The organism is Microbacterium sp. NPDC058021 (assembly GCF_042885955.1).
Taxonomy (GTDB): Bacteria; Actinomycetota; Actinomycetes; order Actinomycetales; family Microbacteriaceae; genus Microbacterium.
Map to the genome: position 1 here is coordinate 230,017 of NZ_JBHVRF010000006.1, position 55,892 is coordinate 285,908.

Genomic DNA, 55,892 nt, shown 5'->3' on the forward strand with positions numbered 1-55,892 from the left:
CCGTCGCCGGTGCCGATCTCACCGTGACGATGGCGGTGGAGGGCGGTCAGCTGCAGCTCAACGCGTTCGAGCCGATCATCGCCCACTCGCTGTTCCAGTCGATCACGTGGATGCGTCGCGCCATGCGGACGCTCCGGGTGAACTGCGTCGACGGCATCACCGCGAACCGGGAGCGCCTCGGTGCCATGGTGGGCGCATCGGTGGGCGTCGTCACGGCCCTCACGCCCTTCATCGGGTACGCGGCATCGGCGGCCCTCGCCAAAGCCGCTCTGCTGACCGGGCACAACGTGGGCGACCTCGTCGTGGAGGCGGGGCTCATGAGCCGCGAAGACGTCGACAAACAGCTCTCGCCGGCGCGCCTGTCGGGGCTCGAGGCCATCACCGCCGCCATCCCGATCGTGCAGCCCGCCGACAGCATCGTCGAAGGCTGAGCCGCCCAGGTTGTCGCTGCGGCGACGACACCGATAGCGTCTGACGAGACCGGGAACGTCCGGAACACGAGGAGTACACATGTCCGACCCGCAGAACCCCGCACAGCCGCCGGTCCCGCCCGCCGGTCAGCAGCCCCCGGCCCAGCCCGACGCCGCCGAGCAGCCGTCGTACCAGCCTCCGGCAGCGTACGAACCGCCCCCGGCGTACCCGTCGGCCCCGCAGGCGACCTACCCGCAGGGCGGATACCCGCCGGCCGCCCCGCCCTACGGCAACGCGCCCTCCTACGAGCAGAGCGCCCCGCAGGGGCCCGTCCCCGGCAAGACGCTCGGCATCGTCGCCTTCGTAGTGAGCTTCTTCGCGTCGGTGATCGGTCTGATCCTCGGCATCGTCGCGTACGTGCAGAGCAAGAAGGCCGGGGTCAAGAACGGCTGGGCACTGGCTGCCATCATCGTGGGCGCCGTGCTGACGGTCGCCGGGATCATCGTGACCATCGCGGTGCTCGCCCTGGTCCTGCCGATGCTGAGCGCGTGCCTGGAGCTCGGCCCCGGCGTCTGGGAGCTCACCAACGGGCAGGTCATCACCTGCGAGTGACGCACCGTCGCGGCTGACGCCGCACCGACCGACCCCCGTTCGCTCCGGCGCGCGGGGGTCAGTCGTTGATGCGGCAGTGCGTCGTGAGCGAGCCGATGCCGTCGATCCCGACCGTGACCGTCGAGCGGTCGCGCAGGAAGATCTGCGGGTCGCGGGAGTAGCCGGCGCCGCCGGGACTGCCGGTGGAGATGAGGGTGCCCGGCAGCAGCGTCGCCGATGAGGACAGGTGCGAGACGAGGGTCGCGACGGAGCGGATCATCTGGCCCGTCGAGCCGTCCTGCACGGTCTGACCGTCCACGACCGCCCAGATGTGCAGATCCTGGGGATCGGCGACCTCATCGGCGGTGACGACGAACGGGCCCGTCGGGGTGAAGCCGTCGAACGACTTGCAGCGCGACCACTGGGCCTCCGAGAACTGGATGTCGCGCGCGGTGATGTCGTTGACCACGGTGTAGCCCCACACGTGGTCGAGTGCGTCGTCGACCGAGACGTCCTTCGCGGGGCGGCCGATGATGACCCCCAACTCCGCCTCGTAGTCGACGGACTCGCTCAGCGAACGCGGCCAGGTCGTGGTGGCCTCGTGGCCGGTGAGGGAGTTGGGCCACAGCACGAACACCGTCGGTGCGGTGTCGGCCTTGAGCCCCAGTTCGCTCGAGTGCGCGGCGTAGTTCAGCCCGATGGCGAGCACCACCGGGGGTGCAAGGACGGCGGAGGCGAACGAGAGTCCCGCCAGGGGATGCCACCCGTCCGCGGCGCCTGCCGCCTCCCGCACCCGGGCGAGCAGGTCGTCGCCCCCGGCGATGAGGTCGGCGAGCAGCCGCGGAGCACCCGCGAACAGGTCCTCGGTGATGAGGGCTTCGTCGTCGCGGACGACGGCCAGCCGGGGCGGGCCGCCCGCAGAAGTGGTCACGTGGGCGAAGCGCATCGTTTCAGGCTAGCGGGCGGCGACCGCCCGAACGCCCGCCGCGTGCACTCTAGGCTGAGCGACGTGTCGTACACGTCTGCGTTGGCCCAGCCGCACCCGGGGCACCCGGCCGACATCGCGCCCGCCCCGGCATCCCCGCCGGTCCTGCCCGTTCCCAGCCGCAAGGGGCGCTCCGCCCCGATCTGGATCGCGGGTCTGCTGATCGTGCTGCTGGTGGCTCTCGTGGCCTACCTGCTCACGTTCCTCGGCACGGTGGCGTCGCTCCTCGGCATGCTGCTGGCCCTCGTGCCGTTGGTCGGGGTGCTGCTGGCCGTGCGCATCGCCGACCGGTGGGAGCCGGAGCCACGGTCGCTGGTCATCCTCGCCGTGGCGTGGGGTGCGATCGCCGCCGTCGCGATATCCCTGGCGGTCGACCTCGGCATCACCCTCGTGATCGGCGGCGACGGCTCGGCCGCGAGGGACGTCTTCTCGTCGGTCGTGCAGGCCCCCATCGTCGAGGAGGCGGCCAAGGGCCTCGGTGTCTTCCTCATCTTCGCCTTGGCCCGCCGAGCGTTCGACGGGCCCGTGGACGGCATCGTCTACGGTGCACTCGTCGGCGCCGGGTTCGCCTTCACCGAGAACATCCTCTACTTCGCCACGAGCCTCATCGAGGGCGGGGTGGCCGAGACGACGGTGACCTTCTTCGTCCGCGGCATCCTGTCGCCGTTCGCCCACGTCATGTTCACCGCGGTCACCGGCTACGCGCTGGGGCGCGCCGCCCGGAGGGGCGCCTCGGCGTCGGCCGCGATGCCGGCATGGCTGGCGGGTATGGCGGGCGCCGCCGTCCTGCACGCCGTGTGGAACGGTTCTGCCGTGTTCGCCGACTTCTTCGCGCTGTATGTGACGCTGCAGGTGCCGCTGTTCGTGCTGTTCATCATCGGCGTCGTGCTGCTGCGCCGTGAAGAGGCGCGGCTGACCCGCACCCGGCTGGGGGAGTACGCCGCGGCGGGCTGGTTCAGCGCGGGCGAAGTCGACATGCTCGCCACGTCGGCCGGCCGGCGCCGCGCGCTGGCCTGGGCGCGCACACTGCCCGGCGATCGCACCGCAACGATGAAGGCGTTCATCACGGATGCCACGGCGCTCGCCGCGGCCCGCGAGCGCGCCCTGTCCGGCCGCGATCCGCACGCGAGCGAGGACGAACGCGTCTTCCTCACACGGGCGGTGGCGGCGCGGGCGGCGCTGTTCGGGCGGTGACGCACGAAGGGCCCCACGCCGTGTCTTCACGCGGCGGATGAGGCCCTGTGCGCCAACTCAACGCCCGGTGCCGCGGCGATGCCTGCGTGACTCCCGGGCGCTGAGTTGATCTGCTCTCATCATCCTCTCGAGCGCCTCGGGGTGTCAAGGATCGCCCTCGCGTTGACCGGGCCGGGCGCGGCGGGTTTGAATGGGACCATGACTGACAACCGCACCAAGCCTGAGTTCGACGCGCCGACCGGACCCGCGCCGTCCGAACTCGTCATCCGCGACATCATCGTGGGCGATGGAGCCGAGGCCAAGCCCGGCGACACCGTCACGGTCCACTACGCCGGTGTGGAGTACGACAGCGGCGAGGAGTTCGACTCGTCGTGGGGTCGTGGCGAGAGCATCCAGTTCCCGCTGCGCGGCCTCATCCAGGGCTGGCAGGACGGCATCCCGGGCATGAAGGTCGGCGGCCGTCGTGAGCTCATCATCCCGCCGCACCTGGCCTACGGCCCGGCCGGTGGGCACTTCCTCGGTGGCAAGACGCTCGTCTTCATCATCGACCTGCTCGCCGTCGGCTGAACCCGACACTCCCTTGCACCCGAGAGGGGCGGATGCCGCGGCATCCGCCCCTCTCGGCGTCCTGGGGACCCTCTTGTGGCCGGCGAGACACCGCCCTACGTTGAGGGCCCTGCACTGGGACGAGGGCCGCACCGGGAGGACGCGTCGCATGAACTACGGAATGAGCATCCTGTTCCGCGCCATTCCGCTGCTCATGGGCGCGGTGTGTCTGGGGTTCGGGTGGTACGTGCTGTCCGGTGGCACGGACGCCGGTCACTTCGTCGCCGGTCACGTGCTCATCTCCCTCACGGCCATCTGCATCGCCCTGTTCACCACGGCCGCGATGATCATCCGTCAGCTCACGAACACGTTCGCGCCGGCGTGGAAGTTCGTCCTGCCGATCCTCGGATACACCGTGGCGGCCGTCACCATGGGCTGGGGGCTGTGGCTGCGCGGATCCAGCGCCGCCGCCGACGCGTTCGTCGCGGGCCACGTCGTGTTCGGCGTCGGGCTCATCGCGGCGTGCGTGTCGACCGTCGGCACCGCGTCGAGCGCTTTCACGCGCATTTCGCGCAACTCCGCGGGTCGTCACGAGGACGGCCCTCCCGCCGAGGTCTACGGTGCCGCTGCCGGGTGGGCGTTGATCGCCGTGCCGGCGGCGGCTACGCTCATCGCCGCGATCTGGGCGATCGTGCTGCTCACCGGCGCGTCCCAGCCCGACCACTACATCGCCGGGCACGTGATGCTGGGGCTGGCCGCGATCTGCTCGAGCCTGATCGCCCTCGTGGCGACCGTCGTGCGGCAGGTGCGCAACGACTTCGACGAGCCGGAGCGGTGGTACTGGGCACTGTGGGTGCTGTTCATGGGCACGCTCACGTTCGTCTGGGGCTTGTTCGTGCTGCTGGGGTCCGACCGGCCGGAGCGCATCGCGCCCGGCTGCATCCTGCTCGGGCTCGGCATGATCTGCTTCAGCATCATCTCCAAGGTGTTCCTGCTCGCCTCGGTGTGGCGGCGCGAGTTCGCCCTGGCGAACCGGGTGCCGCTCATCCCCGTGTTCACCTGCCTCGCGTGCCTGTTCTTCGCCGCGTTCCTGGCGGAGGCTGCGACGACCGATCCGAACTTCTTCATCCCCGCGCGCGTGCTCACCGGACTCGGGGCGGTGTGCTTCACGCTGTTCTCCATCGTGTCGATCCTCGAGGCGGGCACCTCCAAGAAATCCTGAGGCAATCTGCATTCATCGGAATAGAGTTTTGCTTCCGGTCGTTGACCCCTTGCAGACCGCCGGACGTTCCGGCCCCCCGATGGAGGAAGACATGACCGAAGCGACGATCGCCACGACCGAGATCCCCGGCTACAAGCCCGGCACCTGGGTGCTCGACCCCTCGCACAGCGAGGTGTCGTTCAGCGTGCGCCACATGATGATCTCGAAGGTGCGCGGCACGTTCGACGTCAAGGGCGGCACCATCTTCGCCCCGGAGAACCCGCTCGAGGCCCGCGTCGAGGCGACCGCCGACGTCGCATCGGTCAACACCAAGGACGAGGGCCGCGACGCCCACCTGCGTTCGGCGGAGTTCTTCGACGCCGAGAACCACCCCACCCTGACCTTCGTCTCGACCGGTGTGCGCCTCGAGGACGGCGACTTCCTCGTCGACGGCGACCTGACGATCCGCGGCATCACCCGCCCCGTCACGTTCACGGTCGAGTTCGGCGGCTTCGGCTCGGACCCGTGGGGCAATTACAAGGCCGGCGCGACGGCCAAGACCGTCATCAACCGCGAGGACTTCGGTCTGGTCTGGAACGCCGCGCTCGAGACCGGCGGCGTGCTGGTCGGCAAGGACGTCACCATCACGCTGGACCTTCAGGGCTCGCTGCAGGCCTGAACCCCGGGCGGATGCCGCCGGCCGCATCGGCCGCCGCGGCATCCGCCTCGGCGCGTCGGCGCGGGCGCAGGCGATCCTGCGCGAGGAGGATGCCGACGAACACCAGCAGCGCACCGGCGGGCTCGTTCCAGCTGAGATGCTCGCCCAGCAGCACGATGCCGAGGGCGACCCCCACCACCGGCGTGATGTACGTGACCGTCGAGGCGCGGGTCGGACCCCAGGCGCGCAGCACGTTCTGGTTCCAGATGTACGCGATGCCGGTGCCGAAGCAGCCGAGGGCGATGAGGCTCAGCGCGATCCACGCATCCAGCCGCACCGGCGACAGCGCCACGAACGGCGTGAGTGCCACCATGATGACCGCGGCGATGCCGATGTTGAGGAACGAGAACACCAGCGCGCTCATGCCGGTGTCGGAGACGAACCGGCGCATGTACGCGAGGCTGAACCCGTAGCAGGCCGTCGCTCCGAGGATCGCCAGCTGCGCGACGAGGCTCTGCGACAGATCGAGCCCCTGCCACGGCGCGATGATCACCATGACCCCCGCAACACCCACGAGGATGCCGGCGATCTGCGCGGGCTTGAGGCGTTCGACGCGGAACACCGCCCACGCCATGACGGCCGTCATGATCGGCGTGGTGGCGTTGTAGATGCTCGCAAGGCCGGAGGTGACGTGCTGCTGCGCCCAGGAGAACAGCAGGAACGGCACGACGCAGAACGACACCGCAAGCACCGTCATGTGCACCCAGACCCGGATCCTGCGGGGGAGGCGGTCCCGTCGGAGGGCCACGAAGATGCCGAGCGTGAGTGCGCCGAGCACGAGCCGTGACCACACCACCTGGGCGGGGGAGATGCCCTCGAGGGCGACCTTCATGAACAGGAAGCTCGACCCCCAGATGATGCCGGTGAGCACGAACTGCACGGTGAGCACCGCCGTGGCCGGCTGGCGCAGCGCGGCTCCGGGGGACGCGGCCGCCGGGGCGGCGGCGGGCGGAATGGGGGCGGTGGTCACGTCGTGACTCTAGACCCGGCCATCGACGGCGCAGCCGGGTGGCGGATGCGACGACCGGAATCCGCCGACGAACGACCGGATGCCTGCGGTCGCCCGCCCGGCGATGGCACTGGTAGACTTTCGAGGTTGCCGTTAGATCGGCCGCGGATAAAGAGAGCCCTCGCATCAGGCGTCGGGCGCCGCGCAACGAGAAGAGAGGGGATCACCTATGGCACTGGAAGCAGACGTCAAGAAGGCGATCATCGAAGAGTACGCGACGCACCCCGGTGACACCGGATCCCCCGAGGTGCAGGTCGCGATGCTGACGCAGCGCATCAAGGACCTCACCGAGCACCTCAAGGAGCACAAGCACGACCACCACTCGCGTCGTGGGCTGTTCCTGCTCGTCGGTCAGCGCCGCCGTCTGCTCGGCTACCTCCAGGACATCGACATCGCGCGCTACCGCTCGCTGATCGAGCGTCTCGGACTCCGCCGCTAAGGCATCGCTGCCAGCGTTCAATCGCGCAGAACTTCTTGAGGGCCGCCCCGGGTGTGGGGCGGCCCTCGTGGTTTCTGCGGGCGCTGCCCGCAGCGCGTCCGGTCCTAGACGCCCGGACGGTTCATGTCGGGGATGGTGATGGGCGTCGTCGTGCCCGACGCGCCCTTGTTGAGGAACGCCATCGCCAGCGCCTTGACGAACTTGTCGAACATGCGGAACGTCACCGGCATCACCGGGATCAGCCCCTCGCGGAACGCGATGTAGGTGGGCCAGGCGGTGCGGATGGTCGCGGCCGACACGTAATCGCGCTTCAGGCCCAGCCAGTCGCCCACCTCGTTGCCCAGCTGGTACCTCACGAACTCGTTGAGGAAGCCGCGGGTCACACCCAGGTCGATCTGCGCCGTCAACCCCAGCAGCACCTCGGCCAGCTCCTGACCCTCCGGCGTCCACGAGAGGATCGGCGTGAGGATCTGGGCGGACTGGGCGTGGGCGTCGGCCCACGTGGCCGGGATGTACTCGTCGCGCACACCCAGCAGATGCAGCGCCACCTGCCACGAGTGCAGGAACGCCGCCTCGTCGGCGGCGGTCATGCGGATGCCCCACTCCTTCATCTTCTTGTGGGCGAAGGTGCCGGTGCTGTGGAACGTGACCAGGATGTCGGCATTGCTGATGGGGATGGTCTCGTCGGCGACGGCCTTCCAATACGGCGACTGCGGGAGGTAGTGACGCACCGCGGCGTGCACCAGGCGGGTCTTGTTGCCGGTGACGATCATCTGCCCCGACGGCTCGAAGGCGTTGAGATCGCTGAGGTCGTACCCGAACGTGAACGTCTTCGCGGCGCGGTCCTGCATGTCGGCGCCGCCTTTGGACCAGTACACCGACTTCGCCTCGCGGGGGATGACGGTGCTCATGATGCCGCCGCCGATGCCGTAGATGACGAAGAGGTAGAGGTCCTTGCGGCGGTTGAAGTCCGCCGCGAGCCGGAGCTTGGCCCTGTCGGCCCACGACGGGAGCTGTGCCGACTGCTGCAGGAAGCCCGCAAGCTCCGGCGGCAGGCCCGCGGGCACCGGGTGGTTGTTGTTCACCCAGGGCAGGAGCGCGCTGTTGACGGCGGGCACCTGGCCGCTCGTGATGACCGAGGCCATGATGCGGTCGATGTCGTCGTCCCACACCCACTGCGGGTCGGTGCCGCTGCCGGTGCCGAGCACGGATCTCGCCGCCGGCCACGACCAGGCCGCGCTCGCGGCGCCGGCGGCGTTCGGGGCGGCGACGCCGGCGAGGCCGAGGGCCGCCCCCAGTGTCAAGACGGAGCGTCGGTTCATTTCGGGCACGAGGGCACCTGCTTCCCGGAGGGGGATGGACCTCGCCGCGACAACATCGTCGAAGCCGCTCACGCACGTTCAGTCCATCCAGGACGAATGTGATTGGTCGTTAACATAGGGGGGTGTGCGCAGCGTGCGCAAGCCCTGATCGGGCCTGATTCCGGTGCGCGCCGAAGGGCGCCCGACCCGGTGGCGGCGGCGCGGGTCAGTGTGTCGCGACGCGCCGCGGGGTCTCGGACGTGCGGCGCGACCCTGTGGGGTCGCTGCCGTGGCCCTCGCGCTGGGCGAGGGTCGGATCGGCGAACAGCCACCGCGGCCGCGGCTCGATGAGGCGGCGGAACACCGTGCGCACCGGCTTGGTCGCCAAGCCCAGAGCGATCAGCACGGAGACGATCGCCACGGTGGGCAGCCAGAACCAGGTGGGGTCGAGCTGACGCATGACGCCGGACTCGCGGAACGGGTACAGCACGAACGAATGCAGCAGGTAGACGTACATCGTGTACTGGCCGAAGTGCGTCCACCAACGGTCGCGCCGCGGGATGAGGGCGAAGAACGCGGCGGACAGGAGAAGAGCCGTGGCCATGAGCACGAGTCGCACGCCACCGGCCCACCACGCCGTCGCGCCGAGCGCGGCGTAGCCGGAGTCGTAGAACAGCCACGTGCGCAGGTTCATCGACTCCCAGAGGTCGAGGTAGAACCATGCCGCCCATCCCGCCAGGGCGATCACGCCGCCGGCGCCGGCCACGAGCCACCACGACCGAGGCCGCAGCAGGTCGAATCGCGCGACGACGTCGCGGTCGCGCAGCCACCAGCCGAGAGTGAAGAAGAAGAGCAGACCGAGGGTGCGCGACAGCGAGAAGGTCGAGTCGATGTTGGGGAGGTACCCCGCCCCGAGCGAGATGGCGAGGGTCCACGCGAGCGGCCACTTCAGCAGCGCGAGGTAGGGCAGGACGAGCCGGAAGATGCCGAGGGCGAGCAGGAACCACAGCGTCCACGACGGCTCGGTCGGGTTGGGGTTGGCTCGTCCCTCGACGAGCCACTTCGTCAGCGTCCACAGTCCCTCGAAGATGAGGTACGGCACGATGATGTCGGTGATCACGCGGGCCATCTGGCGCTGGTTGGGGGTGCCCGACTTCGAGAAGTAGCCGGAGATGATCGCGAACGCCGGCATGTGGAAGGCGTAGACGACGAGGTACAGCGACGCGGCGATGTCGGAGTCGTAGGTGAGGCGCTGCACGGCGTGGCCCAGCACCACCAGCACGATGCACGCAAAGCGGGCGTTGTCCCAAAACGGCACGCGCTGCTTCGGGCGGGCGTGGGGCCCGGTGCGCGGCGGTCGGGTCGGGTGGGGATTGGCCGGTGCCGCCTCGTTCATCGCAGTCACATTACCCGCGCAACACCCTCGCTTCCCGAGGTTGCGGGAATACCCTGAGTATGTCTGCGTTTCACCAGATACATTCATTTGCATGAAAACGGATGCGGTGGCATCCGGGAGTGGAGAAGGACCGTGGACCAGACGCCCACCTGGCCGGGGATGCAGTTCGGCATCTTCACCGTCAGCGACATCACGCAGGACCCGACGACGGGGCAGACCCCCAGTGAGGCGGAGCGCATCCGCGCGACGATCACGATCGCCGAGCACGCCGAGCAGGTCGGGCTCGATGTCTTCGCCCTGGGCGAGCACCACAACCCGCCGTTCTGGTCGTCCTCGCCCACGACGACCCTGGCCTACATCGCCGCACGCACCGAGCGACTCATCCTGTCGACCGCGACGACGCTCATCACCACGAACGACCCGGTGAAGATCGCCGAGGACTACGCGATGCTGCAGCACGTCTCGGGCGGACGCATGGACCTCATGCTCGGCCGCGGCAACACCGGACCCGTCTACCCGTGGTTCGGCAAGGACATCCGTCAGGGCCTGCCGCTCGCGATCGAGAACTACGCGCTGCTGCACAAGCTGTGGCGCGAGGACGTCGTGGACTGGGAGGGCCAATTCCGCACCCCGCTGCAGGGCTTCACCTCCACGCCGCGGCCGCTCGACGGCGTGGCCCCGTTCGTCTGGCACGGCTCGATCCGCACGCCCGAGATCGCCGAGCAGGCGGCCTACTACGGCGACGGGTTCTTCGCCAACAACATCTTCTGGCCCGCCGAGCACTACCAGCGCCTGATCGCGCTGTACCGACAGCGCTACGCCCACTACGGCCACGGCAGCCCCGAGCAGGCGATCGTGGGCCTGGGCGGTCAGGCGTTCATGGCGAAGAAGTCGCAGGATGCCGTCGCGCAGTTCCGTCCGTACTTCGACAACGCGCCGGTGTACGGCCACGGCCCGTCGCTGGAGGACTTCAGCGAGATGACCCCGCTGACCGTCGGCTCGCCGCAGCAGGTCATCGACCGCTACGCCGGCATGCGCGAGATGTTCGGCGACTACCAGCGGCAGCTGTTCCTCATGGACCACGCCGGGCTCCCGCTGAAGACCGTGCTCGAGCAGCTCGATCTGCTGGGCGGCGAGGTGGTGCCGGTGCTGCGCCGCGAGTTCGCGAAGGACCGCCCCGCCGAGGTGCCCGACGCGCCCACCCACGCCGCGCTCGTCGCGGCGACCTACGGCGACGGGACACCGCGTGCGGCCACGCCGCGGGCCAATCGCGGCGACAACCTCAGTGGTCCGTCGCCGTACCAGGACGCGCCGGCACCGGCCGGCTCCGCCTTCGGCCTGGGCGGAGGCTCCCGGTGAGCGCCCGTCGCATCGCCGTCGTCTCGGCGGGGCTGTCCAACCCCTCCTCGACGCGCATGCTCGCCGACCGGCTCGCCGCGGCGACCGAGCGCGAGCTCGCCCCCCGGGGCGAGGACGTGCGCATCGACGTCGTCGAGCTGCGCGACCTCGCTCACGACATCACCAACAACCTGCTCACCGGCTTCGCGCCGCCGGCGCTGGAGACGGCGGTGAACACGGTGGTCTCCGCCGACGGCCTCATCGCCGTGACGCCCATCTTCTCCACGAGCTACTCGGGACTGTTCAAGTCATTCATCGACATCCTCGACCCCGACGCGCTCACCGGGATGCCGGTGCTGATCGGCGCGAACGCGGGCACGCCGCGGCACTCGCTCGCCCTCGATTACGCCATCCGGCCGCTGTTCACCTACCTGCACGCCGAGCCGGTGTCCACGGGCGTGTTCGCCGCCTCGAGCGACTGGGGTGCCCACGCCGACGAGGTTGCACCGCTCGCGGCCCGCGTGGAACGAGCAGCGCGCGAGTTCGCCGAAGCCATCGCACGGCGGCAGCCCGCGGCATCCGCCGACCCGTTCGATCCCGCCCACTACCTGGGCGAGGGACGCTCCTTCGGGCACCTGCTGGGAGGGCTGGCGGGGGAGTAGGGCCGGCCGGGCGGCGCTACGACCCTGATAGCGTCGGGACCACGGGGTCCAACGGGCCGCGAAATGGGACGAGGCCGACCATGACCGCGCAGCATCCGCTCACCCTCGGCGTCGTCGCGACGTCGCTCAAGCCGCACGAGCGGCGCGTGCCGCTGCATCCGGGGCACCTGGAACGCCTCCCCGACGAGTTGCGGCCGCACGTGCTGCTGGAGACCGGCTACGGTGAGCGCTTCGGCGTTGCGGACCAGCAGCTGCGGCCCCTCGTGGGCGGGCTGCTCGATCGGGCGGAGCTCTTCGCCGCCGCCGACGTGGTGCTGCTGCCCAAGCCGCAGCACGACGACCTGCGACAGATGCGCGACGGACAGGTCCTGTGGGGCTGGCCGCACCTCGTGCAGGACGAGACGATGACCCAGCTCGCCCTCGACAGATCCCTCACGACCATCGCGTTCGAGGCGATGAACCACTGGGGCGGTGACGGCACGTTCGGTCTGCACGTGTTCCACAAGAACAACGAGATCGCCGGGTACAGCTCGGTGCTGCACGCACTGCAACTGTGCGGCTCCACCGGCGACTACGGGCGGCGGCTCACCGCCGTGGTGATCGGCTTCGGCGCGACGGCACGCGGTGCGGTCACGGCGCTGCGGGCGCACGGCGTGCACGACGTGCGGGTGCTCACCAACCGCGCAGCCGCCTCGGTGGCCGCCCCCATCCACGCGACGAAGATCAGCCAGTTCGACCACGACGGCCCCTACGTCAGCGAAGTCATCACCGACGAGGGCAGAGTGCCGCTGGCGCCGTTCCTGGCCGAGAGTGACATCGTCGTCAACTGCACGCTGCAGGACCCGAATCGGCCGCTGCTGTATCTGCGGACCGACGACCTCGCCGCCTTCCGCGCCGGCAGCCTGATCGTGGACGTCTCCTGCGACGAGGGGATGGGCTTCGAGTGGGCCCGGCCGACGGGTTTCGCCGACCCGATGTTCACCGTCGGCGGCAACATCAACTACTACGCGGTGGACCACAGCCCGTCGTACCTGTGGAACTCCGCCAGCTGGGAGATCAGCGAGGCGCTGCTGGGATTCCTGCCCACCGTCATGGCCGGTCCCGCTGCGTGGTCGCAGGACGAGACCATCTCGCGGGCCATCGAGATCAGCGGCGGTGAGGTGCGCAACCCCGCGATCCTGCAGTTCCAGCACCGGCTGGCCGAGAAGCCGTACGCGGTCCAGCCCCGCTAGAAAACGGGTGCCGCCGAGCATCGCCCGGCGGCACCCGTTTCGCGGATGGCAGGCGGGCTCAGCCGCTCTTGCGGCGGAACTCGCGCTTGTGGGCGGCCGGTGCGTGGGCGCCGTGCACGGCGGAGTCGGCGTCGAGGTGCGCCTCTCCCTTGCGGTGCTGTGCGTTCTTCTTCTCCAGCGCGTCCTTGAACTTGCGCTTCATCTCCTCGGATGCCGCGTCGGCGGGCTTGTCAGGGGTGCTCATGGATCCCACCATAAGCGCCGGATCCCGGGCCGGACCAGGCGTGTCTCGCGCACAGGGCGGGCTGATAGGCTCCAGCTGGGTGCCCTGTGGCATCCGCTCAATCGAATACTGAGCTCAGGGAGCAGGCCGGCAGGAAGCTGGTCCCCTGTGGTGGGTCCCCGTCCGAGCGGACGGTGGCTTTCCACTGGTGGCCAGCGCAGGCGGTTTCGCGGTCGATCCGCACGCCTATATCTGCCTGTTCCTGCTCCTTCGCACGATCTCGTGCGCGAAACGCGCGTGCGAGTCTAAACAAAGAAGGAGAGACCTCTTGGAAGGTCCTGAAATCACTGCCGCCGAAGCCGTTCTCGACAATGGACGCTTCGGCACCCGCACCGTTCGCTTCGAAACCGGCCGCCTCGCCCAGCAGGCGCAGGGCGCCGTCGCCGCCTACCTCGACGAGGAGACGATGCTCCTGTCGGCCACCAGCGCCGGCAAGCACCCTCGTGAGGGCTTCGACTTCTTCCCGCTGACCGTCGACGTCGAAGAGCGCTCGTACGCCGCGGGCAAGATCCCCGGCTCGTTCTTCCGCCGCGAGGGCCGCCCCTCCACCGAGGCGATCCTCGTCTGCCGTCTCATCGACCGCCCGCTGCGCCCCTCGTTCGTCGAGGGCCTGCGCAACGAGGTGCAGATCGTCGTGACGATCCTCTCGATCGCCCCGGGCGAGTTCTACGACGCGCTCGCGATCAACGCGGCATCGCTGTCGACCCAGATCTCCGGCCTGCCGTTCTCCGGCCCGATCGCCGGTGTCCGCCTCGCGCTCATGCCCGGTCACGGCGAGCACCCCGACCAGTGGATCGCGTTCCCCAAGGCCGAGCAGCTCGAGGAGGCCGTGTTCGACCTCATCGTGGCCGGCCGTGTGCTGCCCGACGGCGACGTCGCGATCATGATGGTCGAGGCCGAGGCCACCGAGAACAGCTGGAACCTCATCAAGGCCGGCGCCACCAAGCCCAGCGAAGACGTCGTCGCGCAGGGTCTGGAAGCGGCCAAGCCCTTCATCAAGGAGCTCGTCGGCGCGCAGAACGTGGTGGCCAACACCGCCGCGAAGGAGATCAAGCAGTTCCCGGTCTTCCTGCCCTACAGCCAGGAGACCTACGACTTCGTCGCCGGTCGCGCGTACGACTCGCTCGTCCCGATCTACCAGATCGCCGACAAGCAGGAGCGTCAGAACGCCGACGACGAGCTCAAGGACCGCGTCAAGGCCGAGCTGATCGCCGCGACCGAGGCCGGCGAGCTGCCCGCAGCGGCTCCGCTGGAGTTCGCGGCGGCGTACAAGTCCGTCACGAAGAAGATCGTCCGCGGCCGCATCCTCGCCGAGGGTGTGCGCATGGACGGTCGTGGCCTGGCGGACATCCGTCCGCTGGACGCCGAGGTGCAGGTCATCCCGCGCGTGCACGGTTCGGCGATCTTCCAGCGCGGCGAGACCCAGATCCTGGGTGTCACCACGCTGAACATGCTGAAGATGGAGCAGCAGATCGACTCGCTGTCGCCCACGACCAGCAAGCGGTACATGCACCACTACAACTTCCCGCCCTACTCGACCGGTGAGACCGGCCGTGTCGGCAGCCCGAAGCGTCGCGAGATCGGGCACGGCTTCCTCGCCGAGCGCGCCCTCGCGCCGGTGCTGCCCAGCCGCGAGGAGTTCCCGTACGCCATCCGCCAGGTCTCCGAGGCGCTGAGCTCCAACGGCTCGACGTCGATGGGCTCGGTGTGCGCGTCGACCCTGTCGCTGCTGAACGCGGGTGTGCCGCTGCGCGCCCCCGTCGCCGGCATCGCGATGGGTCTGGTCACCGATGAGGTCGACGGTCAGACCCGCTACGCGGCGCTGACCGACATCCTGGGTGCCGAAGATGCGCTGGGCGACATGGACTTCAAGGTCGCCGGCACGAGCGAGTTCGTCACGGCGATCCAGCTCGACACGAAGCTCGACGGCATCCCGTCGTCGGTGCTCTCGGCCGCGCTGCAGCAGGCCAAGGACGCTCGTATGACGATCCTGAACGTGCTCAACGCCGCGATCGACGGCCCCGACGAGATGGCGCCGACCGCTCCGCGCGTGATCAGCGTGCAGATCCCGGTCGACAAGATCGGCGAGCTGATCGGCCCCAAGGGCAAGACGATCAACGCCATCCAGGATGAGACCGGCGCGCAGATCTCCATCGAGGAGGACGGCACCGTCTACATCGGCGCGACCGACGGCCCCGCCGCCGAGGCCGCCCGTGCCCAGGTGAACGCGATCGCCAACCCCACCAACCCGGAGGTCGGCGAGCAGTTCCTCGGCACCGTCGTGAAGCTCGCCGCGTTCGGCGCCTTCGTGTCGCTGCTGCCCGGCAAGGACGGTCTGCTGCACATCAGCGAGGTGCGCAAGCTCGCCGGTGGCAAGCGTGTCGAGAACGTCGAAGACGTCCTCAACGTCGGTCAGAAGATCCTCGTCAAGATCACGAAGATCGACGACCGCGGCAAGCTGTCGCTCGAGCCCGTCGTGGAGGAGACCGCTGAGGTCGCCGCCGAGGGCGCAGAGGTCACCGTCGAGAGCTGATCTCGACCTGCTCGCCTGAGCGCTGTCCGGATGCCCGTTCCTCACTCGAGGGGCGGGCATCCGCCGTTTGTCCCCCGAACGGTGGACACCACGCGGGGTGCGTGACCAGAACGTTATGGAATATTCACCCGACGTGCACGGTGATGTCCGGTGGTGTCGGGGGCCTGCCTTACCCTCGGAGTAAGCGCCGGGGGCGTGGCAGACGGCTCGCATCCGCACAGCGGAATACCGAGGGGGGTGGCAGCATGGGGTTGTTCGGTGTCGGTTCGACGAACTCCTCGTCGCGCCCCGTGATCGAAGCCCGCGGCACGCATCCGTCTGCTCCCATTCCGGTGCAGGGCCCGCCCATCGGGCAGGGCGTGCGGGCGACCCTGGGCGATTCCGGCCTGCAGGTGTTCCCGTTCATCGTCGGCGGCGCCGAGTTCGGGTGGCGGGTCGACCTCGAATCCAGCCACGCCATCCTCGACACCTACCTCGAGGCCGGTGGCAACGCCGTGCACACCTCCGACTCGTTCGCCGGGGGCCGCAGCGAGCACATCATCGGGCAGTGGGTGCACTCGCGGGGTCTGCGCGACGACCTGGTGCTCGCGGTGCGCATCGGCGCCAACCCCGACCACCCGGGCCTCGGCCCCGTGAACCTCATCCGCGCCGTCGAGGCGTCGCTCACGCGGCTGCGCACCGACCGCATCGACCTGCTGTACCTCGACGGCACCGTCGACCGCGGGACCGCACTCGAAGATGCGCTGGCCACCGTGGAATGGCTGATCGATTCGGGAAAGGTGGGTTCGCTCGGTGCCTTCGCGCTCACGGCGCCGCAGCTGGTCGAGGCGCGCATCCTCTCCTCGGCGGGGCTGCCGCGGGTCACGGCGCTGGATGTGCCGTACAACCTGCTGCGTCGCACCGAGTTCGAGGGCGACCTGCGCCTCGTCGCCGGTGCACAGGGCATCGTGGTGACCCCCTCGCACGCGCTCGAGCACGGCTTCCTCGCCGGTCGGCACCGCTCGCGCGCCGGAGCGGGCACCTCGGTGCGCGGCTCCCAGCTCGCAGCGAGCATGAATCGGCGCGGCACGCGCACCCTGCGCGCCCTCGACGCGCTGGCGGCCGAACTCGCCGTCACCGATGCCGCAGTGGCGTTGGCCTGGCTGCTCGCGCAGAAGACCGTCGTCGCGCCGATCGTCAACGTCTTCTCGCCCGCGCACGTCGAGGAGCTGGTGCAGGGCGTCGGGGTGAAGCTCGGCCGCAGCCAGCTGGCCGAACTCGCCCGCGCGACCGTGTGACGAAACCCTGACGTAGGGTGGAATGGTGCGCCACGGCGCGCGTTCCCCCCGATGAAGCGAGCGAATGTGACGCAGTATCTGTTTCTCGTGCGGCACGGAGAGCATCTCGACGCCGAGCACGGCATCGATGACGGGCCTCTCTCGCCGCGCGGTCAGCGGCAGGCCGCCCTGCTGGCCGACCGATTGTCGGGGGTGCCGCTGACGGCGGTGTGGCATTCGCCTCTCGAGCGCGCGGCGCAGACCGCGCGTGCGGTCGCCGATCGGCTGCCGTCGGTGTCGCCGCAGCCCAACGCGCTGCTGTTCGACTGCGTGCCCACGGGCATGTCCGAGGCGACCCCCGCCGTGTACGAGCCGTTCTTCGGGTCGTACACCGAGGCCGAGATCGAGGCCGGCGGGGCGCAGATGTCGGATGCCGTCGGCGAGTTCCTGCGACGCAAGCCCGACGCGCACGAGCTGCTCATCACGCACAACTTCGTCATCGCCTGGTTCGTGCGGGAGGTGCTGCAGATGCCCGAGTGGCGGTGGCTGACGCTCACGCAGGCGCACTGCGGGCTCACCGTGGTCGCCCAGCGCCCCGGCCGCCCCTGGACCCTCGTCTCGCACAACGACCTCGGCCACCTGCCGGTGGAGCTTCGCACCGGCATGCCCGAGCTGCCGCCGGTCTGAGGCGCGCGCCGCTTCCGGCATCCCTCACCGCTTAGCCTGATCCGAACGCGACACCCCGTTCGCGAGGACCGGAGATCCGATGCAGCGCCCCACCGCCGCCGTTGCCCTTCTCGGCACGGCGGTCCTCCTCGCCCTCACCGGCTGCGCGGGCGCAGACGCCGACGCGGATCCGCGCTCGACGCTGGACTACTACCTCGATGCCGCCTGGGGCGGGGACCTCGGCACCCCCGAGCAGCGCGCGCAGCTGCAGCGGGAGAGCGAGCGGCGCGACCAGCTGGTGGCGCAGTGCATGTCGGCGGCCGGCTTCGACTACGTCGCCCCCGGCGCGGCCGGCGACGCGGGCGCGTCCGAGGCGGTCGCGGCGTACGAACCCGACTCCCGCGACTGGGTGCAGCAGTACGGCTACGGCATCGTGACCTCTCCCGGTCAGGCCGACGCGGTCGCGCCGACCGGGCAGCTGGTCGACCCGAACCAGGACTACGTGGCCGCACTCGACGACGAGCGCCGGGCGGAGTATTACGTCGCGCTGTACGGCGGCGGGGAGGGCGAGAGCGCCGCAGGTGGATGCCACGACTGGGCGCAGCAGGAGCTCGAGGGCGACAACCCACTGACCTCCGGCGAGCACACCGAGCTGATCGATGCGGTCAACCGCTTCTACGCGCAGCTGCAGACCGTGCCGGAACTGGTCGAGCTGAACGCGACGTGGGCCGCGTGCATGACGGACGCGGGGCACACCGGCTTCACCGTGCAGCGCGACGCCGAGACATCCATCGCCGAGGCCGTGGCCGAGTACTACGGCCGGCAGACGGCCTGGGTGCCCGACGACCCCCAGCTCGCCGCCCTCGGCGACCAGGAGATCGCGCTCGCCCTCGCGGACCTCGACTGTCGCGAGGAGACGGACTTCCGCGCGCGCGAAGCCGCCGTCACGGCGGCGCAGGAGAAGACGTTCGTCGCCGAGCACCGGGCAGAGCTCGAGGCGTTCAAGGCCGACGCCGAGGCGGCCGGCTGAGCCCTGCCGCGGATCATCCTTCAGAGGGATGCGCGCACTCACAGCAATCCCATAGCCTGACCTCAATGGAGCGGCATGACGCCGCTGGGGGACTCTGGGAGGAACATGTACCGCCACACCGCGGGCGCCGTCGTCGGCGCCGTCGCACTGATCGTCGCGTTGACCGGATGCACGCCCGCCGCGGGTGGGGGCGCCGAGGAGGAAGAGCTCTCGCCGCTGAGCCGCTACCTGTCGGCCGCGTGGGGCGGTGACCTCAGCGAAGAGGAGCAGATCGAGCGGATGGAGAAGGACAACGCCGAGCGGGAGGAACTCGTCGCTCAGTGCATGACCGAGGAGGGGTTCGAGTACATCCCGGCCCCGAACACCGGGTCCATCTCGTTCGCCTCCGACAACGTCTACGAGCCCGACTCGCAGGAATGGGTCGCCCAGTACGGCTACGGCATGATCAACTACCCGGGCGGCGACGAGGCGATGGAGCCTTCCGAGGAGTACGTCGACCCCAACGCGGACTACGTCTCCAGCCTCTCCGCGGCCGAGCAGACCGCCTTCTACGAGGTGCTCTACGGCCCGCCGACCCCCGAAGAGGAGATGAGCGAGGACGGCTCCTACGAGTACGACTGGACGACGGCCGGATGCCACGGCTGGGCGCAGCATGAGATGGAGGGGGACGACCCGACCACCTCCGACGAGCACAAGCCGATCATGGATGCCATCAACGACTTCTACATGGGCCTGGCCACCGCCCCCGAGCTCGCCGATCTGAACGCCGCGTGGGCGACGTGCATGGACGAAGGCGGCTACCCCGGCTTCGCCGCGCAGGGCGATGCCCAGATGTCGATCAGCGACGAGCTGAACGCGTACTACGAGAACCAGACCGAGTGGATCGAAGACGACCCCGAGCTCGCCGAGCTGGGGGAGCGCGAGATCGAACTGGCGCTGGTGGACCTGGAATGCCGTGAGAAGACGGACTACCGCGACAAGAACACCGAGGTCATGACGGTGCTCGAGGAGCAGTTCATCGCCGACCACCAGGCCGAGCTCGACGCATTCCTCGCCGCCGCAGAGCAGGCTGCTCGGTGAGCACCCGCACCGCACCGGCCTTCGACGAGCTGCTCCCGGACGACGAGGCGGGTCGAGTCGACGCGTCGGCGACGCCACCGCGTGAGGACGACGCACGCGTCGACGGCTGGCGGCGGGTGTTCCGCTCCAACCGGGCGCTGTGGATCATGGCCGCCGCGGCGGTGGTGAGCCTCGTCGCCGGCTTGCTCGTGGGTCGGTTCCTGCTGTCGCCCGCCGATGCGGCGTCGCTGACCGACCCGCCGGCGCCGGGGCTGATCACGGTGGCCGTCGAGCGCGGCATCCTGAGCAACGATCTCGCGATCCGCGGCGACGTGGGCTACGCCGACTCCGTCGAGGTCACGATCGACACGGCCGCCCTCGGCGGGCCGGCCGTGGTCACCGGCAGCGTCCCTGAGCCGGGCGTCACGCTGGACCCGCTGTCGGTCGCACTGGAGGTCGCGGGGCGGCCCGTGATCGTGCTGCCGGGGGAGCTGCCGGCCTACCGCACCCTCGTGTTCGGCCTCACCGGCCCCGACGTCGTGCAGTTCAAGCAGGCGATGCAGCAGGTGGGCATCGATGCGGGCGACCCGGCATCCGATGTCTTCGACGAAGCCGCCGCCGCCGCCGTCACCGCGCTGTACGCGCGCGTCGGGTATCCGGCGCCCGCCGCCGAGGCGGGGGCGGGAGACGCCGTGCTGGCCGCGCAGGAGGGCGTGCGCGGCGCCGAGCAGGCACTGGCATCGGCGCGGGCCGACCTCGGGCGGGCCGGCGGCGGCGCATCGCCGGTCGACGTGCGCGCCGCGGACAACGCCGTCAACAGCGCCCAGCGCGCGTTCGACGTACACCGCTCGCAGCCGCCGGCCGACCCCGCAGCGATCCCCGGGTGGGAGGCGGAGGGCGCCGACCTCCGCGACGCCCTGGAGCTGCGCCAGCTCGAACGCCGGCAGCTGGATGCCGCTGTCGACACGTCGGCAGAGCGCGCCGCCGTGGACGCGGCGGAGCGCCAGGTGGCCGACGCCCGTTCGACCCTCACCCGGGCACGGGAGCAGGCGCTGCCGTCACTGTCGGCGGGGGAGGTGCTCTACCTCGGCGATCTGCCGCGCCGCGTGGATGCCGTCAACGTCACGCGCGGTCAGGTGCTGCAGGGGGCGGCGATGGTCGTCTCCGGTGCGACGGTCACCGTCAGCGGCAGTGCCGCTCCCACCGACGCCGCACTGCTGGAGATCGGCGGCGAGGCATCGTTCGAACTGGCCGACGGAACCCCGCACCGGGCCGTGATCGCCGCCCTCACCCCGGGGGCCACGCAGGGCGACCGATGGACGATCGAGCTGCAGCCCGACGAGCTCACCGCCGACCAGGCCATGCAGCTGCAGGGCCGCAACGTTCGGGTGTCCCTGCCGGTCGGTGCGACCGCCGGCGAGGTGCTGTCGGTGCCCGTCGCCGCCCTCACCGCCGGACCCGGCGGCGAGGCGCGCGTCGAGGTCGTCGACGGCGATCCGCGCGACGGCAAGGACGCGAAGACCCGGCTCGTCGTCGTCACGACCGGGCTCGCCGCCGGCGGCTCCGTCGAGGTCACCCCCGCCGAGGGGGAGCTGGGCGAGGGCGACCTCGTGGTGGTCGGGCGGTGAGCGGGCCGCTCCTCGAGCTGCGCGACGTCACCCGTTCGTTCCCCGGTCCTCCCGAGGTGCAGGCGCTGAAAGGCGTGAACCTGGAGGTGGGGCGCGGCGACTACGTGTCGATCGTGGGGCCGAGCGGCTCGGGCAAATCCACCATGCTGAACCTGCTGGGCCTGCTCGATCGCCCGAGCGTGGGGGAGTACCGCATCGACGGAACCGTCACCGGAACGCTCTCGGAAGACGAGCGTGCCGCGGTGCGCGCTCGCCGCATCGGGTTCGTGTTCCAGTCGTTCCACCTCATGCCGCGGCGCACGGTGCTCGACAACGTGCTCATGCCCATGCTCTACAGCGGTGTGCCGCGGCGGGAGCGCGAGAGCCGCGCCCGGCGCACGCTCGATCGTGTCGGGCTCAGTCATCGCACCGACTTCCTGCCCACGCGGCTCTCCGGCGGCGAACGCCAGCGGGTCGCGGTGGCGCGGGCGGTCGTGAGCACCCCCAGCGTGCTGCTGGCCGATGAGCCGACCGGCAACCTGGATGCCGCCACCTCGGAAGAGGTGATGGAGCTGTTCGACGACCTGCGCGCCGATGGCCTGACCCTCGTGGTCATCACCCACGACACCGCCGTGGCCTCCCGCGCCGACCGCCGGGTGCGCATCGCCGACGGCCGACTCACCGAGGAGGGCTGATGGCCCGGTTCACTCTGCGGTGGCCGCGGGTGCGGCGACGGCGTCGCGCCGGCGAGGCCGCAGCGGCATCCGAGCCGGCCACGGCCCCCGGCCTCGTGCCGCACGTCCCGCACGCCGACCGCTTCACCTTCCAGGACCTCGTCGTCGAGGCCACCGCCGACATCGGCTCCCGTCCCGGGCGCCTGGCGATGACCCTCGTCGGCACCGTGCTCGGCATCGGCGCGCTCGTGGCGACCGTCGGGTTCGCCCAGACCGCCGCGCACCAGATCGCCCGGCAGTTCGACGCCGTCAAGGCGACGCAGGTGGTGGTGGCGCCGGGCGAGGCGCCCACCGCGTCCGGCGGCAGCGCGGCGACGACCCGGCTGCCGTGGGACGGCGTGGACCGGGTCTCCCGGCTGGTGGGGGTGGAGGCGGCGACGCTCATCGCCGAGGTCTCGCTCGGCGTCGACACGATCGCCGCGGTCCCCGTCAACGATCCGTCCGCGGCCGTGGCGGCCTCGCCCGCCCTGTTCGCGGCCACGGCCGGCCTGCTGGACGTCGTGGGCGGTGACCTGCTCACCGGCCGCATGTTCGATGCGGGGCACGACGCGCGGGCCGACCGCGTCGTCGTGCTCGGCGCGCGTGCGGCGGAGCGGCTGGGCATCAACCGCGTCGATCGGCAGCCGTCGGTGTTCATCGGCGGGGTGCCGTATGCCGTCATGGGCGTCTTCGGCGATGTGCAGGCGCGCGGTGATCTGCTCGACGCGGTCGTCATGCCGCTGCACACCGCGCGCGCCGAGCGGGCCCTGGGCGCCCCCGGCGAGATGCAGATGCGCATCGCGATGGGGACCGGACCGCAGGTGGGCGAGCAGTCCGCCATCGCCCTGTCGCCCGACGCCCCGGAGAACCTTGAGGTCTCGGCGCCGTCGGCGCGCTCGAACCTGGGCGACAGCGTGAGCGCCGACGTCAACGTCGTCTTCCTCATCCTGGGCGGCATCGTGCTGCTGGCCGGTGCCCTGGGCATCGCCAACGTCACGATGCTCAACGTCATCGAGCGCGTCCCCGAGATCGGCCTGCGCCGGGCGCTGGGGGCGACGGGGCGTCAGATCGCGTCGCAGTTCGTCGTGGAGTCGATCATCATCGGGCTGCTGGGCGGACTCATGGGCGCCGCGCTCGCGGTCGTGTCGGTGGTGACGTTCTCGGCCGTGCAGCAGTGGACACCCGTCATCGACCCGTGGATCGCGGTGGGAGGAGCGGTGCTCGGCGCCGTCGTCGGCCTGGTCGCCGGCTGGTTCCCCGCCCGCCGGGCGTCGCGCATCGAGCCGGTGACCGCGCTGCGCGGCGGCAGCTGACCGCCGCCGAGTGAGCATTCGCGCCGCCGAGTGAGCATTCGTACCGCCGAGTGAGCACTCGCACCGCCGAGTGAGCACTCGCGCCCCAGGTTCGGTCGTCGCGAAAGCCCCAGCTGCGTCGCACAGGCGGGCCGGATGCGACGACCGAACGCGGTCGCGCGGTCAGGCGAGCACCTTGCCGTACCAGCGCGTCGCGTTGGCGTTGTCGTTGTAGGGCTCGATGGCGGTGAAGCCGGATGCCGCGTAGAGGCTCCCCGCAGCCTCGAGCGTGTGGTGGGTGTCGAGCACGAGCTCGGCGGCATCCCCCCGCCGGGCGGCATCCTCCAGGCCCGCCAGCAGCACGCGGCCCCAGCCGCGCCCGCGTGTCTCGGGGCGCAGGAACAGGTGCTTCACCTCGTAGCGCGCGCCGTGCGGTCCGTCGGCGATGCGTCGGATGCCGCCGCAGCCCACCGCGCGCCCCTCGTCGTCGACCACGACGAGGAAGACGCCCGCGGGCGGGGTGAAGCTCGCCGGGTCGGGGAACACGGTGCGGTAGGCCTGGCCCGGAAAGCTCTCGGCCCGCATCCCGAAATAGTCCGTCAGCAGCTCGTGCGCGGTGGGGTCGTCGACGGGCGTGGGACGCAGGCTCACCATGGGTTCGAGCGTAGCCCCGTAGGCTGGAGGCATGACGACACGCGTGGCCATCGTGGGCGGAACCGGCAAGCTCGGCGGGATCGTGCGCACCGTCGTGGACGACACCGACGGGTTCGAGCTGGTCGCCTCGCTCTCCTCCGCCAGCGACCTCTCCGAGATGGATGCCGCGGACCTCGTCATCGACACCTCGACCCCCGCCGTCTCGATCGACGTCGTGCGTCACGCCATCGAACGCGGCCAGCAGCTGCTGATCGGCACCTCCGGATGGTCGGCGGAGCGCATCGCGCTCGTGCGCCCGCTCGTGGCCGAAGCCGGCACCGGCGCGGTGTTCGTCCCGAACTTCTCGCTGGGCTCCGTGCTGGGCTCCGCGCTCGCCGCGGCATCCGCACGCTTCTTCCCCTCGATCGAGATCGTCGAGGCGCACCGTGAGACGAAGATCGACTCGCCCAGCGGCACCGCGGTGCGCACGGCCGAGCTGATCGCCGCCGGTCGCGCCGCCGTCGGTCCCGTCGAGTCGCCGTACGTCGACCAGCGTGCCCGCGGGCAACAGGTCGCGAGCGTGCCGATCCATTCGCTGCGCCGTCCCGGCGTCGTCGCCCGCCAGGAGACGATCCTCTCGGGACCGGGGGAGTCGCTGTCGATCGTGCACGACACGATCGATCCCGCCCGGGCGTACGCCCCCGGCATCCGCCTCGCCCTCGACGCCGCCCGCGATGCCCGCGGCGTGATCGTCGGGCTCGACAGCTTCCTCGACATCGGCCTGCGCACCCCGGGCACGCCCGATGGCGCGCCCGTCGACGAGGGCGGCGTGCCCGGCCAGGTCGCCCGGACCACCGGCGCATGAGCACACGCATCGGCGTCGCCGTCATGGCGGTGATGCTCGCGCTGTACATCGGGCTGGTCGCCCATCGTGGGTGGCTGCTGCTGCAGAGCGGCGAGCCAGTCGGCATCGCGATGGGGGTGGCGCTGTTCGCGCTCCCGGTGATCGCCGCCTGGGCGCTGGGCCGGGAACTGTGGTTCGGCGTGCGCGCGCAGCAGGTGGGCCGGCGTCTCGAGGCCGAGGGGGCCCTGCCCACCGAGGACATCGCCCTGCGTCCGAGCGGCCGCCCGCAGCGCGAGGATGCCGACGCTCTCTTCCCGGCGTACCGCTCCGCCGTCGAGGCCGCGCCCGACGACTGGCGCGCCTGGTACCGGCTGGGCTTGGCCTACGACGGCGCCGGCGACCGACGCCGCGCGCGTGGCGCCATCCGCCGCGCGATCGCGCTGGAGCGCACCGACCGGGCGGCGCGCGCCGGTCGCGACTAAGCCGACGCCAGCGCCGCCGCGACGGCGTCGTCCACCGTGCGGTGGTGGAAGGCGAAGCCCGTCGACGCCAGCACCTCGGGCACGACGTCGGCGTCGGTGGTCAGCAACGCCTCGGTGGCATCGCGCCCGAGCGCCAGTCGCAGCGCCCACACCGGCGCGCGCACGACGAACGGCCGGTTCATCCGCACCGCCAATGCGAAGCCGAGGTCGTTGGCGGTCGCCCGCGTGGGTCCGGTCAGGTTCACCGGACCGGTGAGGCCGGCGTCGATGACGTGGCGGATGGCGCGCACCTCGTCGTCGAGCGAGATCCACGGCCACACCTGGGTGCCGCGGCCGATGGGGCCGGAGAGCCCTGCCCGGGTGAGGAGCATGAGCGGCCCCAGCACCCCGTCGCGATCGATGACGGGGGCGGTGCGCAGCACGGCGACCTTCGCCCGGTCGCCGGCGGCGAAGGCGGCCGCCTCCCACTCGCCGCAGAGGTCCGCGAGGAACGACTCGCCCCGGCCAGCGCCTTCGGTCAGGCGCCGCCCGGGGACCGAGCCGTAGTAGCCCACGGCGGATGCCGACACGAAGGCGGGCGCGTCGTCGCCGAGCGAGCGCACCGCCGACGCGAGCGCCTGCGTGGGCGTGATGCGCGACCACAGCAGCGTGTGCCGGTAGGAGGACGTCCACGGGAACCGGCCGATGCTGGCGCCGTTGAGGCCCACCACGGCATCGGCGCCGGCGAGGACGTCCGGGTCGAGGGGGCGTTCGTCGATGAGCCACGCCACCTCGTCGGGGGAGGTCGGCGGATGCCGCACGAGTGTCGTCACCGCCACGCCGTCGGCCCGCAGCGACCGCGCCAGTGCGCGACCGATGAGACCGGAGGCGCCGGCGATCACGACGCGCTGCGGCATCCGCTGATCCGTCATGTCAGGCGAGGGTCGCCTCGAGGGTGATCTCGATGCCCGCGAGCGCCGCCGAGACGGGGCAGCCGGTCTTGGCCTCGTCGGCGATGCGCGCGAAGTCCTCCGCCGACAGGCCGGGCACGCTGGCGTTGACGTTGAGGTGGCTGCCGCTGATGCCGGTGCCGGGGACGAAGGTCACCGACGCGGTGGTCTCGATGCGCTCGGGCGGCGTGCCGTTCTGGGCGAGGGCGTTGGACAGCGCCATCGAGAAGCACGACGAGTGCGCCGCGGCGATGAGTTCCTCGGGGGTCGTCACCGAGCCCGAGCCCTCGCTGCGCGCCTTCCAGTTGACGGCGAACGGCCCCTGGTGGGAGCTGGCCAGATCGACCTCGCCCGACCCCTCGAAAAGGGTGCCCTGCCACGTGGTGCTGGCTTCGCTGGTGACGCTCATGCGGTCCTCCCGGTTCCCGGGAGCGCCGGGCGCGCCCCCGGAGCGAGCCTAACGGGGCGGATGCCGCGACGGAATGCGGCTGCGGGGTTCAGACCGCGTTCGGGCGGGCGCGGCCGACGAGTCCGACGCGCTGCAGCAGCAGGTAGAGCATGCAGCCCAGGCACAGCCCGAACACGGCGTTGAGGAAGGCCGCCATGAACGCCGCGGCGGCGGCGATCGGCAGTGCCCAGGGCACGCCGGCCAGGTGCAGTGCGAGGCCGACGGCGCTCACGAACAGCCCCACGCCCTGCGCGAACCGCGGGGGACGAGGGTCTTCGAGGTCGGTCGGGGGAGCGAGCCGCGGCTGCACGAACCGGCGGTATACGACACCCCAGGGCGCGGTGCGCGGGGAGACCACGCCCCACAGGAACAGCAGTGCGACCACGAGCAGCGCGAGGAAGCCGGGGTCGAGGGCTCTCTCGGCGAGCGAGGCGTAGGCGATCGTCCACGTCGCTGCGGGTGAGTACACGTCGTCGGCCAGCGGCGCGTACGCGAACCAGCCGATGGGCGCGCGGGCCGTGGAGAGGCCGACCAGGCTCAGCAGGATCGTCACCAGCAGCAGCACCGAGGTGATCGCCGCGCCGAACCGCGGGCCGCGGGGGTCGATGCCGCGCGAGGCAGTATCCGTCGACTCAGGCATGCGCCGATCCTCCCGTCAGCCGCGCGAGCTCGAGTTCGACGACGTGATTGTTGGGGACGCCGCCGAAGCGGGTCTGGATGGTGCCGTCGCCGTCGAGGATGAGTGTCGTCGGAGTCTGCAGGATCTGGAAGTGCTTGGCGATGTCGGGGCGGTGGGTGAGGTCGACGTCCAGGTGCAGCACGCCCTCGCGGTCCTCCGCCAGCGATGCCAGCGACCGGTGCACGCCCGGGCAGCGCGCGCACAGCTCAGTGCTGAACTGCAGCAGCGTCGCGGTGTCGCCCAGCCGCTCGGCGCCCAGCCGCTGCGGATCGACCACTTCGTTGGGGATCTGACGTTGCGGGCGCCCCTGTCGCCACTGCACGAATCCGCCGACGCCGAGGGTCACCGCGAGCAACGCGGTGAGAACGATCAGGGCATCGACGACATTCACCATCGCCCAGGCTAGTGGTCTGCGCACGCCCCCGGCGTCGCGGCCGTCATCATGACACGGCGTCCGCTGCGGCATCCGTCCGCCCGTCCCGCCCGCAGCGTCGGTCCCCGCGGGTATCGTGGCAGCCGTGACCACGGCGATCCCCACCCCCTACGAGGACCTCCTGCGCGACGTGCTGGAGCACGGCACCCACAAGGACGACCGCACCGGCACCGGCACGACGAGCGTGTTCGGCCGGCAGATCCGGTTCGACCTCGCCGAGGGGTTCCCCCTCATCACCACCAAGCGGGTGCACTTCAAATCCATCGCGTACGAGCTGCTGTGGTTCCTGCGCGGCGAGTCGAACGTGTCGTGGCTGCGTGAGCACGGTGTGACCATCTGGGACGAGTGGGCGGATGCCGACGGCGAGCTCGGCCCCGTCTACGGCGTGCAGTGGCGCTCGTGGCCGACGCCCGACGGCGGCTCGATCGACCAGATCGCCAAGGTCGTCCAGCAGATCCGCACCAACCCCGACTCCCGCCGGCACATCGTCACCGCGTGGAACCCCGCCGAAGTGGACTCGATGGCGCTGCCGCCGTGCCACGCGCTGTTCCAGTTCTACGTCGCCGACGGCAAGCTCTCCTGCCAGCTCTACCAGCGCTCCGCCGACCTGTTCCTCGGCGTCCCGTTCAACATCGCCTCCTACGCGCTGCTGACCATGATGGTCGCCCAGCAGGCCGGCCTCGAACCGGGCGACTTCGTCTGGACCGGCGGCGACTGCCACATCTACGACAACCACCTCGAGCAGGTGCGCGAGCAGCTGAGCCGCGATCCGTACCCGTACCCGACGCTGCGCTTCGCCCGCACGCCGGAGTCGATCTTCGACTACCGCTACGAGGACTTCGTCGTCGAGGACTACCAGCACCACCCCGCCATCCGCGGGGCGGTCGCGGTATGACCGCGCCCATCGGGCTGGTGTGGGCCGAGGCCCACGGGGGAGTCGTCGGCGCCGACGGCGGCATGCCGTGGCACGTGCCCGAGGATCTCGCCCACTTCAAGGCCGTCACCGCCGGTGCGCCCGTGATCATGGGCCGCAGGACCTGGGAGTCGTTCCCGCCGCGGTTCCGGCCGCTGCCGGGGCGGCGCAACATCGTCGTCACGCGCGACGCGGAGTGGGCGGCCGACGGCGCCGAACGGGCCGGCTCGCTGGATGCGGCCCTGCGGCTCGCCGACACCGACGCCCCCGACCGGGTCTGGGTGATCGGCGGGGCGGGACTCTTCCGCGAGGCGATCGACCGCGCCGACCTGCTGGAGGTCACCGAGCTCGACCTCGAGGTCGACGGCGACACCTTCGCCCCCGACCGCACCTCCTGGCGCACCGTCTCGGCAGACCCGGCCGACGGGTGGCACCTCTCGCGCACCGGCATCCGCTACCGCTTCCTCGCGCTGGCGCCGGGGTCGTAGGCTCCCGGCATGGCGAAGACGGCACTGATCACCGGCGCGAGCTCTGGGCTGGGTGCCGAGTTCGCCCGTCAGCTCGCATCCCGCGGCATGGACCTCGTGCTCGTCGCGCGCGACGGCGACGCGCTCGCCGCCCTCGCCCAGACGCTCACCGCCGCCCACGGCGTCGCGTGCGAGGTGCTGGCCGCCGATCTCCTCGACCCCGACGCGCTGGCCGCGGTCGCGGCGCGCGTGGGCGATGACGCGCACCCCGTCGACATGCTCGTCAACAACGCCGGCTTCGGACTGCCGCTCGCGTTCGAGACCAACGACCTCGCGGACGAGCAGCGCCACCTCGCGCTGCACGTGAGCGTGCCGATGACGCTCATGCACGCCGCGCTGCCGGGCATGCTCGCCCGCCATCGGGGACGCATCCTCAACGTGGCATCCGTCGCCGCCTTCACCCCGCGCTCCACCTACGGCGCGGTCAAGCGCTGGGTGGTCGACTTCAGCCGCTGGGCGAACGTCGCCTACCGCCCGCGAGGCGTGACGGTGACGGCGGTGTGCCCCGGCTTCACCCACACCAACTTCCACGAGCGCATGGGCGTCGCACCCGGCCGTGAGGGGGTGCCCGCGTGGATGTGGCTCGACGCGCGCGACGTGGTCGCTGCGGCATTGCGCGACACCGCACGCGGCACGGCGGTGTCCATCCCGTCGCTGCGGTACAAGGCGCTCGTCGCGCTCAGCCGGGTGCTGCCCGACCGTGTCGTCGTCGCGACCGCGTCGCGCGGCCGCTGATCACCGGCCGCTGATCAGGCGAAGCGGCCGAGCCGGATGCCGGCGTAGGCCAGGGCGGCGACGGTCTCGCCGTCGGTGATGCGACCATCGGCGACCATCGCCACCGCCTCGCCGAACGGCACCCACCGCACGGCGCGGATGCCCTCCTCGGCCTGCGAGTGCGCGGCATCCGGCAGCGTCTGGATGCCGCGGGCGAGGAACACGTGCTCGGGCGCCTCAGCGATGCCGTTGAGCGCCGTCATCCCGCCGATCTGCTGCCAGTCGGCGGCGCCGACCCCCGCCTCCTCGGCGAGCTCGCGCTCGGCCGCGACGCGCGGGTCCTCACCGTCGGATCCGCCGGCGGGGACTTCGAGCGAGACGCCGACGGTGTAGCGGTCGATCTCGACGAGGCACACGCGGTCCTCGGCGTCGACGGCGACGACGAAGACCGCCGGATGCCGCATCTCGACGACCCCGTAGATGCCGTCGCCGGCGGGGCCGGTGACCTCGTCCTCCCGCACGCGGATCCATCGGTTGCTGTACACCTCACGGCTCGCGCGGGTCTGCCAGGTCATGCCGCGACCCTATCGGGGCAGGGTGTGCGAACCGATACCCTGGGAACATGACGCATCAGGGCAACCCGTTCGGACAGGTTCTCGTCGCGCTGGTCACTCCCATGACCGCCGACGGTGAAGTCGATTGGCCCGCCGTCGAGAAGCACATGGACGATGTCATCACCGCGGGTGCCGACGGCATCGTGGTGACCGGCACGACGGGGGAGACGAGCACGCTCACCGACCCCGAGAAGATCCGCCTGGTCGAGGTGGGCAAGGACGTCGCCGCCGGCCGCGCCAAGATCATCACCGGCGGCGGATCGAACGAGACCGCGCACGCCATCGAGCTGTACAAGGCCAGCGAGAAGGTCGGCGCCGACGGCATCATGATCGTCACGCCGTACTACAACAAGCCGACCCAGGCCGGCATACTCACCCACTTCCGGCTGGTGGCCGATGCCACCGATCTGCCGGTCATCCTGTACGACATCCCGGGTCGCACCGGGGTGCCGATCAAGTACGAGACGATCCTCCGTCTCGCCAAGCACCCGAACATCCTCGCGATCAAAGACGCCAAGGGCGACTTCAGCGAGGTCAGCCGGGTGCTGAACCAAACCGACCTGATGTACTTCTCGGGCGATGACGCGAACGCCCTGCCGCACCTGTCCATCGGTGCGACGGGACTCATCGGGGTGACCGCGAACGTCGCGGCCGCGCCCTACCGCGTCATGATCGACGCCGTCAACCGAGGCGATCTCGCCGCGGCCACGACGGCTCACAAGCAGCTGGAACCCCTCGTGCGTGCGGTCATGACCCACGTTCCGGGCACCGTCAGCGCGAAGTACATCCTGCACGGCCTCGGTCGCATCTCCAGCCCTCGCGTCCGCCTGCCCCTCGTGGGGCCGGAGGAATGGGAGGCCGCGATGATCGAGGACGAGCTTGCCCTGGTGACCGACGTCGTCGGCGCTGATTTCTCCAATTTCCGTCCCGACCGCAATGCGGCAGCTGGCGGCGCACTCCCGAAGGTCCACGGCACTACACGATGAGCCCCAACGCGATCACCCCGCCCCCCGCCCTCGCCCCCGGAACCCTCCGTGTCATGCCTCTGGGCGGACTCGGCGAGATCGGGCGCAACATGACCGTCTTCGAGTACGAGGGCAAGCTCCTCGTCGTCGACTGCGGCGTGCTGTTCCCCGAGGAGCACCAGCCCGGGGTCGACCTGATCCTCCCCGACTTCGAGCCGATCAAGCACCGCCTCGACGACATCGTCGGGGTGGTCCTGACCCACGGCCACGAAGACCACATCGGCGCGGTGCCGTACCTGCTGCGCCTCAAGCGCGACATCCCCCTCATCGGGTCGGGGCTCACCCTCGCCCTCATCGAGGCCAAGCTCAAGGAACACCGCATCAAGCCGTACACGCTGACGGTGAAGGAAGACCAGAAGGAGCAGGTCGGCCCGTTCGACCTGGAGTTCATCGCGGTCAACCACTCCATCCCCGACGCGCTCGCCGTCGCCATCAAGACCCCGGCCGGCACGGCGCTGGCCACCGGCGACTTCAAGATGGACCAGCTGCCGCTGGACGGCCGCATCACCGACCTCCGCGCCTTCGCGCGACTGGGTGAAGAGGGCATCGACCTGTTCCTCGTCGACTCCACCAACGCCGACGTCCCCGGGTTCACCCCGCTGGAGCGGTCGATCGGGCCGGTGCTGGACCAGGTCATCGCCAAGGCCCCGCGCCGCGTCATCGTCGCCAGCTTCTCCAGCCACGTGCACCGCGTGCAGCAGGTGCTGGATGCCGCACACGCCAACGGCCGCCGCGTGGCGCTGCTGGGTCGCAGCATGCTGCGCAACATGACGATCGCCGCCGATCTCGGCTACCTCACGGTGCCCGAGGGCGTGCTGATCGACTACAAGAAGGCCCAGGACCTGCCCGACGACAAGATCGTCTTCATGTCCACGGGGTCCCAGGGCGAGCCGATGGCCGTGCTCAGCCGCATGGCCAACCTCGACCACGCGATCGAGCCGGGCACCGGCGACACCGTGATCCTCGCCTCCAGCCTCATCCCCGGCAACGAGAACGCCGTCTACCGCGTCATCGACGGGCTCACCAAGCTCGGCGCCAACGTCGTGCACAAGGGCAACGCCAAGGTGCACGTGTCCGGCCACGCCGCCGCCGGCGAGCTGCTGTACTGCTACAACATCCTCAAGCCCCGCAACGTGCTGCCCGTGCACGGCGAGTACCGCCACCTCATGGCCAACGCCAAGCTCGCCCAGGACACCGGCATCCCCGCCGAGCGCACCATCCTCGGCGAGAACGGCACCGTCATCGACCTCAAGGACGGCATCGCGACCGTCGTGGGGCAGCTCGACATCGGCTTCGTGTACGTCGACGGCTCGACGGTGGGCGAGATCACCGACGCCGACCTCAAGGACCGCCGCATCCTCGGCGAAGAGGGCTTCATCTCGGTGATCGTGGTGGTGGATGCCGCCACCGGCCGCGTCATCACCGGTCCCGAGATCCACGCCCGCGGCTTCGCCGAGGACGACTCGGTGTTCGACGACGTCAAGCCCAAGATCGCCGCCGCGCTGGCCGAGGCCGCCAAGTCGGGGGTGCGCGACTCGCACGCGCTGTCGCAGGTCGTGCGTCGCACGATCGGTCGCTGGGTCAACCAGCGCCTGCGTCGGCGTCCGATGATCGTGCCGCTGGTCATCGAGGCGTAACAGCCCCTGTCCAACGCCCGTGGGCCGCGTGTGCGGCCCACGGGCGGTGTTCGTTGCCGGGCGCGCAGCGTCCGCCGCTCGCCCGCGCGCGTGCCCGCGTTGCGTTCGGTCGTCACGAACGCCCCGCGAACCCGCGTCCTTGGGGACGAACGCGACGACCGAGCGCGCCGGGCTGCGCCACCCACCCCGTTCGGTCGTCGCGAACGCCCCGCGGCTCCGCGTCGTTGCGGTCGGACGCGACCACCGAACTCGCGAGGCTGCGCCACCCACCGCGTTCGGTCGTCGCGAACGCCCCGCGAACCCGTGTCATTGGGGACGAACGCGACCACCGAACCCGCCGGGGGCGGCGTCAGCCGCGCCGTTCGGTGGTCGCGAAGGGCACGCGGGCCCGCCGCCGCGGGGACGAATGCGACTACCGAATGCGGGCGGGGCGGGGGCTCGGGACCCGCGCACGCGCGGCCTGCCCGCGGGGCGGGCCGCGCGAACGGCCGCGTCGTTGCGCGGAATGTCGGTGCGGCGGCTTACCGTTGAGGGATGGCCAGGAGCAGCAGTCCGACCAAGAGCGGCCGCGCGCCCGCGAAGGGTGCGTCTCCGCGCGCCCGCAAACCCGCTCCGGCACCCAAGCGCTACGTCGATGAGGCGGAGAAGCCGCCGGTGATCGCGCGGGCCTGGATGGGGCTCGCCCACGCGACGGGCAGTCTCTTCCGCGCGTTCGGTCCCGAGACGCTCGAGAAGGATCAGCGGCGCGACGGCTTCCCGTTCCTGCTGGTGCTGCTGGCGGCTGCCGGCGCCGTCGTGGAGTGGTTCTTCATCGGCAACGAGGTCGCCGCGACCATCAGCGCGTACACCGCCGGCGCCGCGATCGGCCGCGTGGCGTTCATCCTCCCGGTGCTTCTGCTGCTGCTGGCGGGCTGGCTCTTCCGGCATCCGTCGTCGGTGCACGACAACGGGCGCATCGGCATCGGCTTCGGCCTGTTCGTGCTCACGATCGCCGGCTTCTGCCACGTGCTGGGCGGACTGCCGCAGCCCGCCGCGGGCCTGCCGTCGCTCAGCACCGCCGGCGGACTGTTCGGCTGGATGGTCGGCCAGCCGCTGTCGTACCTGACGCAGATCGGCGCCTGCGTCGTGCTGGGGCTGCTGTCGCTGCTCAGCGTGCTGATCCTCACCAAGACCCCGCCCAACCGCATCGGCCACCGCCTCGGCGACCTGTACGCCTGGATGTTCGACGCCGAGCGGGTCGAGAAGCCCGCCAAGGCATCCGCCGGCGACGCGTCCGACTCCGACGCCGACTCCGACGCGCTGCCGTGGTGGCGGCGCAACAAGTCGGGTCGCGAAGAGGACCCCGACAACGACCTCGGGTCGCAGGACCTCACAGCGCTGCTGTCGCCCCACGGCGACACCGGCGGCTTCGACCAGGCCATCGCGCCGCCCCCGCCGCCGCCCCCACTGCCCGATGCGCCCACCGAGGTCATCAGCCCCGGTGTCGTCGCGGCCGTGCGCGCCGGCGGCCGCCGCGCCGACACCGGCATCCGCGAGGACGCCACCGAGATCATCGACGACGGCGAGCTGCCCGGCATGTCCGGCCTCGGCGGAGACGGCGACGGGATGCCGCCCTCGGCGCCCTACCGGCTGCCCTCCACCGCGGCCCTCGCCGCCGGCACGCCTCCCAAGGCGCGCTCCGAGGCGAACGACGCCATGGTGCGGGCCATCACGAGCGTCTTCGACCAGTTCTCCGTCGACGCGCGGGTCACCGGGTTCTCCCGCGGCCCGACAGTGACCCAGTACGAGATCGCGCTGGGGTCGGGCGTGAAGGTCGAGCGCATCACGGCGCTGACCAACAACATCGCCTACGCCGTCGCCTCCAACGAGGTGCGCATCCTCGCGCCGATCCCCGGCAAGAGCGCCATCGGCGTGGAGATCCCCAACACCGACCGCGAGATCGTGACACTCGGTGACGTGCTGCGCTCGCCCGCCTCCACGAACTCCGTGCACCCCATGACCATCGGCGTCGGCAAGGACGTCGGCGGCGGCTACGTCGTGGCCAACCTCGCCAAGATGCCGCACCTGCTCGTGGCGGGTTCGACCGGCTCGGGCAAGTCCAGCTTCGTGAACTCGATGATCACGAGCCTGCTCATGCGCGCCAAGCCCTCCGAAGTGCGCATGGTGCTCATCGACCCCAAACGCGTCGAGCTCACCTCGTACGCCGGCGTGCCGCACCTGATCACGCCCATCATCACGAACCCCAAGAAGGCCGCCGAGGCGCTGCAGTGGGTCGTGAAGGAGATGGACATGCGGTACGACGACCTCGCGTCGTTCGGCTACCGCCACATCGACGACTTCAACCGCGCCGTGGTCTCCGGTGAGGTGCAGCTTCCCGCCGGCAGCGAACGGGTGCTCAAGCCCTACCCGTACCTGCTGGTCGTGGTCGACGAGCTCGCCGACCTCATGATGGTCGCCCCGCGCGACGTCGAGGACTCGATCGTGCGCATCACCCAGCTCGCGCGAGCCAGCGGCATCCACCTGGTGCTGGCCACGCAGCGCCCCTCGGTCGACGTCGTCACCGGTCTCATCAAGGCCAACGTGCCGTCGCGGCTCGCGTTCGCGGTCACGAGCGTCACCGACTCCCGCGTCATCCTCGATCAGCCGGGTGCTGACCGCCTCATCGGACAGGGTGACGCGCTGTTCCTCCCGATGGGCACCTCGAAGGCGATCCGCGTGCAGGGCGCGTGGGTCAGCGAGGGCGAGATCGAGAAGGTCGTCCGCCACGTCACCCAGCAGGCTCGTCCCGAGTACCGCAAGGACGTCGCCGCCGTCACGGAGAAGAAGGAAGTCGACGCCGACATCGGCGACGATCTCGAGCTGCTGCTGGCCGCGGCCGAACTGGTCGTCTCGACCCAGTTCGGCTCGACCTCGATGCTGCAGCGCAAGCTCCGCGTCGGCTTCGCGAAGGCGGGTCGCCTCATGGACCTGCTCGAATCCCGCGAGATCGTCGGCCCGTCCGAGGGATCCAAGGCGCGCGACGTCATGGTGACCCCCGAGCAGCTGCCGGGCGTCCTCGCCCGGCTGCGCGGCGAAGACGAGCCCGACGCAGCCGCAGAGGATGCCGTCGAGGCGCAGTTCGCCGGCTACGAGGTCGTCGAAGAGGAATCCGGCGACGAGGATGCCTGGGGCCTCACCGGCCGCTGAGGCGCGCGACGGTAGGCTCGACACGTGGCGATTCCGAGGCAGCTCCCCAACGCGATCACGATCGTGCGCATCCTCTGCGCCCCCGTCTTCCTGTGGATGCTGCTGGCCGACGGCGGCGCCGATGGGCCGCTGCGGTGGTGGGCTGCGGTGCTGTTCATCGTCGCGATCGCCACCGACGGCATCGATGGCTACCTCGCCCGGCGCCACCACATCGTGACCGACCTCGGCAAGCTCCTGGACCCCATCGCCGACAAGGTGCTCACGGGCTGCGCGTTCGTGGGGCTGTCGATCCTCGCCGAGCTGCCCTGGTGGATCACGGTCGTCGTGCTGGTGCGCGAGATCGGCGTGACCGTGCACCGGTTGATCGTCGCCAGCAGCCACGTCGTCGCGGCCGCCTGGATGGGCAAGCTCAAGACCGTCGCCCAGGGTGTCGCCCTGTCGCTCGCGCTGCTGCCGCTGTGGACGGTCGTGGGGGAGTGGATCCACTGGGTCAACCTCGTCACCATGACCATCGCGGTGGTGCTGACGATCGCGAGCGGCATCGACTACGTCGTGACCGAGATGCGCGGCGCGCGCCGGGCGCGTCGCGGGACCGCCTCGTGAGTCCCTTCCGCCCCGCCGCCGATCCCGACCTGCCCGACGAGCAGACGCTCGTCTCCAGCGGACGTCGCAGCGACGCCGAGATCCTCGTGGAGCGGCTGCGCGAACTCGGCTGGACCATCGGGGTGGCCGAATCGCTCACCGGCGGACTGGTCGTCGCCTCCCTCGTGGCTGTGCCGGGGGCCTCCGCGGTCGTCCGCGGCGGCATCGTGGCGTATGCGACCGAACTGAAGCAGAGCCTCCTCGGCGTCGACCCGGTGCTGCTCGAGGCGCACGGTCCGGTCAACGAGCGGGTGGCCAGGCAGATGGCCCGCGGGGTGCGGCGGGCCGTCGGTACCGCCGAGCGTCCCGCCGACATCGGCATCGCCACCACCGGCGTCGCCGGCCCGGATGCCGTCGATGGGCAGCCGGTCGGAACGGTGCACATCGCCGTCTCGACGTCGCTGGGTTCGCGCGTGGAGTCCCTGCGCCTGACCGGCGACCGCGACGAGATCCGCACCGCCACGACGGCCAGGGCGATCGCCTTCGCACTCGAAGCCCTCTGACGGGAACAAGTCGCCGCGACACGGCGTTGTGGTCCAGTGATTCCCATCCCATGCACAACTACCGGGATTACAGTGACCCTGTCCGGTGTTGTACTGTTGTGGACCCGATGGGATGGAAAGCGAGAGGGGGCCCGAAATGATCCTGGTTCGTCAAGAAATCGGCGAAGTGCTGCGTGACTTCCGTCTGCAGAAGGGGCGCACCCTCCGTCAGGTGGCCGGCCGCGCGAGCGTGGCTCTCGGCTATCTGAGTGAGGTCGAGCGCGGACAGAAGGAGGCCTCCAGCGAGATCCTCGCTTCGGTGGCCGACGCGCTCGATGTGCCCATCTCCGCCATCATGCGCGAAGTCGGTGACCGCATCTCCGTACTCGAAGGCCTGCACACGTTCCCCGACGTCGTCCCCGACGATCTCGTGGCTTCGGTCGAGGCCGAGCCCGCGCTGTCGATGCGCTGACCGGAAGGTGTCGATGCGTCGCAGCGAGTTCGATCGCGCCGTCAGCGACGAGTTCGGTCCGCGGGGCGCGGCGCTCGTCGCCGATCTCGTGCTGCCTCGCGTGGGCGGGCGTACCGCCAGGGAAGCCCTGGCCGCCGGTACTCCCGCGCGCGAGGTGTGGGCCGCTCTGTGCGTCGAAGCCGAGGTGCCGGAAGACCGCCGTTACGGCGTGGGCCGGATGGACCCGAGCCGACGCTGAGCCCTCGCACGCCTCCGGTATTCGTCGTTATCGGCGAACGCGATGCGGCGTGTCGTCGAACCTCTGTTCGATTCGGTCGTAGTCTCCTCTACAGCAGGTGTCGAGGGCATGACCGTCCACAATCACGGCAGGCAGCCGACCGATGTCGGAGGCCCTCCGTAGCGTGGACCATGTCATCGCACACCACACGCCTTGTCGCAGCATCCCTCCCATCCGGGGCGGAGCGCGACAGCCTACAGGCGACCGACCGCGAGCAGAAAAGAGCACGTCATGCCCTCACCCGCCGACCGCGAGAAAGCCCTTGAATCGGCCCTCGCCCAGATCGACCGGCAGTTCGGAAAGGGCTCGGTCATGCGACTGGGTAGCGACGAGCGCGCTCCCGTCGCCGTGATCCCGACCGGCTCCATCGCCCTCGACGTCGCGCTCGGCGTCGGCGGTCTGCCGCGCGGTCGCATCATCGAGATCTACGGGCCGGAGTCGTCGGGTAAGACGACGCTCACCCTGCACGCGATCGCCAACGCGCAGCGCGCCGGGGGCATCGCCGCGTTCATCGACGCCGAGCACGCGCTCGACCCCGATTACGCGCAGAAGCTCGGTGTCGACATCGATCAGCTGCTCGTGTCGCAGCCCGACACCGGTGAGCAGGCTCTCGAGATCGCCGACATGCTGGTGCGCTCCGGCGCGATCGACCTCATCGTCATCGACTCCGTTGCGGCGCTCGTGCCCAAGGCCGAGATCGAGGGCGAAATGGGCGACTCGCACGTCGGTCTCCAGGCCCGACTGATGTCGCAGGCGCTGCGCAAGCTCACCGGTGGGCTCAGCCAGACCAACACCACGATGATCTTCATCAACCAGCTGCGCGAGAAGATCGGCGTGTTCTTCGGTTCGCCCGAGACGACCGCCGGCGGTAAGGCGCTGAAGTTCTACGCCTCGGTTCGTCTGGACATCCGTCGCATCGAGACGCTGAAGGACGGCACCGATGCGGTGGGTAACCGCACGCGCGTGAAGGTCGTCAAGAACAAGATGGCGCCCCCGTTCAAGCAGGCGGAGTTCGACATCCTCTACGGCACGGGCATCTCCCGAGAGGGCAGCCTCATCGACTTCGGCGTCGAGCACGCGCTCGTCAAGAAGTCCGGCGCCTGGTACACGTACGAGGGCGACCAGCTGGGTCAGGGCAAGGAGAACGCCCGCAACTTCCTGCTGCGCAACCCCGACATCGCCAACGACATCGAGACGAAGATCAAGCTGAAGCTGGGCATCGGCCAGCCGAAGCTCGTCGAAGAGCCCGTGGCCGACGACCTGGCTGCACGCCGCCCGGCCTGATGGTCCACTTCGTGAGCGACGGGGGCGTCCCTGAGGACGCCGAGGGGATCGCCCCCGTCATCCCGCTGTTCGGCGATCGCCGTGCGACCGCCGAACCGGCGCGGAGCAAGAACGCCGCCGCCGGGCGCGCCTCTCACCCCGACCCGGTCGCCGAAACCGCCGCAACCCTGTCCCGGCTCGACCAGCGCTCCGCGGGGCGCGGCGACGGCCCGCCGCAGTGGCGCACCACGTGGGATGCGGATGTCGTGCCCCCCGTGCCTGAGGATGCCGACGAGGACCGTGCCGATCGGGTGGCTGCGGCGGAGCGCATCCTGCTGCGCAAGCTCCGCGCCCGGCAGCTGTCCGTCTCCGAGGCCCGTGCGGCCGCGGCGGAGCACGAGCTCCCCCCGGACGACCTCGAAGCCCTGCTCGACTCCTTCACCCGGTTGGGTTACCTCGACGACGCCAGGCTGGCGGAGCAGCTCATCCACACCGGTGCGCAGCGCAAGGGACAGGGAAGGCGGGCGATCGCGCAGACGCTGTCCTCTCGCGGCATCCCACGGGAGATCGCCGACGAGGCGCTCGCGGATCAGCCTGACGACGAGGCCGAGCGCGCGCTCGAGTTCGCACGGACGAAGACGCGGCAACTGGACAGCGTCGACCATGAGACCGCGATGCGCCGCCTCATGGGGCAGCTGTCCCGGCGCGGCTACCCGGGCGCGGTGGCGGCGACGGCCGCGCGGACCGCGCTGGCCGAAAGCGGCACCCGCGGCGGCGTGCGGTTCCGCTGAGATCCCCTATGCTCGCGGTGTGAGACGCCAGCGCAGCCGACGACGATGGCCGTTCGTGGTCGGGGGGAGCGTAGTGGCGGTAGTACTGGCCGCACTGGTCGGGGTCCCGTTGGCCAGCGCCCAGGTGCTGCTCACGCCGCACCACGACCTCACGACCGCGGCGGGGAGCGTGATCGCGGTCGGCGATGGCGAGATCACCCTGTCCCGCACGGATGCCGGAATGCGCATCGGCACGTACGGTCTGACCTGGGCCGCCGCGGACGGGGAGGTCGCCGGCGAGGGGGTCGTCGGACCGGTGCTGCGCTCCGACGGTCAGTCGGTGACGCGCACGTTCGTCCCCACAGACGGGGCGCCCGCCGTCGGAGTCGACGTCGCGCTCAACCCCAACCTGTGGACCGGAGACCCGCGCAGCGCGCTGGGGCTGGACTTCCGCGATGTCGAGGTCGAGGGCGAGCTGGGTACCATGCCGGCCTGGATGGTCGACGGCGACGGGTCGACCTGGGTGCTGTTCGTCCATGGCATCGACGGTCTTCGCCAGAGCGGGCTGCGCCCGCTGTCGACCATCCGTCATGTCCGGTTGCCGACCCTGCTGATCAGCTACCGCAACGACGAAGGCGCACCGGCGAGTGCGAACGGCCTTTTCAGCCTGGGGGAGAGGGAATGGGCCGACCTCGACGCCGCCGCGGACTACGCCCTGTCGCAGGGCGCCGAGCGGTTCGTGCTCTACGGCGACTCGATGGGCGGCAGCATCGTCACCCGGTTCATGCACGAGTCCGCGCACGCCGATCGCGTGGTGGCCATGGTGCTCGACGCGCCGGTGCTGGATTGGGGACACGTCATCGACGGCCAGGCGCAGCGACTTCATCTGGGGGCGCTGTCGCCTCTCGTGCGTCAGGTCGTGCAGTGGCGTGGTGACCTGTCCCTCACGGCGTTGGACGAGCTCGACCAGACGTCCGTGTTCGACTCCGTCCCCGTTCTGGTGTTCCAGGGTCTCGCCGACCCGCTGGTGCCGCACTCCGACAGCGAGGACTTCGCCCGCGCGCTCCCCCTGGGCCGCTACGTGCCGGTGCCGGACGCCGGACACATCCAGAGCTGGAACGTCGACCCCGAGGGCTATGCCGCGCACCTCACGGACTTCCTCGCGCCGTATGCGTCATCCGACGACGACGAGTGATCCGCCGACCTCTACGAGGAGCGCACGTTCGGCTGTCAGATGAACGTCCACGACTCCGGCGCGGGCCGCCCTGGCGGAGAACCGTTCCGGGGGTGGGGTCCGATTCCGCTGAGCCCTCGTCGCGCGCCTAAAATCGGAGGCGATGGAGAGGGGCGGGATGTCGATCCAGGTGGAGGCGCTGACCAAGAAGTATCGCGGCCGACCGGCGGTCGATGGCATCTCGTTCGAGGTGGCTGACGGCGCGGTGTTCGCGTTCGTCGGCACCAACGGGGCGGGCAAGTCCACGACCATCGGATGCCTCACCACGGTGCTGCCGTTCGACTCGGGTTCCGTGCGCGTGCTCGGCCACGACGTGACCCGCGAGGGCAACGCGGTGCGCGAAGGCATCGGCGTGGTCTTCCAGGACTCCGTGCTCGATCCCGCGCTCACCGCGCGGGAGAACCTGCAGCTGCGGGCACGGATGTCGCTCGTCGCGCGCGACCGCATCGCCGCCCGCATCGCAGACCTCACCGCCCTCATCGGCCTCGACGAGTTCCTCGACCGGCCCTACGGTGCGCTCTCCGGCGGCCAGCGCCGTCGCGTCGACGTCGCCCGCGCGCTGCTGCACGAGCCCCGCGTGCTCTTCCTCGATGAGCCGACGGCGGGGCTCGACCCGGCCAGCCGGGCTCTCGTGTGGCGCACCCTCCACACCCTCCGCGCGCAGACGGAGCTGACGGTGTTCCTCACGACCCACTACCTCGAAGAGACCGAGGAAGCCGATCAGGTGTGCGTCGTGGACGCCGGGCGGATCATCGCGGAGGACACCCCCGCGAGACTGCGCGCGAAGTACAGCCGCAGCGTGCTCACCGTCACCTCCGACGACGCCGACTCGCTCCTTGCGGCGGCGCGCGCGGCCGGCGCCGCCCCCACCCTCGACGGCGAGGAGATCGTCATCGAGGTGCCCGACGCCGCGACCGCTCGTCAGCTGCTCGCCACCCACGGTGAGCACGTGCGCGACTTCGAGTTCCGCCACGGACGCATGGACGACGTCTTCCTCGCCCTCACCGGCCGCTCGGCTGCCGAGGAGCCGGCCGCATGACCATCGTCTTCGCCATCGTGGGGCGCAACCTCCGCATGTTCTTCCGTGACCCGATGAACGTGTTCTTCTCGCTGCTGGGCGCGCTCATCCTGTTCGGGCTGTACACGCTCTTCCTCGGAAACCTGCAGACTGCCGACCTGGCGGATTCGCTTCCCGGCGCGACTGAAGGCGAGGTGCAGGCATTCATCGACAGCTGGATGTTCGCGGGCATCGTCCTCATCACCACCGTCACCACCGGCATGGGCGGCATCGCCGTCCTCACCGACGACGGCGCCTCGGGGCGGTTCCGCGACTTCCTGGTCTCACCCGTGCGGCGCGGCCAGCTCGTGCTCGGGTATCTGCTCGCCGCGGCCGCGGTCGCCCTCATGCTGTCGACGTTCGTGCTCGTGCTCGCCGTGGGCTATCTGGGTCTGCTGCGCGGAACCTGGCTGCCGGTCGGCAACGTGATCACCGCCTTCGCCGTGGTCGTGCTCTCCTGCCTGGCCTTCACGTCGCTTTCGGCGTTCATCGTGACCTTCGTGCGCACCAACGGGGCTTTCTCGGCATTGGCGACCATCGTCGGTACCGTGCTCGGCTTCATCGCCGCGGCCTACATCCCGATCGGCGCGTTCCCCGAGACGGTGGCCGACGTCGTGGCGGCGCTGCCGTTCGCGCAGGCGGGCATGCTGTTGCGACGCCAGTTCTCCGACGGGGCACTGGCCACCATCACCGCCGACGCCCCCGGCGCCGAGGAGCAGCTTCGGCTGCTGTACGGGCTGGACCTGCAGATCGGCGACTGGACCGTGACGGCCTGGTTCGTCGTGGCAGCGCTGGTCGCCCTCACCATCGTCTGCACGGCGCTGTCGGCCGTGCGCATCCGCAGCCGCATCAGGTGAGCGAGGTCCGCCCGGCTCGCGTCCGGGTCGGGAACCTACAATGAAGTCATCATGAGCTCGCCGTCCGCTGCCCCCACCCTCATCGCGCCCTCTGCCGCCGCGCAGACCGCCGACGGGCGCCCCCGCACCTACGAGGTGCGCACGTTCGGCTGTCAGATGAACGTCCACGACTCCGAGCGCCTCTCCGGGTCGCTGGAGAGCGCCGGGTACGTCCGGGCCGAGGACGGCACGGATGCCGACGTCATCGTCATCAACACGTGCGCGGTGCGCGACAACGCCGCCGGCAAGCTGTACGGCACGCTCGGGCATCTGAAGTCCCGTAAGGACAAGCACGAGGGGATGCAGATCGCGGTCGGCGGCTGCCTCGCGCAGATGGACAAGGAGACGGTGCAGCGCAAGGCCCCGTGGGTGGATGTCGTCTTCGGCACCCACAACATGGGCTCCCTTCCGAGCCTGCTCGAACGCGCCCGCCACAACGGCGAGGCGGAGCTGGAGATCCTGGAATCCCTCGAGGTGTTCCCTTCGACACTGCCGACCAAGCGCGACGCCGTGCACAGCGGGTGGGTGTCGATCTCGGTCGGCTGCAACAACACCTGCACCTTCTGCATCGTCCCGAGCCTGCGCGGCAAGGAGAAGGACCGCCGGCCCGGCGACATCCTGAACGAGATCCGCCTGCTCGTCGACGACGGTGCGATCGAGGTGACCCTGCTCGGTCAGAACGTGAACTCGTACGGCGTGGAGTTCGGCGACCGGCAGGCGTTCGGCAAGCTGCTGCGGGCGGCGGGGGAGATCCCCGGCCTCGAGCGCGTCCGGTTCACCAGCCCGCACCCCGCGGCCTTCACCGATGACGTCATCGCAGCCATGGCCGAGACCCCCGCCGTCATGCCGCAGCTGCACATGCCGCTGCAGTCCGGCAGCGACCGGATCCTCAAGGCCATGCGCCGCTCCTACCGCTCGGAGCGTTTCCTCGGCATCCTCGACCGCGTCCGGGAGCGCATGCCGCACGCCGCCATCTCCACCGACATCATCGTCGGGTTCCCGGGGGAGACCGACGAGGACTTCGAGGACACCATGAGGGTCGTCGAAGCCGCCCGGTTCGCGAGCGCCTTCACCTTCCAGTACTCGATCCGCGAAGGCACCCCCGCGGCGACCATGCCCGATCAGGTTCCCAAGCACATCGTGCAGGAGCGCTACGAGCGCCTCATGGCCCTCCAGGATCGCATCAGCCTGGAGGAGAACCAGAAGCAGGTCGGCCGCGAGGTGCAGGTACTCGTCTCCACCGGCGAGGGCAAGAAGGATGCCGAGACGCACCGGCTCACCGGCCGCGCCGAGGACAACCGGCTCGTGCACTTCGAGGTTCCCGCCGGCTCCGACCTGCCCCGCCCCGGCGACGTCGTCTCGGTGACCGTGACCCACGCGGCCCCGTTCCATCTGCTCGCCGATTCCCCCGACGGCGCGGCCCTGCGCATCCGGCGCACGCGCGCCGGCGACGCGTGGGACCGCATGCAGGCGGAATCGTGCGCCGTGCCCGCCCCGGCCGGCGACGGCGGGGCACCCCGCGCGGTCTCGCTCGGTCTCCCGACGCTGCGCATCGGTGTCTGACCCGGCCGCACCGCGCCTGTGGGTCGTGGTCGGCGCGACCGGCACCGGCAAGACGGCGCTGTCGCTCGACCTCGCCGAGGCGCTGGGCGCCCGTGGGCGCGCCGCGGAGGTCGTCAACGCCGATGCCATGCAGCTGTACCGCGGCATGGACATCGGCACCGCCAAGCTCCCCGAATCCGAGCGCCGCGGCATCCCGCATCACCTGTTCGACGTGCTCGAGCCGTCCGACGACGCCGCGGTCGCCTGGTACCAGCCCGCTGCGCGCGCCGTGATCGGGGAGATCCACGCACGGGGCGCCGACGCGATCCTCGTCGGCGGCTCGGGGCTCTACGTCTCGAGCGTCGTCTACGACTTCCGCTTCCCACCGCGCGACGCGGCGCTGCGGGCCGCGCTCGAAGCCGACCTCGACCGCGAGGGGCCCGGTGCGCTGTACGCGCGCCTGCGGGACCTCGACCCGGTCACCGCCGGCCGCGTCGATCCGCGCAACGGCAGGCGCATCGTGCGCGCGCTCGAAGTGCTCGCGCAAGGGGAGGCGACGCACGGCGCCGCCCTGCCCGACGACCCCGTGCTGTGGCATAGGCCGACGCGCCTCATCGGGGTGCAGGTCCCGCGCGAAGAGCTGGTGACCCGCCTCGACGCACGCGTGCAGGCCATGTGGCGTGAGGGTCTCGTGGCGGAGGTGGCGGCGCTGCGCGCGGCGGGCCTGGAGGACGGCGTGACCGCGCGCCGCGCCATCGGCTACGCCCAGGCGCTCGCCCAGCTGGACGGCGAACTGTCCGAGGCCGACGCGATCGCGCAGACCCAGGCGCTCACCCGCCGCTACGCGCGCCGTCAGGTGTCGTGGTTCCGCCGGTACGCCGACACCACCTGGGTCGCGCCGGGGGCGGATGCCGCTGCCCTGGCGGACTCGCTCGGGTGACCTCGCCGCGGCGCACCGACAGCCGGTGACGTGCCCGAAACCGACGCCCGTCCCGCCGAGGGCCGGCCCGGGCGTCGATAGACTGGGGGCATGCCGCAGACCCTCCCGTTCACGAAAGGTCACGGCACCGGCAACGACTTCGTGATCTTCGCCGACCCCGACGGCGCGATCGATCTCAGCGACGACCAGGTCGCCGTCCTCTGCGACCGCCGCTTCGGCATCGGCGGCGACGGTACGCTGCGGGTCGTCCGCGCCGCCGCGCTGCCCGAGGGCCGCGAGGCCGCGGCGGCCGGGGCCGAGTGGTTCATGGACTACCGCAACGCCGACGGCTCCGCCGCGGAGATGTGCGGCAACGGCATCCGCGTCTTCGCGCGCTACCTCGTCGACACCGGGCTCGCCCAGCTCCCCGACGGCAGACACCTCGACATCGGCACGCGCGCCGGCATCAAGCGGGTCACCCGATCGGACGACGGCTTCGAGGTGGACCTGGGCGTCTGGCGGGCCGAGGAGGGCGACGTGCTGGTGCGCGCCCGCGGGCTCGATGTCGCGCGCCCCGGCCAGGGGATCGACGTCGGCAACCCGCACGTCGTGGTCGCCCTGCCGACGCACCTCGAACTCGACGGCCTCGATCTCACCGTGCAGCCGATCCTCGAACCCACCCCGCGCCACGGCGCGAACATCGAGTTCGTGGTGCCCGCCGATCCGCTCGTGAAGGGCGGCGTCGGGGCGATCACGATGCGCGTGTTCGAACGCGGCGTCGGCGAGACCCTCAGCTGCGGCACCGGGGTGGCAGCCGCCGCCCTCGCCGTGCGGCTGTGGGCGGGCAAGGCGGCACCCGACCAGTGGCGGGTGGACGTGCCCGGGGGCACGCTCGGTGTGCGGGTGCGTCAGGGCGACGACGGCGAGCACGTACTGCTGTCGGGTCCGGCGACGCTCGTCTTCAGCGGCGAGGTCGCGCTGGCCTGACCCGCTCGGGCGCGGGTGGGGGCCGGGTTCGCCTTACGGCAGAGTGATCTCCGCTGTGGGGGTCGCGCCGTGGCGGCGCACCTTGATCACGCGGAAGCCGCGAGCCGTCGCGGCGCGGTGCACGCTGTAGCCGTCGGCGAAGGTGGCATCCAGCCAGCGCTGGAGCGAATCGGACCCCAGGTTGCGCTGCACCACGAGCCACGCGTCGCTGCGTTCGGCCAGGCGCGGGATCCAGTGCTGCATCAGCCCGTGCAGCACGCTCTTGCCCACGCGGATCGGCGGGTTGGAGCGGATCGTGCGGAACGAGATGCCTTCGGGAACATCATCGGGCAGTACGGCGTTGACGTTGTCGAGCCCCAGCGTCTCGGCGTTGCGGCGCACGAGGTCCAACGCCCGCTCGTTCACATCGACGGCCCAGACGGTCGCGTGCGGCGCGTCCATCGCCAGCGACAGCGCGATCGGTCCCCAACCGCAGCCGATGTCCAGCAGATGGCCGCCGGGCGGCGGCGGTGGTGTGTTGGCCAGCAGAACCGCGGTACCGGAGTCGATGTGATCCGGGCTGAAAACCCCGCCCGCCGTCATGAGCTCCACCGCACGGCCGGAGAGGGTCACCCGGAGACGGCGGAGATCAGAGGAACTGGACGGGGACGCACTGAAATAGTGATCATTCCCCATCCTGCGAGCGTAGCGGAGGCCACGCGCAGGGCGGAAAGCTAGAGTTTACGGATGCCGCCGGTGCGGCTTCCCGGAAGGAATACATGACAGACACCACCAACCCCGACGAGGTCGAATCGACGCAGGTCGATCCCGTCGACCGGGTGCTGGCGCGCGCTGAGGCGCGTCAGGGAGCGCGGGTGACGAGTTTCACCGGCACCGGAGGAGCGAACCGCGTGCTGGGCGCCGCACAGGCGCTGCAGGATGCCTCGACCGCCTACGGCGACGGCGACGGCGAGCAGTGGGACCGCGAGGAGCGTGCCGCGCTGCGCCGCGTGCCCGGCCTGTCCACCGAGCTCGAGGACGTCACCGAGGTCGAATACCGCCAGCTGCGGCTGGAGAACGTCGTGCTCGTGGGGGTCTACCCACAGGGCTCGCAGGAGGACGCCGAGAATTCGCTGCGCGAACTGGCGGCCCTGGCCGAAACGGCCGGAGCGGTCGTGCTCGACGGTGTGCTGCAGCGCCGCCCGCACCCGGACCCGGCGACCTACGTCGGCCGTGGCAAGGCGCAGGAGTTGCGCGACATCGTCGCCTCTGTCGGAGCGGACACCGTCATCGCCGACACCGAGCTCGCCCCCAGCCAGCGACGTGCGCTGGAAGACGTCGTGAAGGTCAAGGTCATCGACCGCACGACCGTCATCCTCGACATCTTCAGCCAGCACGCCAAGAGCCGCGAAGGCAAGGCGCAGGTCGAACTCGCCCAGCTGGAATACCTGCTCCCGCGCCTGCGCGGGTGGGGTGACTCCATGAGCCGCCAGGCCGGTGGCCAGGTCGGCGCCGGCGGCGCGGGCATGGGCTCGCGCGGACCCGGTGAGACCAAGATCGAGCTCGACCGCCGTCGCATCCGCACCCGTATGGCGATGCTGCGCCGCCAGATCCGCGACTTCGCGCCCGCACGTGACGCCAAGCGCGCCGAACGCAAGCGCCACACCATCCCGTCGGTCGCGATCGCCGGCTACACCAACGCCGGCAAGTCGAGCCTGCTCAACCGGCTCACCAGCGCCGGCGTACTGGTGGAGAACGCCCTGTTCGCGACCCTGGATGCCACGGTGCGCCGGTCCGAGACCGCCGATGGCCGCGTGTTCACCCTCACCGACACCGTCGGGTTCGTCCGCAACCTCCCGCACCAGCTCGTCGAGGCCTTCCGCTCGACGCTGGAAGAGGTGGCGGGGTCGGATGTCATCGTGCACGTCGTGGATGCCTCGCACCCCGACCCGGCCAGCCAGCTGGGGACCGTCCGCGACGTCATCGGCGATGTGGGCGCGCGCGACATCCGCGAGATCGTCGTGTTCAACAAGTCCGACCTCGTCGACGACGACACCCGGCTGGTGCTGCGGGGCCTCGAGCCCGACGCGCTGTTCGTGTCGTCGCGCACCGGCGAGGGCATCGAAGAGCTGCGTGCCGTCGTCGAAGCGGCCCTGCCGCTTCCCGAGGTCGAAGTGCGCGCGCTCGTGCCCTACGACCGCGGCGACCTGGTGTCGGCCGCGCACGAGACCGGGCACATCGTCGAACAGGCGCACGAAGAGGAAGGCACGGCGCTGCACGCCTTCGTCTCCCCGCGCCTCGCCGCCGAACTGGAGCGCTTCCGCGTCGACGCCTGAGCGCCCGCCGCCGTTCGGTCGTCGCATCCGACCCTTGGATGTCGCTCGGGCGGGGTGTTCGCGACGACCGAGCGCGGCGCACACGCGCGTGGGCGCGGCGTGCGTGCGTGCGAGTTTGGTCGTCGCATCCGGCCCTTGATGCCGGTCAGGGTGGGGCGTTCGTGACGACCGAAGGTGCGGGCGGGCGCGTGGGTTCGGCGCGGCGCGGGTGTGGGGTTCGGTCGTCGCATTTGGCGCGGGATGCCGCTCGGGCGGGGGTGTTCGTGACGACCGAGCGTCGCGAGCGCGTCGCGGCGCGGCGAGGCGGCGGGGCGCGGGCGGCGGCGTGTGGGGCTCGGCCGTCGCATTCGGCCGCTGCGCGGCGCGGGCGGGGGCCTTTGCGACGACCGAGCGCGGGTCAGGGTGCGGTCGTGAGCTCCACGGGTGCCACGCCGGGGGTGTCGAAGCCGAACACCTGGCCGAGGAAGGCCAGCTCGGACTCGAGCGCGTGCACGACCGTCTCCGTGCGGCGGAAGCCGTGGCCCTCGCCCTCGTAGAGAACGTAGGCGTGGGGGACGCCCCGCGCCGCGAGGGCGTCGCGGATCGCCTCCGCCTGCGACGGCGGCACCACCTCGTCCTCGGCGCCCTGCAGCAGCAGCACCGGCACGCGGAAGCGCTCCGGCCTCGTCAGCGGTGAGCGCTCGGCGTACACCGCGTCGGCCTCCGGGAGCGGTCCGATGAGCCCGTCGAGATACCGCGCCTCGAAGTCGTGCGTGTCCTCGGCGAGCGTGCGGGCATCGCCGACGCCGTAGCGGGAGATGCCCGCTGCGAACACGTCGGTGCGCACGAGCGCCGACAGCACCGTCCACCCGCCGGCCGATCCGCCCTCGATCGCCAGGCGCGCGGCATCCGCCCGTCCCTCGGCGGCCAGACCTGCCGCCGCGGCGGCGACGTCGTCGACATCGGCGATGCCCCACTGGCCGCGCAGCCGCTCGCGGTAGGCGCGGCCGTAGCCGCTGGAGCCGGCGTAGTTGACATCCAGCACGCCGATGCCCCGGCTGGTGAAGTACGCGATCTTGCCGGATGCCGCGGCCGCGACGTGCGCGGTGGGACCACCGTGCACGAACACGACGTACGGCGGCAGCTCGCCGGAGGGCGCGGCCGCCTCGGGATTGGTCGGCGGGTAATCGTAGGCGTGCACCGGGCCGTGCGGGCCGGCGAATGTCACCGAGCGCGGCTGCGGCAGCCACGCCGCGTCCCAGGGGGCCGTGCCGCCGACGAGGGGCTCGGCATCGCCCGGGCGGTCGACGTCGACGAGCCACAGCCCCGCCGGGCGTTCGGCGCCGGCGCCGGTGAGGAGCACGCGCGACCCCGCGACGTCCTCGATCGAGACCCCCGCCGTCGTCGGGAGGACGAGGGGCCGCACCTCCTCGTCCGGACCGATGACGACCAGCGCGTCGTCGCCGTGCGTGCGCACCGCGACGATGCGCCCGTCGCCCAGCACCCCGTACCAGCGCTGGCCGAGCACCCACAGCGGCCCGCCGGTGTCGGCATCGGCCGGCGCGAGCGGCGTCGCCGCGGCATCCGTCGAGATCGACCGGCACCACAGGTTCCACCGGCCCGTCGGGTCGTCCGCGTAGACGAGCCGGTCATCGTCGAGCCACTGCGGCTGCAGCGCCGAGGTGGTCCCCGAGGACACCGTCCGCGGCGCCGTCACGACGCCGTCGTCGAGACGGCCCACCATGAGGCGGCTGCGATCCCACGCCATGTCGGGGTGGTCCCACGCGATCCACGCGAGATGGCCGCCGTCGGGGGAGAGGGCGGGGTGCGCGACGAAGTCGCTGCCGCCGGCGACCGCGGTCACATTGACCGGTCCGCCTGTCGCGATCGCGACGATACGGCGGGCGGGGCGCTCGCCGGTGTGGTCCTCGCACACGGCCAGCAGCATGCCCCGCTGCCAGGTGAGTCCGCCGTAGCGCACGTCACCGGCATCCGGGGTGAGAGGGGTCGGTTCGCCGCCCGGCGGCAGCGCGTACACCCGCTGGTCGGACTTCTCGACGAAGAAGAGGATGCCGTCGTCCGAGGCCGTCCACGCGCCGCCGCCGTACTCGTGCACGCGGGATCGCGCACTCCACCCGGTCGGGAGGACGTCCGCCACCGCGCCGTCCGGCATCCGCCGCCGCACCGTGGTGCGACCGCCCTCGGCGGGCACCGTCTGGCCCCACCACACCTCATCCCCGACGAAGCGCGCGCCCTCCAATCGGGGCGACGCCGCCGACACGTCGGCCGCGGACAGCGGGGAGGGCCAGGAACCGTAAGGCAGCACGTCGACCATGCGATCCACGTTACGCGGCGACACAGATCGTCACATGCGACCACGACCCCACCCCGGGTCATTACCGTGGGGCCATCGTCGCCGGACCCGCAGGGGTCGGGCAGGAGCGACAGCCGAGCCCGGCACCCGCCCGCGAGAAACGCACACCCGTGCGTGGTCGCGGCCGTCCGGCCGCAGCCTCCTACCTGAGGAGCGACATGAGCCCGCTGTCCGCCGCATCCGCGCCAGCCGTGCCGTTCTCGTTCGAGCTGTACCCGCCGCGCACGCAGGCGGGCACGATCGGCCTCCACGAGACGATCCGCCGTCTCGCCGATGCCCGCCCGAGCTTCATCTCGGTCACCTACGGCGCCGGCGGCTCCACAGGGGGCCGTTCGCTCGACGTGCTGCGCCACATCCGCCGCACGACCACCGTGGAGCCGCTGGCCCACCTGACCTGCGTGGGCAACACCTACGCCGGTGCGACGACGCTCATCCGCGAGTTCCTCGACGCCGACATCACCAGCTTCCTCGCGCTGCGCGGCGACCCGCCTGCAGGGCACACGGAGGGCGATGCGTTCCTCGGCGATCTCGAGAGCGCCGCGCAACTGGTGCAGCTGATCGACCGCGTGCAGGCGGAGCGCCGGCCCTACACCGAGGGCGAGATCCCCGGCATCCCGGCCGCCGCACGCATCGAGCGGCGCCGGCGGGTGCAGATCGCGGTGGCGGCGTTCCCCTCGGGGCATCCGCGCTCGCGTCACCCCGCCCAGCACCTCGACGCGCTCCTGGCCAAACAGGCCGCGGGAGCGACCTTCGCCGTGACCCAGCTGTTCTTCCACCCCGACGTGTACCTCGCCTTCGTCGAGCGGGCGCGGGCGGCGGGGGTCACCATTCCGCTCCTCCCGGGCATCATGCCGATCACTTCGCCCGCCCGGCTCCGCCGCGTGCTCGAGCTCACCGGCGAAGAGCTGCCCGCCGAGCTCGCCATCGCACTCGAAGTCGAGCCGAGCGCCGAGGCGCAGCGCGAGATCGGCATCGATGCCGCTGCGCGCCTGGCGCGCGAGGTCGTCGCCGGCGGTGCCCCCGGCGTGCACCTGTATGCCTTCAACGACCACGAGATCGTCCTCGCCGTCCTGCGCCGGGCCGGCATCCTCACCCCACAGATGGAGAACGCATCATGACCAGCGCCCCTTTCCCCGCCGGAACGATCCTCGGCTACCCCCGCATCGGGCGGCGCCGCGAGCTCAAGCGCGCCGTCGAGGCCCACTGGGCCGGGCGGATCGACGAGACCGAGCTCGAACGGCAGGCCGCCGCGGTGCGGCGCGCGACCCGGGAGCGGCTGGCCGCACTCGGCCTTGGCCGCACCGACTCCGCGATCCCGGAGAGCTTCTCGTACTACGACCAGGTGCTCGACGCCGCCGTGGCGGTCGGGGCCCTCCCGGCGCGCTTCGCCGACCTGCGCGACGTCGACGGGACCATTCCGCTCTCGGCATACTTCACCGCGGCCCGCGGCGAGGGGGAGCGCGCACCGCTGGAGATGACCAAGTGGTTCGACACGAACTACCACTACCTCGTCCCCGAGATCGGACCCGAGACGACCTTCGCGCTGTCGACCGACCGGTTCGCCCGGCAGGTCGCCGAGGCCCGCGCCGACGGCGTGACCGTGCGCCCGGTGATCGTGGGCCCGGTGACGCTCCTGGCGCTGGCGAAGGCCACGGATGCCGCCCCCGAGGGGTTCGACCCGCTCACCCGGCTCGACGACCTGCTGCCGGTGTACGCCGAGCTGCTCGCGTCGCTGCGGGATGCGGGTGCCGAGTGGGTGCAGCTGGACGAGCCCGCCCTCGTGAGCGAGAGCCTGCCGGCGACGCCCGCCCGCCTCGCCGACGCGGCGGCGGCGGCCTACCGCGTGCTGGGAGAGGCGCCGGGCCGTCCGGCGATCGTCGTGGCCGCCAGCTACGCGCAGCTCTCCGCCGAGGCGTGGGCGGCGCTGGCCGCAGCGCCCGTCGAGGCCATCGCCATCGACCTCCACCGGGGCGCGCTGCCGCCCGTCGCCGACGGGCTGGCGGGCAAGACGCTCGTGGGCGGCGTGATCGACGGCCGCAACATCTGGCGCGGCGATCTGGATGCCGCATGGTCCCGCCTCGACGCGCTCCGCGCGCTCGGTGCCGCCGCCGTCGCCGCGGGGACCTCCACGTCGCTGCAGCACGTGCCGCACGACGTCGACGACGAACCGCACCTCGACCCGCGCCTGGCGTCGTGGCTCGCCTTCGCCGACGAGAAGGTCGGCCAGGTCGTCACCCTCGCTGCGGGACTCGCCGATGGCCGCGAGGCCATCGCGGCCGAGCTCGACGCGGCATCCGCAGCCCTCGCCGACCGCCGCTCGGCGCCGGGCGTGCGCGACGGCGCGGTGCGGACGCGCGCGGAGGCGCTGACCCCCGCGGACTATCGCCGGGGGCCCGCTGACGAGCGCGAGGCGGTGCAGCGGGAGACTCTCGGCCTGCCGGTGCTCCCCACCACGACGATCGGGTCGTTCCCGCAGACCGGCGACATCCGTCGCGCCCGCGCCCGGCACGCGAGCGGGGAGGGGAGCACCGAGGAGTACGAGGGGTTCCTCCGTGAGGAGATCCGCCGTGTCGTGCGCCTGCAGGAGGACCTCGACCTCGATGTGCTCGTGCACGGCGAGGCGGAGCGCAACGACATGGTGCAGTACTTCGCCGAGCACCTCGACGGCTTCGCGGTGACCGTCAACGGGTGGGTGCAGTCCTACGGCTCGCGTGCGACGCGCCCGTCGATCCTGTGGGGCGACGTGTCGCGGCCGGCACCCATCACGGTCGGCTGGTCGACCTTCGCGCAGAGTCTGACCGGCAAGCACGTCAAGGGCATGCTGACCGGGCCGGTCACGATCCTCGCGTGGTCGTTCGTGCGCGACGACCAGCCGCTGGGGGAGACCGCCGACCAGGTGGCGCTGGCGCTGCGCGATGAGATCGCCGATCTCGAAGCCGGCGGCATCCGCATCGTGCAGGTCGACGAGCCGGCGCTGCGGGAGCTCCTGCCGCTGAAGCAGGCCCAGCAGCGGTCGTACCTGGACTGGTCGGTGGGGTCCTTCCGCCTCGCGACGGCCGCGGCCGCGCCGGGCACACAGGTGCACACGCACCTGTGTTACTCGGAGTTCGCCGTCGTCATCGACGCGATCGCGGCGCTCGACGCCGACGTGACCTCGATCGAGGCGGCACGCAGTCGCGGCGAGGTGATCGCCGACATCCGCACTTCGGGGTTCTCCCGTGGCATCGGGCCCGGCGTCTACGACATCCACTCGCCGCGCGTGCCGTCGGTCGAGGAGATCGCGGCGCTGCTGCAGCGCGCCGTCGACGAGCTGCCGCTCGGCCAGGTGTGGGTCAACCCCGACTGCGGGCTGAAGACCCGCGGCTACGACGAGACGGTCGCGTCGCTGCGCAACCTGGTGGCGGCCACGCGCGCCATCCGCGAGCAGCTGGCGGTACACGTCTGACGCACGCCTGAGGCGATGACGAGAGGGGATGCCGCAGGTCGCGGCATCCCCTCTTCGTCGTCTGCGACGCGGTCGCCTGGGTCGCGGGGCGATCCGCGCGGCTCAGACGGCGCGCAGCACCGCCACGACCTTGCCGAGCACGACGGACTCGTCGCCCAGGATCGGCTCGAACGCGCTGTTGCGCGGCAGCAGCCAGGTGTGCCCGTCGCGCTGGCGGAAGGTCTTCACCGTGGCCTCGCCGTCGAGCATGGCCGCGACGATGTCGCCGTTGTCGGCGGTGGCCTGCGAGCGCACCACGACCCAGTCGCCGTCGCAGATGGCGGCGTCGATCATCGACTCGCCGCTGACCTTGAGCATGAACAGGTCGCCCTTGCCCACGAGCTGCCGCGGCAGCGGGAAGATCTCCTCCACGTGCTGGTCGGCCGTGATCGGCACGCCCGCCGCGATGCGCCCGACGAGCGGAACGAGGGCGGCGTCACCGAGTGACGGTGCGGCATCGGCGGGGTTCTCGGCGGCGGTGCCGGGAAGGTCGATGAGCACCTCCATCGCCCGCGTCTTGCCCGCGTCGCGGCGCAGGTACCCGCTCAGTTCGAGCTGGTTGAGCTGGTGCGTCACGCTCGAAAGCGACTTGAGCCCCACCGCGTCGCCGATCTCGCGCATGCTCGGCGGATAGCCGTGACGGGCGATGGAGCGCTGGATCACCTCGAGGATG

Annotated in this window: 55 protein-coding genes (2 of these 55 only partly in view); 41 read left to right on the forward strand and 14 right to left on the reverse strand. The window is 71.1% G+C overall.

Annotation, left to right across the window (positions count from 1 at the left end; genetic code table 11):
• Both ACFVR6_RS14370 and ACFVR6_RS14375 read left to right on the forward strand, forming a co-directional pair.
• Positions 1-431 carry the end of an aspartate ammonia-lyase gene (locus tag ACFVR6_RS14370; RefSeq protein WP_386964196.1) on the forward strand. 1,033 nt of this gene lie to the left of the window's left edge, so 431 of the gene's 1,464 nt are visible here — the last part of the coding sequence; the start codon falls outside the window, past its left edge; its stop codon occupies positions 429-431.
• A gap of 79 nt (positions 432-510) precedes the next feature.
• Positions 511-1,023 carry a DUF4190 domain-containing protein gene (locus ACFVR6_RS14375; RefSeq protein ID WP_386964198.1) on the forward strand — a complete coding sequence of 171 codons (513 nt, stop codon included), beginning with the start codon at positions 511-513 and terminating at the stop codon, positions 1,021-1,023.
• Between the two features lie 58 nt (positions 1,024-1,081).
• Here ACFVR6_RS14375 and ACFVR6_RS14380 read toward each other — a convergent pair whose 3' ends face one another.
• Positions 1,082-1,948, reverse strand: coding sequence for a fumarylacetoacetate hydrolase family protein (locus ACFVR6_RS14380; RefSeq protein WP_386964200.1), 867 nt, complete (start codon positions 1,946-1,948; stop codon positions 1,082-1,084).
• A gap of 63 nt (positions 1,949-2,011) precedes the next feature.
• Here ACFVR6_RS14380 and ACFVR6_RS14385 point away from each other — a divergent pair, with 63 nt between their 5' ends.
• The 4 genes from ACFVR6_RS14385 to ACFVR6_RS14400 all read left to right on the forward strand — a co-directional run bounded on the left by ACFVR6_RS14385 (position 2,012) and on the right by ACFVR6_RS14400 (position 5,607).
• The gene (locus tag ACFVR6_RS14385; protein WP_386964202.1) at positions 2,012-3,181 is read left to right on the forward strand and encodes a PrsW family intramembrane metalloprotease; all 1,170 of its coding nucleotides are present in this window, start codon (positions 2,012-2,014) and stop codon (positions 3,179-3,181) included.
• 198 nt (positions 3,182-3,379) lie between these two features.
• Positions 3,380-3,748 (forward strand): FKBP-type peptidyl-prolyl cis-trans isomerase, encoded by a 369-nt coding sequence (locus ACFVR6_RS14390; protein ID WP_386964204.1) that lies wholly within the window; start codon positions 3,380-3,382, stop codon positions 3,746-3,748.
• Positions 3,749-3,908: 160 nt separating this feature from the next.
• Positions 3,909-4,949 (forward strand): DUF2776 family protein, encoded by a 1,041-nt coding sequence (locus ACFVR6_RS14395; RefSeq protein ID WP_386964206.1) that lies wholly within the window; start codon positions 3,909-3,911, stop codon positions 4,947-4,949.
• A 91-nt stretch (positions 4,950-5,040) separates the two neighbouring features.
• A complete protein-coding gene (locus tag ACFVR6_RS14400; protein WP_386964208.1) occupies positions 5,041-5,607 on the forward strand; it encodes a YceI family protein in 567 nt (188 codons plus the stop codon).
• Here ACFVR6_RS14400 and ACFVR6_RS14405 read toward each other — a convergent pair.
• Positions 5,573-6,535, reverse strand: a complete 963-nt coding sequence (locus ACFVR6_RS14405; RefSeq protein ID WP_386964374.1) for a DMT family transporter — start codon at positions 6,533-6,535, stop codon at positions 5,573-5,575. The genes ACFVR6_RS14400 and ACFVR6_RS14405 overlap by 35 nt on opposite strands.
• Before the next feature lie 289 nt (positions 6,536-6,824).
• On the opposite strand from ACFVR6_RS14405, the gene rpsO reads away from it, so the two are divergent.
• Positions 6,825-7,094, forward strand: a complete 270-nt coding sequence (gene rpsO / locus ACFVR6_RS14410) for a 30S ribosomal protein S15 (protein ID WP_017830938.1) — start codon at positions 6,825-6,827, stop codon at positions 7,092-7,094.
• Between the two features lie 104 nt (positions 7,095-7,198).
• Here the strand turns inward: rpsO and ACFVR6_RS14415 are convergent, their stop codons facing one another.
• Entirely contained in the window at positions 7,199-8,416 is a 1,218-nt protein-coding gene (locus tag ACFVR6_RS14415) for an oxygenase MpaB family protein (RefSeq protein ID WP_386964211.1), read from the reverse strand.
• Positions 8,417-8,621: 205 nt separating this feature from the next.
• Entirely contained in the window at positions 8,622-9,791 is a 1,170-nt protein-coding gene (locus ACFVR6_RS14420; protein WP_386964213.1) for an acyltransferase family protein, read from the reverse strand.
• 159 nt (positions 9,792-9,950) lie between these two features.
• On the opposite strand from ACFVR6_RS14420, the gene ACFVR6_RS14425 reads away from it, so the two are divergent.
• From ACFVR6_RS14425 to ACFVR6_RS14435, 3 genes are all read left to right on the forward strand, one after another.
• Positions 9,951-11,150: an LLM class flavin-dependent oxidoreductase gene (locus ACFVR6_RS14425; protein ID WP_386964376.1), complete on the forward strand. Its 1,200-nt coding sequence runs from the start codon at positions 9,951-9,953 to the stop codon at positions 11,148-11,150.
• Entirely contained in the window at positions 11,147-11,791 is a 645-nt protein-coding gene (locus ACFVR6_RS14430) for an FMN reductase (protein ID WP_386964215.1), read from the forward strand. The genes ACFVR6_RS14425 and ACFVR6_RS14430 overlap by 4 nt, the downstream gene beginning before the upstream one ends.
• An 80-nt stretch (positions 11,792-11,871) precedes the next feature.
• Positions 11,872-13,023: a N(5)-(carboxyethyl)ornithine synthase gene (locus tag ACFVR6_RS14435; protein ID WP_386964217.1), complete on the forward strand. Its 1,152-nt coding sequence runs from the start codon at positions 11,872-11,874 to the stop codon at positions 13,021-13,023.
• Positions 13,024-13,081: 58 nt separating this feature from the next.
• Here ACFVR6_RS14435 and ACFVR6_RS14440 read toward each other — a convergent pair whose 3' ends face one another.
• Entirely contained in the window at positions 13,082-13,267 is a 186-nt protein-coding gene (locus ACFVR6_RS14440) for a DUF5302 domain-containing protein (protein WP_386964219.1), read from the reverse strand.
• Positions 13,268-13,574: 307 nt separating this feature from the next.
• Here ACFVR6_RS14440 and ACFVR6_RS14445 point away from each other — a divergent pair, with 307 nt between their 5' ends.
• The 8 genes from ACFVR6_RS14445 to ACFVR6_RS14480 all read left to right on the forward strand — a co-directional run bounded on the left by ACFVR6_RS14445 (position 13,575) and on the right by ACFVR6_RS14480 (position 23,483).
• Positions 13,575-15,839 carry a polyribonucleotide nucleotidyltransferase gene (locus ACFVR6_RS14445; protein WP_386964221.1) on the forward strand — a complete coding sequence of 755 codons (2,265 nt, stop codon included), beginning with the start codon at positions 13,575-13,577 and terminating at the stop codon, positions 15,837-15,839.
• Between the two features lie 245 nt (positions 15,840-16,084).
• Positions 16,085-17,116, forward strand: coding sequence for an aldo/keto reductase (locus ACFVR6_RS14450; RefSeq protein ID WP_386964223.1), 1,032 nt, complete (start codon positions 16,085-16,087; stop codon positions 17,114-17,116).
• 66 nt (positions 17,117-17,182) lie between these two features.
• Positions 17,183-17,782 (forward strand): histidine phosphatase family protein, encoded by a 600-nt coding sequence (locus ACFVR6_RS14455; RefSeq protein ID WP_386964225.1) that lies wholly within the window; start codon positions 17,183-17,185, stop codon positions 17,780-17,782.
• A 79-nt stretch (positions 17,783-17,861) separates the two neighbouring features.
• Entirely contained in the window at positions 17,862-18,791 is a 930-nt protein-coding gene (locus ACFVR6_RS14460) for a hypothetical protein (protein ID WP_386964227.1), read from the forward strand.
• A 105-nt stretch (positions 18,792-18,896) separates the two neighbouring features.
• Positions 18,897-19,871, forward strand: a complete 975-nt coding sequence (locus ACFVR6_RS14465) for a hypothetical protein (protein ID WP_386964229.1) — start codon at positions 18,897-18,899, stop codon at positions 19,869-19,871.
• Positions 19,868-21,478 carry a hypothetical protein gene (locus ACFVR6_RS14470; protein ID WP_386964231.1) on the forward strand — a complete coding sequence of 537 codons (1,611 nt, stop codon included), beginning with the start codon at positions 19,868-19,870 and terminating at the stop codon, positions 21,476-21,478. Before ACFVR6_RS14465 ends, ACFVR6_RS14470 begins: the two co-directional genes overlap by 4 nt.
• Complete coding sequence (locus ACFVR6_RS14475; RefSeq protein WP_386964233.1) at positions 21,475-22,152, forward strand: ABC transporter ATP-binding protein; 678 nt, start codon at positions 21,475-21,477, stop codon at positions 22,150-22,152. The genes ACFVR6_RS14470 and ACFVR6_RS14475 overlap by 4 nt, the downstream gene beginning before the upstream one ends.
• Positions 22,152-23,483, forward strand: a complete 1,332-nt coding sequence (locus ACFVR6_RS14480; RefSeq protein WP_386964235.1) for an ABC transporter permease — start codon at positions 22,152-22,154, stop codon at positions 23,481-23,483. The genes ACFVR6_RS14475 and ACFVR6_RS14480 overlap by 1 nt, the downstream gene beginning before the upstream one ends.
• Before the next feature lie 162 nt (positions 23,484-23,645).
• Here the strand turns inward: ACFVR6_RS14480 and ACFVR6_RS14485 are convergent, their stop codons facing one another.
• Complete coding sequence (locus ACFVR6_RS14485) at positions 23,646-24,116, reverse strand: GNAT family N-acetyltransferase (protein ID WP_386964237.1); 471 nt, start codon at positions 24,114-24,116, stop codon at positions 23,646-23,648.
• A 31-nt stretch (positions 24,117-24,147) separates the two neighbouring features.
• Between ACFVR6_RS14485 and ACFVR6_RS14490 the strand changes: the two genes are divergently transcribed.
• A complete protein-coding gene (locus ACFVR6_RS14490) occupies positions 24,148-24,960 on the forward strand; it encodes a 4-hydroxy-tetrahydrodipicolinate reductase (RefSeq protein ID WP_386964239.1) in 813 nt (270 codons plus the stop codon).
• The gene (locus ACFVR6_RS14495) at positions 24,957-25,421 is read left to right on the forward strand and encodes a hypothetical protein (RefSeq protein WP_386964242.1); all 465 of its coding nucleotides are present in this window, start codon (positions 24,957-24,959) and stop codon (positions 25,419-25,421) included. The genes ACFVR6_RS14490 and ACFVR6_RS14495 overlap by 4 nt, the downstream gene beginning before the upstream one ends.
• On the opposite strand, the gene ACFVR6_RS14500 is transcribed toward ACFVR6_RS14495, so the two are convergent.
• The 4 genes from ACFVR6_RS14500 to ACFVR6_RS14515 all read right to left on the reverse strand — a co-directional run bounded on the left by ACFVR6_RS14500 (position 25,418) and on the right by ACFVR6_RS14515 (position 27,871).
• Complete coding sequence (locus ACFVR6_RS14500; protein WP_386964244.1) at positions 25,418-26,332, reverse strand: TIGR01777 family oxidoreductase; 915 nt, start codon at positions 26,330-26,332, stop codon at positions 25,418-25,420. The two genes, ACFVR6_RS14495 and ACFVR6_RS14500, sit on opposite strands and share 4 nt — an antisense overlap.
• A 1-nt stretch (position 26,333) precedes the next feature.
• The gene (locus ACFVR6_RS14505) at positions 26,334-26,759 is read right to left on the reverse strand and encodes an OsmC family peroxiredoxin (RefSeq protein ID WP_386964246.1); all 426 of its coding nucleotides are present in this window, start codon (positions 26,757-26,759) and stop codon (positions 26,334-26,336) included.
• 88 nt (positions 26,760-26,847) lie between these two features.
• Positions 26,848-27,438 (reverse strand): DUF4395 domain-containing protein, encoded by a 591-nt coding sequence (locus ACFVR6_RS14510; RefSeq protein ID WP_386964248.1) that lies wholly within the window; start codon positions 27,436-27,438, stop codon positions 26,848-26,850.
• A complete protein-coding gene (locus ACFVR6_RS14515) occupies positions 27,431-27,871 on the reverse strand; it encodes a TlpA family protein disulfide reductase (RefSeq protein ID WP_386964250.1) in 441 nt (146 codons plus the stop codon). The genes ACFVR6_RS14510 and ACFVR6_RS14515 overlap by 8 nt, the downstream gene beginning before the upstream one ends.
• Before the next feature lie 124 nt (positions 27,872-27,995).
• Here ACFVR6_RS14515 and ACFVR6_RS14520 point away from each other — a divergent pair, with 124 nt between their 5' ends.
• The 3 genes from ACFVR6_RS14520 to ACFVR6_RS14530 are packed head-to-tail and all read left to right on the forward strand — an operon-like array spanning position 27,996 to position 30,085.
• Positions 27,996-28,805 (forward strand): thymidylate synthase, encoded by an 810-nt coding sequence (locus ACFVR6_RS14520; RefSeq protein ID WP_386964252.1) that lies wholly within the window; start codon positions 27,996-27,998, stop codon positions 28,803-28,805.
• Positions 28,802-29,311 carry a dihydrofolate reductase gene (locus ACFVR6_RS14525; RefSeq protein ID WP_386964254.1) on the forward strand — a complete coding sequence of 170 codons (510 nt, stop codon included), beginning with the start codon at positions 28,802-28,804 and terminating at the stop codon, positions 29,309-29,311. Before ACFVR6_RS14520 ends, ACFVR6_RS14525 begins: the two co-directional genes overlap by 4 nt.
• A gap of 9 nt (positions 29,312-29,320) precedes the next feature.
• A complete protein-coding gene (locus ACFVR6_RS14530) occupies positions 29,321-30,085 on the forward strand; it encodes an SDR family NAD(P)-dependent oxidoreductase (protein WP_386964257.1) in 765 nt (254 codons plus the stop codon).
• A 14-nt stretch (positions 30,086-30,099) separates the two neighbouring features.
• On the opposite strand, the gene ACFVR6_RS14535 is transcribed toward ACFVR6_RS14530, so the two are convergent.
• Entirely contained in the window at positions 30,100-30,639 is a 540-nt protein-coding gene (locus ACFVR6_RS14535) for an NUDIX domain-containing protein (protein WP_386964259.1), read from the reverse strand.
• A 47-nt stretch (positions 30,640-30,686) separates the two neighbouring features.
• Here ACFVR6_RS14535 and dapA point away from each other — a divergent pair, with 47 nt between their 5' ends.
• The 15 genes from dapA to dapF all read left to right on the forward strand — a co-directional run bounded on the left by dapA (position 30,687) and on the right by dapF (position 47,067).
• Positions 30,687-31,664, forward strand: coding sequence for a 4-hydroxy-tetrahydrodipicolinate synthase (dapA, locus tag ACFVR6_RS14540; RefSeq protein WP_386964261.1), 978 nt, complete (start codon positions 30,687-30,689; stop codon positions 31,662-31,664).
• Positions 31,661-33,340 (forward strand): ribonuclease J, encoded by a 1,680-nt coding sequence (locus ACFVR6_RS14545; RefSeq protein ID WP_386964263.1) that lies wholly within the window; start codon positions 31,661-31,663, stop codon positions 33,338-33,340. The genes dapA and ACFVR6_RS14545 overlap by 4 nt, the downstream gene beginning before the upstream one ends.
• Before the next feature lie 534 nt (positions 33,341-33,874).
• Positions 33,875-36,526, forward strand: coding sequence for a DNA translocase FtsK (locus ACFVR6_RS14550; protein WP_386964265.1), 2,652 nt, complete (start codon positions 33,875-33,877; stop codon positions 36,524-36,526).
• A 24-nt stretch (positions 36,527-36,550) separates the two neighbouring features.
• Positions 36,551-37,129, forward strand: a complete 579-nt coding sequence (gene pgsA, locus ACFVR6_RS14555) for a CDP-diacylglycerol--glycerol-3-phosphate 3-phosphatidyltransferase (RefSeq protein ID WP_386964267.1) — start codon at positions 36,551-36,553, stop codon at positions 37,127-37,129.
• Positions 37,126-37,671, forward strand: a complete 546-nt coding sequence (locus ACFVR6_RS14560) for a CinA family protein (RefSeq protein WP_386964269.1) — start codon at positions 37,126-37,128, stop codon at positions 37,669-37,671. Before pgsA ends, ACFVR6_RS14560 begins: the two co-directional genes overlap by 4 nt.
• A gap of 136 nt (positions 37,672-37,807) precedes the next feature.
• Positions 37,808-38,122, forward strand: coding sequence for a helix-turn-helix domain-containing protein (locus ACFVR6_RS14565; RefSeq protein WP_191718037.1), 315 nt, complete (start codon positions 37,808-37,810; stop codon positions 38,120-38,122).
• A gap of 13 nt (positions 38,123-38,135) precedes the next feature.
• A complete protein-coding gene (locus ACFVR6_RS14570; protein WP_386964271.1) occupies positions 38,136-38,360 on the forward strand; it encodes a DUF3046 domain-containing protein in 225 nt (74 codons plus the stop codon).
• 270 nt (positions 38,361-38,630) lie between these two features.
• Positions 38,631-39,683, forward strand: a complete 1,053-nt coding sequence (gene recA / locus ACFVR6_RS14575) for a recombinase RecA (protein WP_386964273.1) — start codon at positions 38,631-38,633, stop codon at positions 39,681-39,683.
• 11 nt (positions 39,684-39,694) lie between these two features.
• Positions 39,695-40,453, forward strand: a complete 759-nt coding sequence (locus ACFVR6_RS14580) for a regulatory protein RecX (RefSeq protein ID WP_386964275.1) — start codon at positions 39,695-39,697, stop codon at positions 40,451-40,453.
• A 73-nt stretch (positions 40,454-40,526) separates the two neighbouring features.
• Positions 40,527-41,627 (forward strand): alpha/beta hydrolase family protein, encoded by a 1,101-nt coding sequence (locus ACFVR6_RS14585; RefSeq protein ID WP_386964276.1) that lies wholly within the window; start codon positions 40,527-40,529, stop codon positions 41,625-41,627.
• Between the two features lie 157 nt (positions 41,628-41,784).
• Positions 41,785-42,705, forward strand: a complete 921-nt coding sequence (locus tag ACFVR6_RS14590; protein ID WP_386964278.1) for an ABC transporter ATP-binding protein — start codon at positions 41,785-41,787, stop codon at positions 42,703-42,705.
• A complete protein-coding gene (locus ACFVR6_RS14595) occupies positions 42,702-43,580 on the forward strand; it encodes an ABC transporter permease (RefSeq protein WP_386964280.1) in 879 nt (292 codons plus the stop codon). The genes ACFVR6_RS14590 and ACFVR6_RS14595 overlap by 4 nt, the downstream gene beginning before the upstream one ends.
• A gap of 51 nt (positions 43,581-43,631) precedes the next feature.
• Positions 43,632-45,182 (forward strand): tRNA (N6-isopentenyl adenosine(37)-C2)-methylthiotransferase MiaB, encoded by a 1,551-nt coding sequence (miaB, locus tag ACFVR6_RS14600; RefSeq protein WP_386964282.1) that lies wholly within the window; start codon positions 43,632-43,634, stop codon positions 45,180-45,182.
• A complete protein-coding gene (gene miaA, locus ACFVR6_RS14605) occupies positions 45,175-46,101 on the forward strand; it encodes a tRNA (adenosine(37)-N6)-dimethylallyltransferase MiaA (protein ID WP_386964284.1) in 927 nt (308 codons plus the stop codon). Before miaB ends, miaA begins: the two co-directional genes overlap by 8 nt.
• A 90-nt stretch (positions 46,102-46,191) precedes the next feature.
• Complete coding sequence (dapF, locus tag ACFVR6_RS14610) at positions 46,192-47,067, forward strand: diaminopimelate epimerase (RefSeq protein ID WP_386964286.1); 876 nt, start codon at positions 46,192-46,194, stop codon at positions 47,065-47,067.
• A gap of 33 nt (positions 47,068-47,100) precedes the next feature.
• Here the strand turns inward: dapF and ACFVR6_RS14615 are convergent, their stop codons facing one another.
• Positions 47,101-47,742, reverse strand: a complete 642-nt coding sequence (locus tag ACFVR6_RS14615) for a class I SAM-dependent methyltransferase (RefSeq protein ID WP_386964288.1) — start codon at positions 47,740-47,742, stop codon at positions 47,101-47,103.
• Between the two features lie 83 nt (positions 47,743-47,825).
• On the opposite strand from ACFVR6_RS14615, the gene hflX reads away from it, so the two are divergent.
• Positions 47,826-49,382, forward strand: coding sequence for a GTPase HflX (gene hflX / locus ACFVR6_RS14620; RefSeq protein ID WP_386964290.1), 1,557 nt, complete (start codon positions 47,826-47,828; stop codon positions 49,380-49,382).
• A gap of 397 nt (positions 49,383-49,779) precedes the next feature.
• Here hflX and ACFVR6_RS14625 read toward each other — a convergent pair whose 3' ends face one another.
• Positions 49,780-51,696 (reverse strand): S9 family peptidase, encoded by a 1,917-nt coding sequence (locus tag ACFVR6_RS14625; RefSeq protein ID WP_386964291.1) that lies wholly within the window; start codon positions 51,694-51,696, stop codon positions 49,780-49,782.
• Positions 51,697-51,893: 197 nt separating this feature from the next.
• On the opposite strand from ACFVR6_RS14625, the gene ACFVR6_RS14630 reads away from it, so the two are divergent.
• Both ACFVR6_RS14630 and metE read left to right on the forward strand, forming a co-directional pair.
• The gene (locus ACFVR6_RS14630) at positions 51,894-52,853 is read left to right on the forward strand and encodes a methylenetetrahydrofolate reductase (protein WP_386964293.1); all 960 of its coding nucleotides are present in this window, start codon (positions 51,894-51,896) and stop codon (positions 52,851-52,853) included.
• Positions 52,850-55,180, forward strand: coding sequence for a 5-methyltetrahydropteroyltriglutamate--homocysteine S-methyltransferase (metE, locus tag ACFVR6_RS14635; RefSeq protein ID WP_386964295.1), 2,331 nt, complete (start codon positions 52,850-52,852; stop codon positions 55,178-55,180). The genes ACFVR6_RS14630 and metE overlap by 4 nt, the downstream gene beginning before the upstream one ends.
• Positions 55,181-55,282: 102 nt before the next feature.
• On the opposite strand, the gene lexA is transcribed toward metE, so the two are convergent.
• Positions 55,283-55,892, reverse strand: the 3' portion of a protein-coding gene (gene lexA, locus ACFVR6_RS14640) for a transcriptional repressor LexA (RefSeq protein WP_386964297.1). Its footprint extends 89 nt past the window's final position; 610 of the gene's 699 nt are visible here — the last part of the coding sequence; its start codon lies beyond the right edge, outside the window; the stop codon is at positions 55,283-55,285.

Bases quoted from the DNA above. Each gene is read 5' to 3' on its own strand.
- rpsO (WP_017830938.1), top strand. From the start codon at position 6,825: ATGGCACTGGAAGCAGACGTCAAGAAGGCGATCATCGAAGAGTACGCG.
- ACFVR6_RS14515 (WP_386964250.1), bottom strand. From the start codon at position 27,871: ATGGTGAATGTCGTCGATGCCCTGATCGTTCTCACCGCGTTGCTCGCG.
- ACFVR6_RS14595 (WP_386964280.1), top strand. From the start codon at position 42,702: ATGACCATCGTCTTCGCCATCGTGGGGCGCAACCTCCGCATGTTCTTC.
- ACFVR6_RS14545 (WP_386964263.1), top strand. From the start codon at position 31,661: ATGAGCCCCAACGCGATCACCCCGCCCCCCGCCCTCGCCCCCGGAACC.
- ACFVR6_RS14535 (WP_386964259.1), bottom strand. From the start codon at position 30,639: ATGACCTGGCAGACCCGCGCGAGCCGTGAGGTGTACAGCAACCGATGG.
- metE (WP_386964295.1), top strand. From the start codon at position 52,850: ATGACCAGCGCCCCTTTCCCCGCCGGAACGATCCTCGGCTACCCCCGC.
- hflX (WP_386964290.1), top strand. From the start codon at position 47,826: ATGACAGACACCACCAACCCCGACGAGGTCGAATCGACGCAGGTCGAT.
- ACFVR6_RS14460 (WP_386964227.1), top strand. From the start codon at position 17,862: ATGCAGCGCCCCACCGCCGCCGTTGCCCTTCTCGGCACGGCGGTCCTC.
- ACFVR6_RS14570 (WP_386964271.1), top strand. From the start codon at position 38,136: ATGCGTCGCAGCGAGTTCGATCGCGCCGTCAGCGACGAGTTCGGTCCG.
- ACFVR6_RS14450 (WP_386964223.1), top strand. From the start codon at position 16,085: ATGGGGTTGTTCGGTGTCGGTTCGACGAACTCCTCGTCGCGCCCCGTG.
- dapA (WP_386964261.1), top strand. From the start codon at position 30,687: ATGACGCATCAGGGCAACCCGTTCGGACAGGTTCTCGTCGCGCTGGTC.
- ACFVR6_RS14400 (WP_386964208.1), top strand. From the start codon at position 5,041: ATGACCGAAGCGACGATCGCCACGACCGAGATCCCCGGCTACAAGCCC.
- ACFVR6_RS14390 (WP_386964204.1), top strand. From the start codon at position 3,380: ATGACTGACAACCGCACCAAGCCTGAGTTCGACGCGCCGACCGGACCC.
- dapF (WP_386964286.1), top strand. From the start codon at position 46,192: ATGCCGCAGACCCTCCCGTTCACGAAAGGTCACGGCACCGGCAACGAC.
- ACFVR6_RS14510 (WP_386964248.1), bottom strand. From the start codon at position 27,438: ATGCCTGAGTCGACGGATACTGCCTCGCGCGGCATCGACCCCCGCGGC.
- ACFVR6_RS14590 (WP_386964278.1), top strand. From the start codon at position 41,785: ATGTCGATCCAGGTGGAGGCGCTGACCAAGAAGTATCGCGGCCGACCG.
- ACFVR6_RS14380 (WP_386964200.1), bottom strand. From the start codon at position 1,948: ATGCGCTTCGCCCACGTGACCACTTCTGCGGGCGGCCCGCCCCGGCTG.
- ACFVR6_RS14630 (WP_386964293.1), top strand. From the start codon at position 51,894: ATGAGCCCGCTGTCCGCCGCATCCGCGCCAGCCGTGCCGTTCTCGTTC.
- miaB (WP_386964282.1), top strand. From the start codon at position 43,632: ATGAGCTCGCCGTCCGCTGCCCCCACCCTCATCGCGCCCTCTGCCGCC.
- ACFVR6_RS14425 (WP_386964376.1), top strand. From the start codon at position 9,951: ATGCAGTTCGGCATCTTCACCGTCAGCGACATCACGCAGGACCCGACG.
- ACFVR6_RS14465 (WP_386964229.1), top strand. From the start codon at position 18,897: ATGTACCGCCACACCGCGGGCGCCGTCGTCGGCGCCGTCGCACTGATC.
- ACFVR6_RS14495 (WP_386964242.1), top strand. From the start codon at position 24,957: ATGAGCACACGCATCGGCGTCGCCGTCATGGCGGTGATGCTCGCGCTG.
- ACFVR6_RS14415 (WP_386964211.1), bottom strand. From the start codon at position 8,416: ATGAACCGACGCTCCGTCTTGACACTGGGGGCGGCCCTCGGCCTCGCC.
- ACFVR6_RS14525 (WP_386964254.1), top strand. From the start codon at position 28,802: ATGACCGCGCCCATCGGGCTGGTGTGGGCCGAGGCCCACGGGGGAGTC.
- ACFVR6_RS14500 (WP_386964244.1), bottom strand. From the start codon at position 26,332: ATGACGGATCAGCGGATGCCGCAGCGCGTCGTGATCGCCGGCGCCTCC.
- ACFVR6_RS14485 (WP_386964237.1), bottom strand. From the start codon at position 24,116: ATGGTGAGCCTGCGTCCCACGCCCGTCGACGACCCCACCGCGCACGAG.
- ACFVR6_RS14565 (WP_191718037.1), top strand. From the start codon at position 37,808: ATGATCCTGGTTCGTCAAGAAATCGGCGAAGTGCTGCGTGACTTCCGT.
- ACFVR6_RS14395 (WP_386964206.1), top strand. From the start codon at position 3,909: ATGAGCATCCTGTTCCGCGCCATTCCGCTGCTCATGGGCGCGGTGTGT.
- ACFVR6_RS14480 (WP_386964235.1), top strand. From the start codon at position 22,152: ATGGCCCGGTTCACTCTGCGGTGGCCGCGGGTGCGGCGACGGCGTCGC.
- ACFVR6_RS14420 (WP_386964213.1), bottom strand. From the start codon at position 9,791: ATGAACGAGGCGGCACCGGCCAATCCCCACCCGACCCGACCGCCGCGC.
- ACFVR6_RS14505 (WP_386964246.1), bottom strand. From the start codon at position 26,759: ATGAGCGTCACCAGCGAAGCCAGCACCACGTGGCAGGGCACCCTTTTC.
- ACFVR6_RS14625 (WP_386964291.1), bottom strand. From the start codon at position 51,696: ATGGTCGACGTGCTGCCTTACGGTTCCTGGCCCTCCCCGCTGTCCGCG.
- ACFVR6_RS14530 (WP_386964257.1), top strand. From the start codon at position 29,321: ATGGCGAAGACGGCACTGATCACCGGCGCGAGCTCTGGGCTGGGTGCC.
- ACFVR6_RS14440 (WP_386964219.1), bottom strand. From the start codon at position 13,267: ATGAGCACCCCTGACAAGCCCGCCGACGCGGCATCCGAGGAGATGAAG.
- ACFVR6_RS14490 (WP_386964239.1), top strand. From the start codon at position 24,148: ATGACGACACGCGTGGCCATCGTGGGCGGAACCGGCAAGCTCGGCGGG.
- ACFVR6_RS14550 (WP_386964265.1), top strand. From the start codon at position 33,875: ATGGCCAGGAGCAGCAGTCCGACCAAGAGCGGCCGCGCGCCCGCGAAG.
- ACFVR6_RS14615 (WP_386964288.1), bottom strand. From the start codon at position 47,742: ATGGGGAATGATCACTATTTCAGTGCGTCCCCGTCCAGTTCCTCTGAT.
- ACFVR6_RS14435 (WP_386964217.1), top strand. From the start codon at position 11,872: ATGACCGCGCAGCATCCGCTCACCCTCGGCGTCGTCGCGACGTCGCTC.
- recA (WP_386964273.1), top strand. From the start codon at position 38,631: ATGCCCTCACCCGCCGACCGCGAGAAAGCCCTTGAATCGGCCCTCGCC.
- ACFVR6_RS14375 (WP_386964198.1), top strand. From the start codon at position 511: ATGTCCGACCCGCAGAACCCCGCACAGCCGCCGGTCCCGCCCGCCGGT.